The 57,671-nt window shown below is 67.8% G+C and carries 53 protein-coding genes and 1 pseudogene (2 of these 54 only partly in view); 42 read left to right on the top strand and 12 right to left on the bottom strand.

Features of this window, described 5'->3' with window-relative positions; genetic code table 11:
* Both ngg and K9U37_RS16525 read right to left on the bottom strand, forming a co-directional pair.
* Positions 1 to 1,321: the 5' portion of an N-acetylglutaminylglutamine synthetase gene (ngg, locus tag K9U37_RS16530; RefSeq protein ID WP_243072608.1), read on the bottom strand. 443 nt of this gene lie to the left of the window's left edge; 1,321 of the gene's 1,764 nt are visible here — the first part of the coding sequence; its start codon is at positions 1,319 to 1,321; its stop codon lies off the left edge, out of view.
* Positions 1,318 to 3,123: an N-acetylglutaminylglutamine amidotransferase gene (locus tag K9U37_RS16525; RefSeq protein WP_243072607.1), complete on the bottom strand. Its 1,806-nt coding sequence runs from the start codon at positions 3,121 to 3,123 to the stop codon at positions 1,318 to 1,320. Before K9U37_RS16525 ends, ngg begins: the two co-directional genes overlap by 4 nt.
* 370 nt (positions 3,124 to 3,493) lie before the next feature.
* Between K9U37_RS16525 and K9U37_RS16520 the strand changes: the two genes are divergently transcribed.
* The 3 genes from K9U37_RS16520 to K9U37_RS16510 are packed head-to-tail and all read left to right on the top strand — an operon-like array spanning position 3,494 to position 4,640.
* Entirely contained in the window at positions 3,494 to 3,982 is a 489-nt protein-coding gene (locus K9U37_RS16520) for a hypothetical protein (RefSeq protein ID WP_243072606.1), read from the top strand.
* Entirely contained in the window at positions 3,979 to 4,395 is a 417-nt protein-coding gene (locus K9U37_RS16515; RefSeq protein ID WP_243072605.1) for a hypothetical protein, read from the top strand. Before K9U37_RS16520 ends, K9U37_RS16515 begins: the two co-directional genes overlap by 4 nt.
* Positions 4,392 to 4,640, top strand: a complete 249-nt coding sequence (locus K9U37_RS16510; protein ID WP_243072604.1) for a hypothetical protein — start codon at positions 4,392 to 4,394, stop codon at positions 4,638 to 4,640. Before K9U37_RS16515 ends, K9U37_RS16510 begins: the two co-directional genes overlap by 4 nt.
* Positions 4,641 to 4,891: 251 nt before the next feature.
* On the opposite strand, the gene K9U37_RS16505 is transcribed toward K9U37_RS16510, so the two are convergent.
* Positions 4,892 to 6,421: an amino acid permease gene (locus K9U37_RS16505; RefSeq protein WP_243072603.1), complete on the bottom strand. Its 1,530-nt coding sequence runs from the start codon at positions 6,419 to 6,421 to the stop codon at positions 4,892 to 4,894.
* 207 nt (positions 6,422 to 6,628) lie between these two features.
* On the opposite strand from K9U37_RS16505, the gene K9U37_RS16500 reads away from it, so the two are divergent.
* Genes K9U37_RS16500 through K9U37_RS16480 form a run of 5 tightly spaced genes read left to right on the top strand, consistent with a single transcriptional unit; the run spans position 6,629 to position 11,601 of the window.
* A complete protein-coding gene (locus K9U37_RS16500; RefSeq protein WP_243072602.1) occupies positions 6,629 to 8,002 on the top strand; it encodes a glutamine synthetase family protein in 1,374 nt (457 codons plus the stop codon).
* Positions 7,989 to 8,750, top strand: a complete 762-nt coding sequence (locus tag K9U37_RS16495; RefSeq protein WP_243072601.1) for a gamma-glutamyl-gamma-aminobutyrate hydrolase family protein — start codon at positions 7,989 to 7,991, stop codon at positions 8,748 to 8,750. Before K9U37_RS16500 ends, K9U37_RS16495 begins: the two co-directional genes overlap by 14 nt.
* On the top strand, positions 8,732 to 10,096 hold the full coding sequence (locus K9U37_RS16490; protein ID WP_243072600.1) for an aldehyde dehydrogenase family protein: 1,365 nt from the start codon (positions 8,732 to 8,734) through the stop codon (positions 10,094 to 10,096). The genes K9U37_RS16495 and K9U37_RS16490 overlap by 19 nt, the downstream gene beginning before the upstream one ends.
* A complete protein-coding gene (locus tag K9U37_RS16485; RefSeq protein ID WP_243072599.1) occupies positions 10,097 to 10,870 on the top strand; it encodes a 3-oxoacyl-ACP reductase in 774 nt (257 codons plus the stop codon).
* 11 nt (positions 10,871 to 10,881) lie between these two features.
* Complete coding sequence (locus K9U37_RS16480; protein ID WP_243072598.1) at positions 10,882 to 11,601, top strand: FadR/GntR family transcriptional regulator; 720 nt, start codon at positions 10,882 to 10,884, stop codon at positions 11,599 to 11,601.
* A 122-nt stretch (positions 11,602 to 11,723) separates the two neighbouring features.
* On the opposite strand, the gene sigC is transcribed toward K9U37_RS16480, so the two are convergent.
* Positions 11,724 to 12,275, bottom strand: a complete 552-nt coding sequence (sigC, locus tag K9U37_RS16475; RefSeq protein ID WP_243072597.1) for an RNA polymerase sigma factor SigC — start codon at positions 12,273 to 12,275, stop codon at positions 11,724 to 11,726.
* A 194-nt stretch (positions 12,276 to 12,469) separates the two neighbouring features.
* On the opposite strand from sigC, the gene K9U37_RS16470 reads away from it, so the two are divergent.
* Positions 12,470 to 14,719 carry a heavy metal translocating P-type ATPase gene (locus K9U37_RS16470; protein WP_243072596.1) on the top strand — a complete coding sequence of 750 codons (2,250 nt, stop codon included), beginning with the start codon at positions 12,470 to 12,472 and terminating at the stop codon, positions 14,717 to 14,719.
* Positions 14,720 to 14,724: 5 nt separating this feature from the next.
* Positions 14,725 to 14,943 carry a heavy-metal-associated domain-containing protein gene (locus K9U37_RS16465; RefSeq protein ID WP_243072595.1) on the top strand — a complete coding sequence of 73 codons (219 nt, stop codon included), beginning with the start codon at positions 14,725 to 14,727 and terminating at the stop codon, positions 14,941 to 14,943.
* Positions 14,944 to 15,170: 227 nt separating this feature from the next.
* Here K9U37_RS16465 and K9U37_RS16460 read toward each other — a convergent pair whose 3' ends face one another.
* A complete protein-coding gene (locus K9U37_RS16460) occupies positions 15,171 to 17,117 on the bottom strand; it encodes a cytochrome c oxidase assembly protein (protein WP_372489530.1) in 1,947 nt (648 codons plus the stop codon).
* Between the two features lie 106 nt (positions 17,118 to 17,223).
* On the opposite strand from K9U37_RS16460, the gene K9U37_RS16455 reads away from it, so the two are divergent.
* The gene (locus K9U37_RS16455; protein ID WP_243072594.1) at positions 17,224 to 17,892 is read left to right on the top strand and encodes a DUF5134 domain-containing protein; all 669 of its coding nucleotides are present in this window, start codon (positions 17,224 to 17,226) and stop codon (positions 17,890 to 17,892) included.
* A gap of 6 nt (positions 17,893 to 17,898) precedes the next feature.
* Here K9U37_RS16455 and K9U37_RS16450 read toward each other — a convergent pair whose 3' ends face one another.
* The gene (locus K9U37_RS16450) at positions 17,899 to 18,615 is read right to left on the bottom strand and encodes a zf-HC2 domain-containing protein (protein WP_243072593.1); all 717 of its coding nucleotides are present in this window, start codon (positions 18,613 to 18,615) and stop codon (positions 17,899 to 17,901) included.
* Between the two features lie 77 nt (positions 18,616 to 18,692).
* Between K9U37_RS16450 and K9U37_RS16445 the strand changes: the two genes are divergently transcribed.
* The 5 genes from K9U37_RS16445 to K9U37_RS16425 all read left to right on the top strand — a co-directional run bounded on the left by K9U37_RS16445 (position 18,693) and on the right by K9U37_RS16425 (position 21,706).
* A complete protein-coding gene (locus K9U37_RS16445) occupies positions 18,693 to 19,022 on the top strand; it encodes an ArsR/SmtB family transcription factor (protein WP_243072592.1) in 330 nt (109 codons plus the stop codon).
* A gap of 129 nt (positions 19,023 to 19,151) precedes the next feature.
* On the top strand, positions 19,152 to 19,838 hold the full coding sequence (locus tag K9U37_RS16440) for an energy-coupling factor ABC transporter permease (protein ID WP_243073424.1): 687 nt from the start codon (positions 19,152 to 19,154) through the stop codon (positions 19,836 to 19,838).
* The gene (locus K9U37_RS16435) at positions 19,835 to 20,188 is read left to right on the top strand and encodes a PDGLE domain-containing protein (RefSeq protein ID WP_243072591.1); all 354 of its coding nucleotides are present in this window, start codon (positions 19,835 to 19,837) and stop codon (positions 20,186 to 20,188) included. The genes K9U37_RS16440 and K9U37_RS16435 overlap by 4 nt, the downstream gene beginning before the upstream one ends.
* Positions 20,189 to 20,192: 4 nt before the next feature.
* Positions 20,193 to 20,969 (top strand): cobalt ECF transporter T component CbiQ, encoded by a 777-nt coding sequence (cbiQ, locus tag K9U37_RS16430; protein WP_243072590.1) that lies wholly within the window; start codon positions 20,193 to 20,195, stop codon positions 20,967 to 20,969.
* Positions 20,966 to 21,706 carry an energy-coupling factor ABC transporter ATP-binding protein gene (locus K9U37_RS16425; protein ID WP_243072589.1) on the top strand — a complete coding sequence of 247 codons (741 nt, stop codon included), beginning with the start codon at positions 20,966 to 20,968 and terminating at the stop codon, positions 21,704 to 21,706. Before cbiQ ends, K9U37_RS16425 begins: the two co-directional genes overlap by 4 nt.
* Before the next feature lie 55 nt (positions 21,707 to 21,761).
* Here the strand turns inward: K9U37_RS16425 and mtr are convergent, their stop codons facing one another.
* Together mtr and K9U37_RS16415 are read right to left on the bottom strand one after the other, a co-directional pair.
* Positions 21,762 to 23,171, bottom strand: coding sequence for a mycothione reductase (gene mtr, locus K9U37_RS16420; RefSeq protein WP_243072588.1), 1,410 nt, complete (start codon positions 23,169 to 23,171; stop codon positions 21,762 to 21,764).
* A gap of 9 nt (positions 23,172 to 23,180) precedes the next feature.
* Positions 23,181 to 24,197: an alpha/beta hydrolase gene (locus tag K9U37_RS16415; protein ID WP_243072587.1), complete on the bottom strand. Its 1,017-nt coding sequence runs from the start codon at positions 24,195 to 24,197 to the stop codon at positions 23,181 to 23,183.
* A 132-nt stretch (positions 24,198 to 24,329) separates the two neighbouring features.
* Here K9U37_RS16415 and mqo point away from each other — a divergent pair, with 132 nt between their 5' ends.
* Genes mqo through K9U37_RS16380 form a run of 7 tightly spaced genes read left to right on the top strand, consistent with a single transcriptional unit; the run spans position 24,330 to position 32,991 of the window.
* Positions 24,330 to 25,892: a malate dehydrogenase (quinone) gene (gene mqo / locus K9U37_RS16410; protein ID WP_243072586.1), complete on the top strand. Its 1,563-nt coding sequence runs from the start codon at positions 24,330 to 24,332 to the stop codon at positions 25,890 to 25,892.
* On the top strand, positions 25,889 to 26,344 hold the full coding sequence (locus tag K9U37_RS16405; protein WP_243072585.1) for a GNAT family N-acetyltransferase: 456 nt from the start codon (positions 25,889 to 25,891) through the stop codon (positions 26,342 to 26,344). The genes mqo and K9U37_RS16405 overlap by 4 nt, the downstream gene beginning before the upstream one ends.
* On the top strand, positions 26,341 to 28,161 hold the full coding sequence (locus tag K9U37_RS16400; protein WP_243072584.1) for a VWA domain-containing protein: 1,821 nt from the start codon (positions 26,341 to 26,343) through the stop codon (positions 28,159 to 28,161). The genes K9U37_RS16405 and K9U37_RS16400 overlap by 4 nt, the downstream gene beginning before the upstream one ends.
* A 29-nt stretch (positions 28,162 to 28,190) precedes the next feature.
* Positions 28,191 to 28,805, top strand: coding sequence for a cob(I)yrinic acid a,c-diamide adenosyltransferase (cobO, locus tag K9U37_RS16395; RefSeq protein WP_243072583.1), 615 nt, complete (start codon positions 28,191 to 28,193; stop codon positions 28,803 to 28,805).
* Positions 28,799 to 30,175 (top strand): cobyrinic acid a,c-diamide synthase CobB, encoded by a 1,377-nt coding sequence (locus tag K9U37_RS16390; protein WP_243072582.1) that lies wholly within the window; start codon positions 28,799 to 28,801, stop codon positions 30,173 to 30,175. Before cobO ends, K9U37_RS16390 begins: the two co-directional genes overlap by 7 nt.
* Complete coding sequence (cobA, locus tag K9U37_RS16385; protein ID WP_243072581.1) at positions 30,172 to 31,380, top strand: uroporphyrinogen-III C-methyltransferase; 1,209 nt, start codon at positions 30,172 to 30,174, stop codon at positions 31,378 to 31,380. The genes K9U37_RS16390 and cobA overlap by 4 nt, the downstream gene beginning before the upstream one ends.
* Before the next feature lie 33 nt (positions 31,381 to 31,413).
* Positions 31,414 to 32,991 carry an MFS transporter gene (locus tag K9U37_RS16380; RefSeq protein ID WP_243072580.1) on the top strand — a complete coding sequence of 526 codons (1,578 nt, stop codon included), beginning with the start codon at positions 31,414 to 31,416 and terminating at the stop codon, positions 32,989 to 32,991.
* A 31-nt stretch (positions 32,992 to 33,022) separates the two neighbouring features.
* On the opposite strand, the gene K9U37_RS16375 is transcribed toward K9U37_RS16380, so the two are convergent.
* Positions 33,023 to 34,381 carry a purine-cytosine permease family protein gene (locus K9U37_RS16375; protein WP_243073423.1) on the bottom strand — a complete coding sequence of 453 codons (1,359 nt, stop codon included), beginning with the start codon at positions 34,379 to 34,381 and terminating at the stop codon, positions 33,023 to 33,025.
* A 180-nt stretch (positions 34,382 to 34,561) separates the two neighbouring features.
* Between K9U37_RS16375 and K9U37_RS16370 the strand changes: the two genes are divergently transcribed.
* Positions 34,562 to 36,316 carry a proline--tRNA ligase gene (locus K9U37_RS16370; protein ID WP_243072579.1) on the top strand — a complete coding sequence of 585 codons (1,755 nt, stop codon included), beginning with the start codon at positions 34,562 to 34,564 and terminating at the stop codon, positions 36,314 to 36,316.
* Positions 36,317 to 36,415: 99 nt separating this feature from the next.
* On the opposite strand, the gene K9U37_RS16365 is transcribed toward K9U37_RS16370, so the two are convergent.
* Positions 36,416 to 36,901, bottom strand: a complete 486-nt coding sequence (locus K9U37_RS16365) for a ferritin-like domain-containing protein (protein WP_243072578.1) — start codon at positions 36,899 to 36,901, stop codon at positions 36,416 to 36,418.
* On the bottom strand, positions 36,898 to 37,440 hold the full coding sequence (locus K9U37_RS16360) for a hypothetical protein (protein WP_372489529.1): 543 nt from the start codon (positions 37,438 to 37,440) through the stop codon (positions 36,898 to 36,900). The genes K9U37_RS16365 and K9U37_RS16360 overlap by 4 nt, the downstream gene beginning before the upstream one ends.
* A 73-nt stretch (positions 37,441 to 37,513) precedes the next feature.
* On the opposite strand from K9U37_RS16360, the gene rimP reads away from it, so the two are divergent.
* The 7 genes and pseudogenes from rimP (at position 37,514) to K9U37_RS16325 (ending at position 45,177) form a co-directional block, all read left to right on the top strand.
* On the top strand, positions 37,514 to 38,044 hold the full coding sequence (gene rimP / locus K9U37_RS16355; RefSeq protein WP_243072577.1) for a ribosome maturation factor RimP: 531 nt from the start codon (positions 37,514 to 37,516) through the stop codon (positions 38,042 to 38,044).
* Positions 38,041 to 39,081, top strand: a complete 1,041-nt coding sequence (nusA, locus tag K9U37_RS16350) for a transcription termination factor NusA (RefSeq protein ID WP_243072576.1) — start codon at positions 38,041 to 38,043, stop codon at positions 39,079 to 39,081. Before rimP ends, nusA begins: the two co-directional genes overlap by 4 nt.
* 13 nt (positions 39,082 to 39,094) lie before the next feature.
* Positions 39,095 to 39,487: a YlxR family protein gene (locus tag K9U37_RS16345; RefSeq protein ID WP_308197399.1), complete on the top strand. Its 393-nt coding sequence runs from the start codon at positions 39,095 to 39,097 to the stop codon at positions 39,485 to 39,487.
* A gap of 80 nt (positions 39,488 to 39,567) precedes the next feature.
* Positions 39,568 to 42,338: pseudogene (gene infB / locus K9U37_RS16340) on the top strand (translation initiation factor IF-2).
* Between the two features lie 35 nt (positions 42,339 to 42,373).
* Entirely contained in the window at positions 42,374 to 42,868 is a 495-nt protein-coding gene (rbfA, locus tag K9U37_RS16335) for a 30S ribosome-binding factor RbfA (protein WP_243072575.1), read from the top strand.
* Positions 42,843 to 43,841: a DHH family phosphoesterase gene (locus tag K9U37_RS16330; protein WP_243072574.1), complete on the top strand. Its 999-nt coding sequence runs from the start codon at positions 42,843 to 42,845 to the stop codon at positions 43,839 to 43,841. The genes rbfA and K9U37_RS16330 overlap by 26 nt, the downstream gene beginning before the upstream one ends.
* A 4-nt stretch (positions 43,842 to 43,845) precedes the next feature.
* A complete protein-coding gene (locus K9U37_RS16325; RefSeq protein WP_243072573.1) occupies positions 43,846 to 45,177 on the top strand; it encodes an MATE family efflux transporter in 1,332 nt (443 codons plus the stop codon).
* Positions 45,178 to 45,420: 243 nt separating this feature from the next.
* On the opposite strand, the gene K9U37_RS16320 is transcribed toward K9U37_RS16325, so the two are convergent.
* Complete coding sequence (locus tag K9U37_RS16320; RefSeq protein ID WP_243073420.1) at positions 45,421 to 46,698, bottom strand: lipase family protein; 1,278 nt, start codon at positions 46,696 to 46,698, stop codon at positions 45,421 to 45,423.
* Between the two features lie 704 nt (positions 46,699 to 47,402).
* On the opposite strand from K9U37_RS16320, the gene K9U37_RS16315 reads away from it, so the two are divergent.
* The 11 genes from K9U37_RS16315 to K9U37_RS16270 all read left to right on the top strand — a co-directional run.
* Positions 47,403 to 48,614: an AfsR/SARP family transcriptional regulator gene (locus K9U37_RS16315; protein ID WP_504871050.1), complete on the top strand. Its 1,212-nt coding sequence runs from the start codon at positions 47,403 to 47,405 to the stop codon at positions 48,612 to 48,614.
* A gap of 121 nt (positions 48,615 to 48,735) precedes the next feature.
* Positions 48,736 to 50,253 carry an acetaldehyde dehydrogenase ExaC gene (gene exaC, locus K9U37_RS16310; protein WP_243072571.1) on the top strand — a complete coding sequence of 506 codons (1,518 nt, stop codon included), beginning with the start codon at positions 48,736 to 48,738 and terminating at the stop codon, positions 50,251 to 50,253.
* Complete coding sequence (locus K9U37_RS16305; RefSeq protein WP_243072570.1) at positions 50,253 to 50,630, top strand: DUF779 domain-containing protein; 378 nt, start codon at positions 50,253 to 50,255, stop codon at positions 50,628 to 50,630. The genes exaC and K9U37_RS16305 overlap by 1 nt, the downstream gene beginning before the upstream one ends.
* Positions 50,631 to 50,701: 71 nt before the next feature.
* Positions 50,702 to 52,297: a ferritin family protein gene (locus K9U37_RS16300; RefSeq protein WP_243072569.1), complete on the top strand. Its 1,596-nt coding sequence runs from the start codon at positions 50,702 to 50,704 to the stop codon at positions 52,295 to 52,297.
* A 122-nt stretch (positions 52,298 to 52,419) separates the two neighbouring features.
* Positions 52,420 to 53,619 carry a ferritin family protein gene (locus tag K9U37_RS16295; RefSeq protein WP_243072568.1) on the top strand — a complete coding sequence of 400 codons (1,200 nt, stop codon included), beginning with the start codon at positions 52,420 to 52,422 and terminating at the stop codon, positions 53,617 to 53,619.
* Between the two features lie 67 nt (positions 53,620 to 53,686).
* Entirely contained in the window at positions 53,687 to 54,193 is a 507-nt protein-coding gene (locus K9U37_RS16290) for an MmoB/DmpM family protein (protein WP_243072567.1), read from the top strand.
* A gap of 53 nt (positions 54,194 to 54,246) precedes the next feature.
* Entirely contained in the window at positions 54,247 to 54,489 is a 243-nt protein-coding gene (locus tag K9U37_RS20725) for a hypothetical protein (RefSeq protein WP_504871049.1), read from the top strand.
* Complete coding sequence (locus K9U37_RS16285; protein ID WP_243072566.1) at positions 54,455 to 55,522, top strand: 2Fe-2S iron-sulfur cluster binding domain-containing protein; 1,068 nt, start codon at positions 54,455 to 54,457, stop codon at positions 55,520 to 55,522. The genes K9U37_RS20725 and K9U37_RS16285 overlap by 35 nt, the downstream gene beginning before the upstream one ends.
* Positions 55,515 to 56,078 carry a methane monooxygenase gene (locus tag K9U37_RS16280; protein ID WP_243072565.1) on the top strand — a complete coding sequence of 188 codons (564 nt, stop codon included), beginning with the start codon at positions 55,515 to 55,517 and terminating at the stop codon, positions 56,076 to 56,078. The genes K9U37_RS16285 and K9U37_RS16280 overlap by 8 nt, the downstream gene beginning before the upstream one ends.
* Before the next feature lie 403 nt (positions 56,079 to 56,481).
* On the top strand, positions 56,482 to 57,630 hold the full coding sequence (locus tag K9U37_RS16275) for an iron-containing alcohol dehydrogenase (RefSeq protein WP_243072564.1): 1,149 nt from the start codon (positions 56,482 to 56,484) through the stop codon (positions 57,628 to 57,630).
* Between the two features lie 13 nt (positions 57,631 to 57,643).
* Positions 57,644 to 57,671, top strand: partial view of a MadS family sensor histidine kinase gene (locus tag K9U37_RS16270; protein WP_243072563.1) — the beginning only. 1,352 nt of this gene lie beyond the right edge of the window; the window shows 28 of its 1,380 coding nt (coding positions 1-28); the start codon lies at positions 57,644 to 57,646; its stop codon lies beyond the right edge, outside the window.

Raw genomic sequence — 57,671 nt, 5'->3', positions numbered from 1 at the left:
TCAGTTCCCGGACGGTGTGGGTGCCGGTGCCGATGACCTCGGCCGGCCGGCGCAACGCGGCCGCCACCACCTTGCTGTCGATCACCACCAACCGCAGGTCGTCGCCGGGTGCGCGCTGCTCGATCAGCACCTCCGAATCATGCTCACGCGCGCGGGCCAGCGCGGCGTCGAGTTCGTCGGGTTCCTCGACACCGACGGTGATGCCCTTGCCCTGCTCGCCGCGGGTCGGCTTGACTACCACGTCACCGACTTCGGCCATAAACGCGTGGTCTCGCTCGTCGAAGGTGGCCACCCGCCCGCGCGCCACTACAACACCGGCCTCGACGGCGAGGCGCCGGGTGCGGCGTTTGTCGTCACAGCGGCTCATCGCCACCGCCGAGGTGAACTCCGAGAGCGATTCGCGGGTGACCACGCTGCGGCCGCCGTGGGTCAGCCGCATCTCGCCGGTCTCGGCGTCGAGCACCTCGACATAGATCCCGCGGCGCATCGCCTCGTCGGCGATGATCCGGGCGTAGGGATTCAGGTCGTCGACGGTTTGCGGTGGGCCGGGATTGAATAGCGGCTCGTTGATCGCGTTCTTGCGCTTGATCGCCAGCACCGGGACCCGGCGAAAGCCGAGCTTCTCGTAGAGCCCGATGGCCGCGGCGTTGTCGTGCACCACCGACAGGTCCATGTAGGCCCGGCCGCGGGCGCGGAAGTGCTCGGCCAGCGCCCGGGTCAGCGCCTCGCCGATCCCGGGCAGTCCGGCGGCGGGGTCGACGGCCAGCGACCACAGGCTCGAACCCTGCTCGGGGTCGTCGAACAGCCGGGCATGGTCCACGCCGGTGACGGTGCCCACCACGGCGCCGTCCTGGTCGCGTACGGCCACCAGGTAGGTCACCGCGTCGCAGCCGACGTGGTTGTTCCAGATGACGTCGACGGGAGCGGGCACCATCGCGCAGCGCACGTAGACCCGGTTCATCGCGTCGGCCTCGGCGCGATCGCGCAAGGGGCGCACCGTGATTCCACTGGCCTCGGCGGCCAGACTTTCGCCGTCGAAGCGCAGCCGGTACGTGTGGCTGGGGTCGATGAACAGCTCGTAGGGGGAGCGGGCCACCAGGACGTGCGGTTCGCGGGCGTAGAAGCAGATGTCGCGTCGCCCGGGCGCTTCCCGGCGCAGCACATCGGCCAGTTCGTCGGCGTCGGCGAAGGTCTGCCCGAACATCAGCCTGCCCCAGCCGAGATTGAGGACGACGTCGTCGGCCATCCCCTCGACCATGTCCGCCGGGGCGGTGTCGTGCAGGCCCAGGGTGATCGCCTCGCCGGGCCTCGGCGCGCTCATGCGGCCGGTCCGGTGATGCCGTGATGCTGCAGCCAGAGCTCGAGAAGGCCGATCTGCCACAGTTCGTTACCGCGCAGCGGAGTGAGCCGGCCGTTGGGGTCGGCCAGCAGGCGTTCGACCGCATCGGGACGGAACAGGCCGCGCTCCTTGGCCTGCGGCGCGTACAGCGCGTCGCGCACCAGATCGAGGTACGGGCCTTCCAGATGCGTCAACGCCGGGACCGGGAAGTACCCCTTCGGCCGGTCGATCACCTCGGCCGGAATGACCTGCCGGGCTGCCTCTTTGAGCACGCCCTTTCCGCCGTGGGCGGTCTTGAGCTCGGGTGGACAGCTGGCGGCCAGCTCGACGAGATCGTGGTCGAGGAACGGCACCCTGCCCTCCAGACCCCAGGCCATCGTCATGTTGTCGACCCGCTTGACCGGATCGTCGACCAGCATCACGGTGGTGTCCAGCCGCAGTGCGCGGTCCACACCGGTCTGTGCACCGGCACGGGCGAAGTGCTCGGTGACGAACGCCAGGCTGGGGTCGCTGCCGCACCGGTGGTCATCGTTGAGCAGCGCGTTGACGCCGGCATGGTCGCGGTCGAAGAACGCTTCCCGGTAGCGGGCGACGGCGCCGTCGACGCTCGCCGCGTCGGCCCCGCTCATCGGCGGATACCAGTGGTAGCCGGCGAACACCTCGTCGGCGCCCTGGCCGGACTGCACCACTTTCACGTGGTGGGAAACCTCTTGGCTGAGAAGGTAGAACGCCACACAGTCATGGCTGACCATGGGTTCGCTCATGGCGGCGATCGCACCGGCGAGAGCGGGCAGCATACGTGCGGTGTCGATGCGGACCTGGTGGTGGTCGGTGCCGAAGCGGTCGGCCACGATGTCGGAGTAGACGAACTCGTCGCCCTTGACCCCACCGACCGACTCGAAGCCGATGGAGAACGTCGACAATCTGTGTTGGCCCGCCTCGGCGAGCAGTCCGACGATCAGGCTGGAGTCCACGCCGCCGGACAGCAGGCATCCGACCGGCACATCGGCGACCAGTCGGCGCGTCACGGCCGTACGCAGGGCATCGAGAACCGCGTCCTGCCAATCCGTTTCGCTCCAGTCCGCCCGATCGGCGCGGCGGGTGAAGTCCGGACTCCAGTACGTTGTCGCCTTCCGGGTGCCGTCGGGCTCGATGGCCAGCAGCGATCCGGGCGCCAGCTTGCGCACCCCGCGCAGGATCGTGTACGGGCCGGGCACCACGGAGTGAAACGTCAGGTAGTGGTGCAGGGCCACCGGGTCGATCCGGGTGTCGATACCGCCGCCGGCCAGCAGGGCCGGCAGTGAGGACGCGAACCGGATCCGGTGCGTGTCCTCGCTGATGTAGAGCGGCTTGATGCCGAGCCGGTCGCGGCCGAGCAGCACCCGGCCACTGTCGCGCTCGGCGATGGCGAAGGCGAACATTCCGTGCAGCCGCTCGACGAATCGGTCACCCCAGTGGTGGTAGGCCTTCAGCAGCACCTCGGTGTCGCTGTGCGAGAAGAAGCGGTAACCGTGGCCGGCGAGTTCGTCGCGCAGGGCCTCGTAGTTGTAGATGCAGCCGTTCCAGCCGATGGTCAATCCCAGCTCGGCGTCCACCATGGGTTGGGCGCCCGCCTCGGACAGGTCGATGATCTTCAGTCGGCGGTGTGCCAGCGCGACGCGCCCCTGTGACCACACCCCGGAGCCATCGGGTCCGCGGCGAGCCATCGTCTCCGCCATGGCGTCCACTGCCGCCACGTCGGGTGCCTGGTCGTCGAGCCGGATTTCACCCGTCGCTCCACACATCGCTTCGAACCTACCCGTGTCCTGTGAGCATCGGTACCCGGGCGCTGTCGGCGACCGCGCCTGAACTCCGATCGCCTCGACCGCGCCGCTGGTCAAGATCACCGAGGCGTTCGTTGCCGCGGTGCATCGCTATGCGCGCGACAACGACGTGGCCTGGGTGGATTTCGCCAAGGGCCAACGCAAGGACGACGTGGCCCACGAGTACCTGGAGAACCGTTCCGGCGGTGAGGGGTGCTGTTCTTCGGCCGCGCCCGGGAGGAGACGTCACTGTTTCGGACCGAGAAGGGCCGTGACGCCAACGGTGATGCCTATCCGTGGATCGTGAAGACCACTGGCGTGGTCAACCACTTCTACTCTTACTGCGTCGATGATGACTTCGGCCCGTTCTTTTGGAAGTTCTGCTCCTACTTTCCCTACAACGCCAAGGCTGTGCATCAACGGCAACGAGTGGGCGAAACGTCAAGCAACCAAGGCCGGGATCGGGTTCACTGCCCTGGACAATGGCTTCGCCGCCGTCGAGGACCCCGCCGCGTTACAGGCCATCTGCGATCGGCTCGGACCTGAGCAGATCGACGGGCTGCTACGGAAGTGGCTGGCCCGGCTGCCACACCCGTTCAGCCCCGCCGACCGCGCCGCGAGCTACCGCTACGACCTGTCGATGCTGCAGGTCGAGTTCTCCTTGACCCAGATGCTCGACAAGCCGGTCTCTGGACGGGTGTTCTTCGAACACGTCATCCGCGACAACCTCGACATCGGCCGGCCTGACCAGGTCAGCCTCATCTTCGACCGGCGGTCGATGCGTCGGGGTCCGCGTGCCACCCCGGGCCGGTTCCGTACCCGGGTGATCACCGACGGGTGACCCCGAGCCTGCACGTGGACTACAAGCACACCCGAATCAAGCGATACCACAAGGAAGGCAGGGCACTACGGACCGAGACCACGATCAACGACACCCGCGACTTCTCGATCGGGAAACGACTGACCAATCTGCCCGCACCGCGGGAGATCGGCTTCACCACCAACCGGCGCCTGCTGCGCCTGCAATCACTCAGCCATGATCCGATCACCGGCGCCGATGCCCTGCACGCCCTCACCGCGCCGGTCATCACCGCCACCGGTACCCGCATCCCCGGCCTGCGTCTGGGTGAACAACACAGTCACGCCCTGCCGCTGTTTCGGCTGCAACCCAACGGCTTCGCCAACAAGGACATCCGCGCCGTCATCGCCGACCTGCGGGGCATCCGGCGCACCAACTCACCACCGGTCAGATGACCTACGACCTGCGAAGACTGCGCGGCCGCGGCTTCATCACCCGCATCCCGCACACCCACAGCTACGCAATCACCAACCACGGCCTGCGCACCGCGATGTTCCTATCCGCCGTTCACGACCCCTACCTGCCCACCGGACTGTCACATCTTGCCGACCACGCGACCTCGCCACCTCTGCGTGCAGCCTCCCGCGCATACCACACAGCCCTCGAAAATCTCAGCCGCACAACAGGACTCGCCGCGTAACACCGCAAACCGAACCAAACAACACAAACTTGACTCAAAAATCCGGCTTCGCCGGATCAAGCGAAGCTGGGAGGGCGCCGATTATTCAGCGCCCTCCCAGCGACCAAGGATGACCAAGGATGACCAAGGATCGCTAGCGACCAAGGATCGCTAGGAAAGCCGCCATTGTTCCAGCCGAGACCGAATGAGGTGAAGCAGCCCGGCCAGGATCGAAATGATCGAGAGCGAGATGGCGAAGTTGGAAATCGGCGTCAGCCGGTGTGGCCTTTGAGGATCTCGTCCTCGATGGTGCCGCCGAGCCCTTCGGAGGCAGGGTCGTAGCCGTGCAGGCCGCCGGTGACGGCGTACTCCTCCTCCGGCGACAGCACCAACCGGTGGCGCCCGTACAGTCCGAACACCAGCAGGCCGATCACGTACAGGATCACGATCGTGAACACCGCGGGCCGGTAGGTCGGGTTGATCAGCACGGCGATGAATGTGATCGCCGCGATGGCGAAGGCCGCGATCGCACCCCAGTTCCCGGTCGGGCTGATCCACGGCCGCCGCGCGTTCGGGAACTTGCGGCGCAGCAGAACGAAGGAGATCATCTGCAGCATGTAGGCCAGAACCGCGCCCCACACCGCGATGTTGAGCACGACGTCACCGGCTCCGGCGTTGAGGTTCACCACGACCAGCGCAATGAATCCGATTACCGCGCCGACGAACAGCGCAACATAGGGGGTCTGGCGACTACCGGTGAGGGACAACATCTTCGGGTAGTAGCCCGCCCGGCTCAGCGAGTAGAGGTTCCGGCCGTAGGCGTACATGATGCCCTGCAGGCTGGCCAGCAGACCGATCAGGGCGAAGGCCGACAACACCGCGGCCCAGCCGCTCGGCAGGAATGCGCGGAAGCCGTCCAGCAGTGGCTCGTCAGAGCTGCCCAGCGCTTGTGAACCAGTGACCGCGGGGTTGAGGAAGAACACGATCGCAGCGCAGGCGACAAGCGAAACCATGCCCCAGATGCCGGCCTTGGGAATGTCGCGGCTCGGGTTGTGAGCCTCCTCGGCCGCGAGGGGTAGTTCCTCGATTCCCAGGAAGAACCACATCGCGAACGGCAAGGCATACAGGATGCCGACGAGTCCGAACGGCAGGAACGTGTTGGAACCGGCCTTGCTGGGGTCCGGGTAGATGTCCAGCAGCTTGCCGAAATCCACTGCCCCGTGGGCGATCGCCAAGATGCCGAACAGGATCAGGATGCCGACCGAGATAATGGCGACGACTAGGGCGAAGCGGAACGAGATCTCCGCACCCCAGGAATTCAGTCCCACGAAGATCGCGTACAGGATGATCCACCACAGCCAACCGGGCAGCGACAGGTTGAAGAGGTCGCTGGTCACCGCGTCGGCGTAGCTCGCCGAGAAGTAGACGACGACCGCGGTGGTGAAGACGTACTCGATGGTTTCCGCGAAGCCGGTGATGAACCCGCCCCATGGCCCCATCGCAGCGCGTGCGAAGGAGTAGGCGCCGCCGGTATGCGGCATCGCGGCCGACATCTCACCGATCGAGAACAGCATGCCGAAGTACATGACGATGATAACGATCGACGCGATGCCCAGACCGCCCCAGCCGGCCGCGCCGATGCCGAAGTTCCAGCCCGAGAAGTCGCCCGAGATGACGGCGGCGATGCCGATGCCCCACAGGCCCCAGAACCCGGCGGTGCGCAGCAGAGTGCGTTTCTCGAAGTAACCCTCACCGGCTTGGGTGTACGTGACGCCCGAGGTCTTCATCGTCTCTTCGGCCATGGCGGTTCCTCCTCAACCGGGTAGGTGCGCGGGCATGCGCTGGACTGACGGCGGCGGTGTCAAGGGGAGAATAGAATGTCAATGGTCTGTCGTCCTACCTTTGGGGTGACGTTCGTGTTAATCCTGTGGGCAGAAGCCGAAGGGGAGCGGAATCCAATGGTTGACTTTTCGGCAAGTCCCGTCGCCTAACCCCAGGGAGAACGTGCAATGAGCGAGAGGCTGCGTCCCGGGCTGCTGACCCAGGCCGAGCTGGAGAGCGGGGTGGCCGCCGCTGAGATCGACACGGTGATCGTGGCCTTCGCCGACATGCAGGGCCGGTTGACCGGCAAGCGGGTGGCGGCCCGGTTGTTCGTCGAGGAGGTCGCCGCGCACGGCGCCGAATGTTGCAACTACCTATTGGCCGTCGACGTCGACATGAACACCGTCGACGGGTATGCGATGTCGAGCTGGGAGTCCGGCTACGGCGACATGGTGATGACGCCCGACTTCTCCACCCTGCGCGTGCTGCCGTGGCTGCCCGGAACGGCGCTGGTGATGGCCGATCTGTCGTGGGTCGGCGGTGGGCCGGTGACGCCAGCGCCGCGCAGCATCCTGCGCACCCAGCTGGACCGGCTCGCCCAGCGCGGGCTGGAAGCGTTCGTCGGCACCGAGCTGGAGTTCATGGTCTTCGACGACACCTACCGCGACGCCTGGGCGGCCGGCTATCGCGGACTGTCCAAGGCCACCGACTACAACGTCGACTACGCCATCCACGCCTCCACCCGGATGGAGCCGCTGCTGCGCGACATCCGGCTCGGCATGGACGGTGCCGGGATGTACTGCGAAGGAGTCAAGGGGGAGTGCAACTTCGGCCAGCAGGAGATCGCGTTCCGCTACGACGGCGCGCTGGTTACCTGCGACAACCACACCATCTACAAGAACGGCGCCAAGGAAATCGCCGACCAGCACGGCAAGAGCCTGACGTTCATGGCGAAATTCGATGAACGAGAAGGAAACAGCTGCCACATCCACATCTCGCTGCGCGGCACCGACGGCGCCGCGGTGTTCGCCGACGCCGACGCGCAGCTTGGTATGTCGGCGATGTTCCGCAGCTTCATCGCCGGACAACTGGCCACGCTGCGCGAGCTGACCCTGTTCTACGCACCGAACATCAACTCCTACAAGCGATTTGTCGAGGGTAGTTTCGCGCCGACGGCCATCGCCTGGGGGCTGGACAACCGGACCTGCGCGCTGCGGGTGGTCGGCCAGGGCCACTCGCTGCGGATGGAGTGTCGCGCGCCCGGCGGCGACGTCAACCAGTACCTGGCCGTCGCGGCCCTGATCGCCGGTGGCCTGCACGGTATCGACAACGGTCTGGAGTTGCCCGACGCCCACGAGGGCAACGCCTACACCAGTGGTGCGCAACGACTTCCGACCACACTGGCCGAGGCGGCCGCGCTGTTCGAGGGCTCGACGGTGGCCCGCGAGGCGTTCGGTGACGACGTCGTTGAGCACTACCTCAACAATGCCCGTGTCGAACTGGCGGCGTTCAACTCCGCGGTGACCGACTGGGAGAGGGTGCGCGGTTTTGAACGGCTCTGAATTTGCCCGCCCCATCGTGGGGCTGACCACATACCTGCAGCAGGCCCAGACCAGTGTGTGGGACGTGCACGCCAGCTTCCTGCCCGGCGTCTACATCAAGGGCGTCACGCTGGCCGGCGGTATCGCGACACTGCTGCCGCCGCAGCCGGTCGACGCCGAAATCGCCGCACGGGTGCTCGACCGTCTCGATGGGCTGATCATCACCGGCGGCAAGGACGTCGACCCCGCCACCTACGGCCACGACCCGCACCCCACCACCGACGAGCCGGCCCGCGACCGCGACGCCTGGGAATTCGCGCTGCTGGCCGGGGCGCTGCGCCGCCACCTGCCGGTGCTCGGAATCTGCCGCGGCGCGCAGCTGCTCAACGTCGCCCTCGGCGGCACGCTGCACCAGCATCTGCCCGACATCCTCGGGCACACCCGCCACCAGCAGGGCAACGCCGTGTTCTCCACCTCCACCGTGCACACCGTCGAAGGCAGCAAGCTGGCCGGTCTGATCGGTGAGACCTCGGACGCGCAGTGCTATCACCACCAGGCCATCGACCGGCTGGGGGACGGCCTGGTGGTCTGCGCCCGCGATACCGACGGAGTGATCGAGGCCGTCGAGATGCCGGGCCACGACTTCGTTCTCGCGGTGCAGTGGCATCCCGAGGAGACCCTGGACGATCTGCGGTTGTTCGCCGGGCTGGTGGAGGCCGCACGCAACCACACGACGGAAAGAGTGAACCTGTGGCCTCCACCGAACTGATCAACCCGGCGACCGAGCAGGTGTTGGGCACCGTCGAGCAGACCGATCTGGCCGGCGTCGACGACGCCGTCGCGCGGGCCAAGGTCGCCCAGAAATCCTGGGCCGCCGCGGCGCCGGCGGAACGGGCCGCCAAGTTGCGGGCCTTCGCCGCCACGGTGGACTCGCATGTTCCGGAGCTGGCCGCCCTCGAGGTCGCCAACTCCGGGCACCCGATCGGCGCGGCCGAGTGGGAGGCCGGGCACGTCCGCGACGTGCTGCAGTTCTACTCGGCGAGCCCGGAGCGGTTGTCCGGCAAGCAGATTCCGGTGGCCGGCGGGCTCGACGTCACCTTCAACGAGCCGATGGGCGTGATCGGCGTGATCACCCCGTGGAATTTCCCGATGCCGATCGCCGCCTGGGGGTTCGCGCCCGCATTGGCCGCGGGCAACGCGGTGGTGCTCAAGCCAGCCGAGTGGACGCCGCTGACCTCGATGCGGCTCGGCGAGCTGGCCGTGGAAGCCGGTCTGCCCGAAGACCTTTTCCAGGTGCTGCCCGGCAAGGGCTCGGTGGTCGGGGAGCGGTTCATCAGCCATCCCGACATCCGCAAGATCGTGTTCACCGGCTCCACCGAGGTCGGCACCAAGGTGATGGCCGGGGCTGCCGATCAGGTCAAGCGCGTGACGCTGGAACTGGGCGGCAAGAGCGCCAACGTGATCTTCGCCGACTGCGACCTGGAGAAGGCGGCCGCCACCGCGCCCTACGGGGTGTTCGACAACGCCGGCCAGGACTGCTGCGCGCGCAGCCGAATCCTGGTGCAGCGCAGCGTGTTCGACACGTTCCTCGAGCTGCTCGAGCCGGCCGTCAAGGCGCTGGTGGTCGGTGACCCTGCCGCGCGCGACACTGAGATGGGACCGCTGGTGTCGCGCAAGCACTTCGAATCGGTGGCCGCCTACGTGCCCGACGACGCCCCGGTGGCCTTCCGCGGCTCGGCGCCCGACGGGCCCGGCTACTGGTTCCCGCCGACCGTGCTGACCCCGCAGCGCACCGACCGCACGGTGATCGAGGAGATCTTCGGCCCGGTCGTCACGGTCCTGCCCTTCGAGGACGAAGCCGATGCCATCGCCCTGGCCAACGACACCGAATACGGCCTGTCCGGCTCGATCTGGACTGACAACCTGTCGCGTGCGCTGCGGGTCTCGCGCGCGATCGAGGCGGGTAACGTCAGCGTGAACTCGCACTCGTCGGTGCGCTACAACACCCCGTTCGGCGGGTTCAAGCAGTCCGGGCTGGGGCGCGAACTCGGCCCCGACGCGCCGTTCTCATTCACCGAGACCAAGAACGTGTTTTTCGCAGTAGAGGAGAGCTAGATGGATCTGTCCCAGCGACTCAAGGACAAGGTTGCCGTCGTCACCGGCGGCGCGAGCGGCATTGGGCTGGCGGCCGTCAAGCGGATGCGGGCCGAAGGTGCGATCGTCGTCATCGGGGACGTCGACCCGACGACCGGCCAGTCCGTCGCGGATGATCTGCACGTGACGTTCGTGCAGGTGGACGTCTCGGATCAGGTCGCGGTGGATCGATTGTTCGACACCGCCTTCGAGGTGCACGGCGGGGTCGACATCGCGTTCAACAACGCGGGCATCAGTCCGCCCGACGACGATCTCATCGAGAACACCGGCATCGATGCCTGGGACCGGGTGCAGGACGTCAACCTCAAGTCGGTCTTCTTCTGTTGCAAGGCGGCACTGCGGCACATGGTGCCCGCGCAGCGGGGCTCGATCATCAACACCGCCTCGTTCGTCGCGGTGATGGGCTCGGCCACCTCCCAGATCTCCTACACCGCCTCCAAGGGCGGGGTGCTGGCGATGTCACGCGAGCTCGGAGTCCAATTCGCGCGCCAGGGAATTCGGGTCAACGCGCTGTGCCCTGGACCGGTGAACACCCCGCTGCTGCAGGAACTGTTCGCCAAGGATCCCGAGCGGGCGGCGCGCCGGTTGGTGCACGTGCCGATGGGCCGGTTCGCCGAGCCGGAGGAACTGGCCGCCGCGGTGGCGTTCCTGGCCAGCGACGACTCGTCATTCATCACCGGGTCGACCTTCCTGGTCGACGGCGGCATCAGCGGCCACTACGTCACCCCGCTGTAGAGGCTCGGGACATGGCGGCCGAGCCGGATTCAGCAGTGGCCTCCGAGGCCCTGCTGCGTCCGGTGCGGCCCGGAAACGCCTTCGAGGACACCGTCGGCCGGCTGCTGCAGACCATCCGGCTCGGTGTGCTGGCGCCGGGGGATTCCCTGCCGCCCGAGCGGGAGCTGGCCGCGAAACTCGGGGTCAGCCGCGACACCGTGCGGGAGGCGATCAAGTCGCTGGCCGACGCCGGCTACCTGGTGTCGCGGCGCGGCCGCTACGGCGGAACCTTCCTGACCGAGGAACTGCCCGCGCCGACCGACGCGGTGCGGGTCAACCGGGCCGAGATCGACGACGCGCTGCGGCTGCGGGAGATCCTCGAGGTCGGAGCGGCCCGGATGGCCGCCAGCAGAACGCTGACCGCCGCCGAACGCGAGGGACTGTGGTCACGGCTGGCCGACGTCCGCGACGCCGCCCCAGATTACTACCGGCGGCTGGACTCCCGGCTGCACCTGGCGATCGCCGAGGCCGCCGGGTCGCCGTCGCTGGTGCCGCTGGTGGCCGAGAACAGGATGCGGCTCAACTCCCTGCTCGACCGGATTCCGTTGCTGCGCCGCAACATTGCCCACTCCGACGAGCAGCACGAGGGAATCGTCATCGCGATACTGGCCGGCGATGTCGAGGCAGCTGAGTCGGCGATGCGCGCCCATGTCGAGGGATCGGCGGCGCTGCTGCACGGCTTCCTGGGCTGAGCGCGGATCACAGTCCGGCTGCGCCGGCCACACCACACCGAGGCCGACGACCGTCCTCGACGTCGTGGTCGCTACTGCTGGACACCCTCAGTGGTCGCATCGGACGGCCCTGCGGTTCCCGCTCAGCCCACCTGGTCGTCGCGGTTGACCGCGCTCAGCAAGTCGTCGCGGGCGCGTGCCACCCGGGAGCGGATGGTGCCCACCGGGCAACCGCAGACCTCGGCGGCCTCGGCGTAGGACAGGCCGAGCACCTGGGTCAGCATCAGGGCGTCGCGGCGGTCGGTGTCGAGGCCGTCGAGCAGCATCCGGATCTCGACGACGTCCTCGACACTCGCCGCGCTGCGGCGGGTGTCGAGGACGTCGTCCAAGTCGACGCCGTAGGCGGTGCGCGGCCGGGCCTGGTTGCGGCGGATCTGGTCGACCACCACCCGGCGCGCGATCGACAGCAGCCAGGTACGGGCCGAGGAGCGGCCCGAGAACCTCGGTAGCGATCCCAGCGCGCGCAGGAAGGTCTCCTGGGTCAGATCGTCGGCACTGCCGGGATCACCCAGGAAGGCGACGGTGCGCCACACATCACGCTCAGTCGCCCTGATGAAGGCCTCGAGGGCGGCGGTGTCACCCCGGCCGGCGGCCAGCGCCAGGGAGGTCACCCGGTCGTCGTCGCGTTCGGCCACGGAAAGTCAGAGTAGGGGATGGCGCAAGCGGGCACGTCCCCAGGCTGCCGTCCGGCGTGGCGAACCCTGGGGAGTATTTTGGATGGGGTCGTGGTGCGCCCCGAACCCAGGGTTTCCCACTGCCGGGAACTCGGCGGCGTGGGCAACCGACCATTGGACGTGGGGTGGTGTGCGCCCCGGGAAATGAGGAGGACATGACGGCATCCGTCGTCGGCGCCGCGACCGCCACCGACCTGCGCCGCGTCCAACTAGACGTTTCGGGGATGTCCTGCGCGGCCTGCGCCGCGCGCGTCGAGACCAAGCTCAACAGGCTCGACGGTGTGCATGCGACGGTGAACTACGCCACCCGGGTGGCCACCATCGACGTCGCCGACTCCGTCCCTACCGACGAGCTGTGCGAGGTGGTCCGCAAGGCCGGGTACAATGCCGCCCCCCGCGGCGACGTGCGGGTCGAGGTGGCCGACCCCGACGAGAAGATCGCCCGCAGCCTGCTGCGCCGGCTGGCGATCGCCGCGGTGTTGTTCGTCCCGCTGGCCGACCTGTCGGTGATGTTCGCCGTGGTGCCCAGCACGCGGTTCACCGGCTGGGGGTGGGTGCTGACCGCTCTGGCACTGCCGATCGTCACGTGGGCCGCCTGGCCGTTCCATCGCGTCGCCCTGCGCAACGCCCGCCACCGCACGGCGTCGATGGAGACGCTGATCTCGGTCGGCGTCACCGCGGCCACGCTGTGGTCGCTCTACACCATCTTCTTCGGCCACCACGTCCGGGAGACCCACGGGATCTGGCAGGCGCTGCTGGGCAGCGACGCGATCTACCTCGAAGTGGCCGCCGGCGTGACCGTGTTCATCCTGGCCGGCCGGTACTTCGAGGCGCGGGCGAAGTCGCGGGCCGGAAGCGCGCTGCGGGCGCTGGCCGCACTCAGCGCCAAGAACGTCTCGGTCCTGCTGGCCGACGGCACCGAGATGGTGATCCCGGCCGACGAACTCAAGGAGCAACAGCGGTTCGCGGTGCGTCCCGGGGAGACCATCGCCGCCGACGGTCTGGTGGTCGAGGGTAGTTCCGCGATCGACATGAGCGCCATGACCGGCGAGGCCAAGCCGGCCCGCGCGCATCCGGGTGGCCGGGTGATCGGCGGGACCGTCGTCCTCGACGGCCGGCTGATCGTCGAGGCCGCCGCGGTGGGCGCCGACACGCAGTTCGCCGGAATGGTGCGCCTGGTCGAGGAAGCGCAGGCGCAGAAGGCCGACGCGCAGCGCCTGGCCGACCGGATCGCCGGGGTGTTCGTGCCGGCCGTGTTCGTCATCGCCGCGCTGACCGCGGCGGCGTGGCTGCTGTCCGGGGCAGGTGCCGACCGCACGTTCTCGGCGGCGCTGGCGGTGCTGGTGATCGCCTGCCCGTGTGCGCTGGGTTTGGCCACGCCGACGGCGATGATGGTGGCCTCGGGCCGGGGTGCCCAGCTCGGCATCTTCCTCAAGGGATATCGGGCGCTGGAAGCCATCCGCGCCGTCGACACCGTCGTGTTCGACAAGACCGGCACGCTGACCACCGGGCACCTCGCGGTGACCGACGTGACCGCCGCCGACGGCTGGCAGTCCGACGAGGTCCTGGCGTTGGCCGCGGCCGTCGAGGTGGCCTCCGAACACGCCGTGGCCGTGGCGATCGCGACCGTCACCGACGACCGCGGCCCGGTCGAGGACTTCCGCGCCCACGCCGGCCGCGGTGTCACCGGCACGGTCGCGGGCCGGCGCGTGGTGGTGGGTCGGCCGTCTTGGGTGCGCGGCGACGCACCGCTGAGCCCCGAATTGGAGTTGGCCCGTAGATCCGGTGAATCGCGTGGGGAGACAGTCGTTTTCGTTGCTGTCGACGACGTGGTCTGCGGTGCGATCTCGGTTGCCGACGCCGTCAAGGACTCGGCGGCCGGGGCGGTGGCGGCCCTGCACGACAGGGGACTGCGGACGGTCCTGCTGACCGGGGACAACGCGACGGCAGCGGCCGCGGTGGCCGCCCAAGTCGGCATCGACGAGGTCATCGCCGAGGTGCTTCCCGAGGGCAAGGTCGACGTCATCGAGCAGCTGCGGGAGCGGGGCCGGGTGGTCGCGATGGTCGGTGACGGTATCAACGACGGGCCCGCACTGGCGTCGTCCGACCTCGGGCTGGCGATCGGGCGCGGCACCGACGTCGCGATCGGCGCCGCCGACATCATTCTGGTGCGTGACGACCTCGACATCGTGCCGCAAGCACTCGATCTGGCCCGCGCCACCATGCGGACCATCAAGGTCAATCTCTTCTGGGCGTTCGGCTACAACGTCGCCGCGATCCCGATCGCAGCGGCCGGACTGCTCAACCCGCTCATCGCGGGCGCCGCGATGGCGTTCTCGTCGTTCTTCGTCGTCTCGAACAGCTTGCGGCTGCGCAATTTCGGGGCTGAGACTCGAAAGGGCTGATCACCATGTCGCAGCAGACGTTCAAGGTCTCCGGACTGCACTGCCAGAGCTGCGTGCGGGTGGTGAGCACCGCGCTCGGTGCCCTGCCGACCGTCAGCGCCGTCGAGGTCGACCTCGGCACGGACGGCCCGTCCACGGTACGGGTGCAATCCGGCGGCGACCTCACCGTCGAGCAGGTTCAGGCCGCGCTCTCCGAAGAGGGTGACTACTCCGTCGTCGGCTGATGCGCGAAGCGCCACCGACATCGCCCGGGCTGGGGCACAATGATTCCGTGGGTGCCGTCGGGCGTAGGAGGAGGGTGTCATGGCCAGAAGTGTCGGCGAGCGGTATGAATGCCGAAGTTGCGGTGCGGTGCTGGTGTACGAGAAGGCATGCCCGTGCTGTGAGTCGGAGGGCGATCACAGCGAGGTCTGCTGCGGTCAGCCTATGTCGACGGTGAGCTGACCGGCGCTCAGCGACGGTTCTTGGCTAGTTCCCGCAACATCGCGTTGTAGGCCTCGAGGTCGTCGTCGTACTTGGCGTCGGCGTGCCGGTCGGTGCGGGTGGCGGTCCGCCGGTCCTGCCGGGACCATTGCACCACCAGGGCGATCACCACCACGAGCACTGGCAATTCGCTCGAGCCCCAAGCGATTGCGCCACCCAGGTGCTGATCGCTGACGAGGTCGGACAGCCACGGCAGGTTCAGTTTGCGGTAGAAGCTGCCGCCGATGACCGACGTCATCGTCATCGTGGCGATGCCGAAGAAGGCATGGAACGGCATCACGGCGAACAGTAGGGCCAGGCGGCCGATGAACGGCAGCCGGCGCGGGCCGGGGTCGATGCCGATGATGCCCCAGTAGAACAGGTATCCAGTGATGAGGAAGTGCAGAGTCATGAACTCGTGACCCCAGTGGTAACGCACGAACGTGTCGAACAGCGGGGTGAAGTACACCGCGTACAGCGAGCCGACGAACAGGACGAAGGCGGTCGCGGGATGCGACAGGAACCGGGACACCGGTGAATGCACCAGCCACACGAGCCATTCCCGCGGCCCCGGTGGCTGGTCGGCGGCCGCGGTCGGCAGCGCGCGCAAGGCCAGGGTGATCGGGGCGCCGAGCACCAGTAGGACCGGGATGAACATGTTGAGGGCCATGTGCTCGGACATGTGCACGCTGAACATCGCCGAGCCGTAGGCCCGAATCCCCGAACTGGTGGTGAACAGCAGGGCCAGGCAACCGAGCAGCCAAGACGTCAGCCGGCCCGGCGGCCAGGTGTCGCCGCGGCGCCGCAGCCGGATCACGCCGGTCACGTACAGCGTGGCGAGCACCACCGCGCCGATGCCGAGCAGGACGTCGAAGCGCCACACCGTCAACAGCCGAACCACGCTGGGCGGCTGCGCGAGTTCGTAGCCCAGGAAGACGTCCCACGCGCTGAACCGGTGGGCCAGCAGCCGCGGCGCGGTCTGGATGGCCATCGCCGAGATCGCCGCGAGCGCGACGATCATCGCCACCGCGCCCGCCGGGGTGCGGGCGCCGGGGGTGCGGCCGCCGCGCAACCGGACGGCGTCGGACAGCCAAGTCGCCAGCAGAGCCGCTGCGGCCATCAGGCCCAGCCGCCCGTAGTGCGAACCGGTCAGCGAACCGGGGGCGGAGAACAGGTACATCAGCAGCGCGCCGTAGACGAGCGCCACGGCGCCGGCGGTCACCTCGACCACCAGCACCCGGCGGCGCAGCACCGCCGCAGGTGGGGCCACCACAGCGGCGACCTTCACCCCGGTCAACACGGCCACCGCCAGCGCGAACACGATGACCGCACTCGTCGCGTAGTCGTGATCGGGGCCCTGGCCGGCGTTTCCGGTTACGGGCAGCGCGACGACGGCGATCAGGGTCGGAATCAGAAGCACGACGTGCCACACCCAGCGCACCGCCAGTCGAAGCACGACGCTGACGACGGTGGCGAAGATCACCACGGCGACCCAGCCGCGGGCCATCTCCGAGGCGCTCAACGCAGAGCCGATGGCGCCGCTGCGGATCAGCTTGGCGACCGGTACTCCGGCGCCGTTGGCGACCTGGACGACGACCATCACCGCGGCGGAGATCGCCCAGATCGGGGCCACCCGCTCGACGAGCAGATGCCCCCGGAACGAGGTCGGGTCCAGCACGCCACGGTCGTCGGGGCAGGCGGTGATGACGACGAAGACCAGTCCGCCCAGGCAGATGGCGCCGGCCAGCGCGGCGGTGAAGTAGCCGACGACCTCGGCGACACTCGTCGGCATGCCCGGGAAGGAGTCACCAGCCGCCACGAAGCGGGCGTCGCCCGCTGCCACCGCGTAGACGATCAGCGCGGTGGCCATGACGAGGTACCCGCCGACCAGCGCCAATCGGCTGGTCAGCCGGGTGCCTGTCGGGCTCGACTCCATCGTCGCTAGTCTACGACCCTTCGTCGTAGCGACCCGGCGCGGTGGGAACTTTCGGCCGGCTGCGTTCGACCAATGCACACGTGCGCCTAAAGAAAGAAGCTGACCGGTGATCCAGGATCTGACCCTGCGCTGGGTCGTCACCCTGCTGTTTGTCCTGAGCGCCGCCGAATGCGTGTACGCCATCGCCGCCGGCCGCCGCCGCTGGCCCAGCGTGGTCGGCTACTCGCTGCACACGATCATGGCGGTGGCGATGGCGGTGATGGCCTGGCCGTGGGGAGCCGACCTTCCCACCGTCGGCCCGATGGTGTTCTTTCTGCTCGCGTCCGTGTGGTTCGTCGTCATCGCCGCGAGCGGTGCGGCGGCCGGCCACCGCATCGTCACCGTCTATCACGCGCTGATGATGCTCGCGATGGCGTGGATGTATGCGGTGATGAACGGCCGTCTGCTGCCCGGCCAGTCGTCGGGTTCCGGCGAGGCGTCGTCGGCCGGGCATCACGCGGGGCACACGGACATGCCGGGGATGCCGGGAATGGACATGCCGACGATGGGCGCCACCGACACCGCCGCCCCCTCGGGCACCGGGTACCCGGCCTGGATCGCGACCCTGAACTGGGTCTGCACCGTCGGGTTCGCCATTGCCGCGGTGTTCTGGCTCTGCCGGTATCTCGTTGCGCGCCAGTCTCGTTCGTCCGGGGACACGGTCCACCACCTCGGCCTGCTCAGCCAGGCGATGATGGCGGCCGGCATGGCGATCATGTTCGGCCTGATGCTGTAGAGCCGGTCAGGCCGCCGAGCCGTCGGTGGGGTAGAGGTGTCCGCGGCGGCGCCCGCGTGAGGCGTTGTCGGGCAGCACCACGTCGTCGGTGACCGGCAAAGCATCGGATCGCGGTTGCGGGCCCGGCGAGCGGACGTCCCGCCAGACCAACAGGGCAAGCACCGTACCGAGCAGCACGGGCAGGTGACTGAGGATCCGGTCGAGGCTCACCGCCCCCGACAGTGCGTCGTTGACGACGTACACGGCAAGCACCGTGGTGAACACCGCCAGGACCCCCGCCAGCCCGGCCGCCGCGGCCGGGCGCATAGCGGCGATCACCATCACCACGCCGAGCGCCGCCGACCATGCCGTCGACTCGTTGAGCAGATGGCCGGACATCATCGCGTGGTGGCCCGCGGACGTCCCGACGTTGGCACCGAACCCCTGTGCGACGGCCAGGACCAGTTGCGCGGCTCCGATGAGCCCCAGGGCCCGACGCCGCCACAACGCGGCCGAACCCGGCGTCGACCGGTGCCTGGGGGGTTGGTCGGGCGTGGCTACGGCCGCTACCTGGGACCGGCCGGCCAGCCGTCGGAGCAGCTGGGTCTGGTCGACGGCGGCCGCATACCAATCCCGGCACGGCTCGCAGGTGGCGAGATGTTCGTCGACCCGGGGCGCGGGCACGGGTTCACGTTCTCCGTCGATCCGAGCCGACAGCGCCTCGCGGGCGATATCGCAGTCCACGGATCAATAGTCGCGCACGGGGGCCGGAATGTTCCAGCCGGCCGGAATTGGTTCACTGCTGAGCTAGATTTCTACGCATGGACGGGCCGGGCGACGAGGTGAAAGTTGAACGTGCCTCGTCCGCTCTGGCGGATGTGGACATCAACGGCTGGACTCAGCGCTTTGACCTGTTGTCCGACCCCAACCGTCTGGAGATCCTGCTGTGTCTGCACCGGGCGCCCGGCATCTGCGTCGGTGACCTCGCCTCAGTGCTCGGCAGATCGGAAAACGCCGTCTCGCAAGCACTCCGGGTGCTGCGCCAGCAGGGATGGGTGACGCCGACCCGGGTCGGCCGGCTGGTCAGCTACCGACTCGAGGATCGCACCGTCCACGATCTGCTGCACTGGATCGGCGCCGCACACGGCTGAGCGGATTGTGCTCAATTGATAACCTGAACATGTAGACAGATGGGAGCAGGCAATACTAGGCTCCATCCAGGGGTTGGAACGAGATCCCGCACTGCGAGGAGGCCCCGCTTGAGCGTCCAGATCACGGCCATGCACGTGAGTGACGGACTGGTCAACGCCCCCACCTCGGTGGTGTTCGGCGCCCTTGCGATCGCTGCGGTGGCAATCTGCGCCTGGAAGGCGCGGACGGAACTCGACGAACGCACGGTTCCGTTGGCGGGGCTTGTCGCTGCCTTCATCTTCGCGGTGCAGATGATCAACTTCCCGATCCTTCCCGGTGTGAGTGGACATCTACTCGGCGGCGCGTTGGCCGCGATCCTGGTCGGCCCCTACACCGGCGTGCTGTGCATCGCGATCGTCCTGGTTGTGCAGGCGCTGTTGTTCGCCGACGGCGGGGTGACCGCGCTCGGGATGAACATCACCAACATGGCGCTGATCGGGGTGACGGCGGGCTACGCAACGGCCGTGGCCTTGTACGCGTTGGTTCGACGACGACACCTCGACCGGTCCGTTCCCGCGCTGGGGGTGGTCGGGTTTGTCTCCGCATTGGTTGGAACTGTTTGCGCGTCAATGGGATTCGTCATCGAGTATGCGATCGGTGGGGCTGCGCCGACATCGCTGAGTACCGTGGCGGCCTACCTGCTCGGCACCCACGTGCTCATCGGTATCGGAGAGGGTCTGATCACCGCGGTGACGGTGATGGCAGTGGTCCGGTCGCGGCCAGACCTCGTCTACCTGCTGCGCCGGAGCCGCACCGAGACGGCGGTCGCGGCGTGACCAGCGCGCTGAGGCGGCACTGGCGGTTCTGGGCCGGCTTCGCCGCCGCCACTCTCCTCGTCTCCGGAGTGGTGTCCTACTTCGCCGAATCCAGTCCAGACGGACTGGATTCGGCGACCTTGCAGGGATGCCACGTCGTCCAGACCGCCCACGGTGAACAACTGACCGGGAACTGCATAGCCCAGCACGCGACGGAGCACGCCATGTCGATGTCGCCACTCGCGGAATACTCCGTGTCCGGACATCCCGGAAGTGTCGGACTGGCCGGAATCATCGGTGCTGTCGTCGTGCTTGCTCTGGCGGGCGGCGTGTTCTGGCTGCTCGCCCGCAGCCGCCGTCCGGGAAGCTGAGCACGTGGGTGCGGGCCACGCGCATGCTTTATACCGCGTCGGGGATTCGGTGGTGCACCGCGCGCCCGCGGAAGTGAAGATTGTCGCGCTTGTCGTGTTCGTTCTCGCGGTGGTGGCCACGCCGCGGGAGATGGTTTGGCCGTTCGCCGCCTACGCCGGGATCGTCCTAGTGGTCTGGCGGGTGGCCCGAATCCCGTTGCGGTGGATACTGCCGCGGATGCTGATCGAGGCGCCATTCATCGTGCTCGCTGTCCTGCTGCCGTTCGCTGAGGGCGGCCAGCGGGTCGAGTTCGCGGGCCTGCACCTGTCGCTGACCGGGCTGTGGGCGGCCTGGGGCATCGTCGTCAAGGGCACGCTGGGTGTTGCCGGCTCGCTGACCGTAGCCGCGACAACCTCGGCGCGGGAGTTGCCACTGGCGTTGAGCAGGCTGGGAATTCCCGGTCTGGTCACCTCTATGCTCGTGCTGATGATCCGTTACATCGACCTGCTGTCGGCCGAGGTCAGCCGAATGCGGATGGCGAGGATCTCCCGCGGCGACTCGCCGCGCGCACTGCATCAGGCCGGCGCGATCGCGAAAGGCGTTGGCGCGCTGTTTCTCCGCTCGTACGAACGGGGTGAACGGGTGTACTTGGCGATGACGTCTCGCGGCTTCGACGGCACGGTTCCGGAGTTGGCGATCGTCGGTGCCGGACCACGGGCGACGGCGGCGCAGTGGGTCACCGCGCTGACGCCCGGGGCGGCGGCGGTCCTGGTGGCTGGTTCGGCGTGGGTACTTCGGTGAGCACGCCGGCGATCTGTGTCGAGAACCTGCACCACCGCTATCCCGACGGCCGGGTCGCCCTCGATGGGGTCGACCTGAGCATCGCCCCCGGTGAGCGGGTCGCCATCCTCGGACCCAACGGGGCGGGCAAGACCACCCTGATGCTGCACCTCAACGGTGTGCTCGCGGCCACGTCGGGCACTGTCGAGATCAGTGGAATACCGTTGGCTCGAAAGACACTTCGCGACATCCGCCGCCGGGTCGGGCTGGTGTTCCAGGACCCCGACGACCAGTTGTTCATGCCGACCGTCGCCCAGGACGTGGCCTTTGGTCCGGCGAACTTCGGTATCACCGGCGACCAACTGGCCGCCCGCGTCAGCGCTGCGCTGAAAATCGTGTCGATGACCGAGCACGCCGACCGTAGCCCGGCGCATCTTTCCGGTGGTCAGCGCAGACGTGCCGCGCTGGCCACCGTCCTGGCGTGTGAACCCGAGATTCTGGTGCTCGACGAGCCGTCGGCCAACCTCGACCCGGTCGCGCGCCGCGAACTGGCCGAGACGCTGGCCGCGCTGCCCGCCACGATGGTCATCGTCACCCACGACCTGCCCTATGCCGCGCAGTTGTGCGACCGGGCCATCGTCCTGGACCACGGTGTCGTCGTGGCCGACGACACCGTGACCGCGGTGCTTTCCGATAGCGAGCTGCTGGCCGCCCACCGGCTGGAACTGCCCTGGGGTTTCGCCGTCCCGGCGCGCTGACCTTACATCCGCGCCGAGAGCCGCCTGGGCCCCTCTAGCTAGCGACCAAGGATCGCTAGTGCCGCCTGGCGGGCGGCCACGGCGGCTCGTCGCACAACGCCAGCAGCGCGTTCTCGATCACCTCGGGCAGCGCCGGGTGAATCCAGTACTGGCCGCGGGCCACGTCCTGGCCGGCCAGCCCGAAACTCATCGCCTGGATCAGCGGCTGGATCAACGACGACGCCTGGTGTCCCATGATGTGCGCCCCCAGGATCGTCCCGGTGTCAGCCTCCACGATCACCTTGGCGAACCCGGTGGTGTCCTCCATCGCCCAGCCGTACGCCACGTCACCGAAGTCCTGGAGCTTCACCCGAATGTCGTAACCGGCTGCGCGGGCCTCGTTTTCGCTCAGCCCCACACAGGCGATCTGTGGGTCGGTGAACACCGCCGACGGCACGAAACGGTGATCCGACCGCATCAGCGCATCGGTGTCGTCCCAGTCCTGCAGCAGGTTGTGCTTGACCACCCGGGCCTCGTGGTTGGCGACGTGCTTGAGCTGGTACGGCGAGCACACGTCGCCGAGCGCGAAAACGCCTCGCGCCGTGGTCCTCTGGTAGTCGTCGACCACCACGCGGCCGTCCCGCGGTTCGACGCCCACCGACTCGAGGTTGAGCAGGTCGCCGTTGGGGATCCGCCCGGTGGCCACCAGCACCGCGTCGGCCTGCACCGTCGAGCCGTCGTCGAGTTCGACGACGGTCTGCGCGCCCTCGTGACGCGCGCCGATCACGTTGCGGTGGCTGCGGATCTCCCACTTCTTGCCGGCGATGTCGGTGAACCGTTCGCAAATCGTGTCGTCGCAGTGCGACAGCAGTGCGCTGCCGCGGACCACCAGCGTGACGCGCGACCCCAGTGCGGAGAAGACGTGCGCGAACTCGGCGGCGACGAACCCGCCGCCGATGATCACCAGGTGTTCGGGCAGCTCCGCGATGCGCATGACGGTGTCGCTGGTGTGGTACTCGACGCCGCATCCGGCGATCGCATCGGGAACCAGCGCGCGCGCGCCGGCGGCGATGACCACCTGCTCGGCGGTGAACTCCTCACCCTTCTCGGTACGCAGCCGGTAACCGTTCTCGGCGCGCCCGGCGAAGGTCGTGTGGCTGTCGTACACCGTGACATTGGGGGAGGAGCGCCGGTAGTGCTCACCGCCCATCGCCAGCGGGTCGATGCGGCCGAACACCCGCGACACGATGTCGCTCCAGCGCACCCCGTCGATGTGGGCGTCCACGCCGTAGCGCGCGGCCTCGCGCACGGTCCGGGCGACCTCGGCGGCGTAGACGAACATCTTGGTCGGGATGCAGCCGACGTTCAGGCAGGTTCCGCCGAACACACCCTGCTCGCAGATCGCGACCTTCTTGTCGGCATAACGTTCGTCGAGAATGCTGTTGCCCGAACCGGTTCCGATGATCGCCAGATCAAAGCGCTCCACCAGGTCCCCTTATTCTCGGCCCGCGGTGGCCGTGTCGAGGTGCGCGAGATAGAAGTCGAGCCAGCGGCCCAGCTCGCGGTAGGCCGCCGCCCGAGGTTCGGCCAGCGACAGGAACACGTCGTGCTTGGCGTCGGGGATCGGCACCACGGTCGAGTGGTTGCCGATGCAGCCGGCCCAACGGGCGATCTGCGTGACGTCGAGGACGGCGTCCCCGCGTTGCATGGTGGCGGGGTCGGCGGTCTCGCGCACGCTGTGATCCGAGCGCAGGATCAGGTTGGGCATTCCTACGTCCAACCCGCGGTGCAGGGTGGCCTGACCTCGCCGGATGGCGTGAATCCAGCCGAACGTCACCGGGAATCCGCCCAACGGCTTCCACTGCAGGTTGTACTCGAACTCGCCGTGGTACTCGCGGTGCAGGGTCAACCCGTAGCCGCCCTTGCCGGTGCCGCGCACCACCGTGGTCTTGCCCACCCGCGACAGCGCCCCGATGGCGGTCGACGTCAGCCGGGTCCGCAGGATCGCCGGCCCGTGCAGGTCCAGCCACGGGCTGTTGAGCACCAGCCCCGCCAGCGACAGCGCCGCCGTTGCTTTGCGCCGGCGTACCCGGTCCAGCCACAGCGACACGATCAGCCCGCCCGCCGAATGCCCGTACACCAGCACTCGGGTGCCGGGGTTCTCGGCGGTGATGATCGCCGTCGCACGTTCCAGCTCCCGGTCGTAGCGGGCCAGGTCGGTGGTGAAATGCGGGGTCTGGCCGTCGCGCCAGGACCGGCCGCACTTGTGTTGATCCAGGGCGTAGAAGCGGAACCCATGGCCGGCGAACTGGTCGGCGAGCTCGGTGTTGAAGAAATAGTCGGTGAAGCCGTGCACCGCGAGCACGGTGTGCGCGGTGGGTGCCGAGTCGCCGCGGCGCACCAGGGTGGCGAACAGGTCACCCTCGCCGTCGGGGTCTGGCCCAAGCGCCAGGCTGGTCTGCTGGTAACCGGGAAGGACGTCATCAGCCCACTCGGCCCGCGCTGCCGTCACAAGGCTCACATTAGTCGCGCGCGCAGTGGGCACGACCGGGGTGTGGTGCTGGTGACTCGACCGTATAGATCCGGGTGGCTAGGGATAACCTGACATCTAGTACAGCTGTCACAAGAAAAGGACGACGGACCGGTGTCAGATATCACCAAGACCGATGTCGTGCTGGTTGGGGCGGGAATCATGAGCGCCACACTGGGCGCCCTGCTGCGGCTGCTTGAACCCGATTGGTCTATCACTCTCGTGGAACGCCTCGACGCCGCCGCCGCCGAGAGTAGCGACCCCTGGAACAACGCCGGCACCGGGCACTCCGCGCTCTGTGAGCTCAACTACACCCCGCAGAACCCCGACGGCAGCGTCGAGATCGCCAAGGCCGTCCACGTCAACGAGCAGTTCCAGGTCACTCGCCAGTTCTGGGCCTACGCCCACCGGAACGCCATCCTGCCCGACGTCCGCAGTTTCCTGAACCCGGTTCCGCACGTCAGCTTCGTCCACGGTGCCCAGCACATCGACTATCTGCGCCGCCGACGCGACACCCTGGTGCGCAATCCGCTGTTCGCGACGATGGAGTTCATCGACGGCGCCGACGAGTTCTCCCGCCGGCTGCCGCTGATGGCCACGGGCCGGGACTTCTCCGAGCCGGTCGCCCTGAACTGGACGCAGGACGGTACTGACGTCGACTTCGGGTCGCTGACCCGCCAGCTGCTCGGCTACGGCACCGAGCGCGGGATGACCACGCTGTTCGGCCACGACGTGCGCGACCTGCACAAGGAGTCCGACGGCAGCTGGACGGTCAAGGTGGTCAACCGCCGCACGAGTCTCAAGCGCAAGCTGTCGGCCAAGTTCGTGTTCGTCGGCGCCGGCGGTGGCGCGCTGCCGCTGCTGCAGAAGGCCGGCATCGACGAGGCCAAGGGCTTCGGCGGGTTCCCGGTCAGCGGTCAGTGGCTGCGGACCGGCGACGCGGCGCTGGCGGCCGCGCACCAGGCCAAGGTCTACGGCCTGCCGCCGCTGGGCGCGCCGCCGATGTCGGTGCCACACCTGGACGCCCGCGTGATCAACGGCCGCTCGTGGCTGCTGTTCGGCCCGTTCGCGGGCTGGTCGCCGAAGTTCCTCAAGGAGGGCAAGGTCACCGACCTGCCGCTGTCGGTCAGGCCCAACAACCTCGCGTCGATGATCGGTGTGGGTCTCACCGAGCTCGGCCTGGTGAAGTACCTCGTCGGCCAGCTGGCGCTCAGCGAAGCCGACCGGGTGGACACCCTGCGCGAATTCGCCCCCAGTGCAAAGGATTCCGATTGGGAGCTGGATATCGCCGGCCAGCGGGTGCAGGTGATCCGCCGCGATCCGAAGAAGCTCGGCGTGCTCGAGTTCGGCACCACTGTGCTGGCCGCCGCCGACGGCTCCATCGCCGGCCTGCTCGGCGCGTCCCCGGGCGCCTCGACCGCGGTCCCGGCGATGATCGAGGTGCTGGAGCGGTGCTTCTCCGACCGCTACCGCGGCTGGGAGCCCAGGCTCAAGGAGATGGTGCCGTCGCTGGGCGTCAAGCTCTCCGAGAACCCCGATCTCTTCCACGAGGTCTGGGCGTACGGCACCAAGGTGCTGGGCCTGGAAAGCGGTACCGACGCGGGTCGGGACGGCGAGGCTGTCGGCTCGGACTCCGCCCCGGCCATCGGTGATCCGGAGCCGGCAGGGGTGGTGTGACGGTCGCGCTGCGCCGCTCCTGGGCCAAGGACCTCGACGCCGCCGCGCTCTACGAGCTGCTCAAGTTGCGGGTCGAGGTGTTCGTGGTCGAACAGGCCTGCCCCTACCCGGAACTCGACGGCCGTGACCTGCTGGCCGAAACCCGGCACTTCTGGCTCGAGCAGCCCGACGGCGCGGTGATCTCCACGCTGCGGCTCATGGAGGAGCACGCCGGCGGGCAGAAGGCCTTCCGCATCGGGCGGGTCTGCACCCGTCGTGCCGCCCGCAGCCAGGGCCACGCCACGCGGTTGATGCAGGCCGCGCTGGCCGACGTCGGCGACCATCCCTGCCGGATCAACGCCCAGACCTACCTCGCCGACATGTACGCTCGGCGCGGCTTCGTCGTCGACGGCGACGAGTTCGTCGAGGACGGGATTCCGCACGTGCCGATGCTCAAGAACAGCGCGCCGTGAGCGCTCCCGCCTATCCGTTCAGCGCGATCGTCGGTCACGACCGGCTGCGGCTGGCGCTGGTGCTGTGCGCGGTTCGCCCCGAGATCGGCGGCGTGCTGATCCGCGGCGAGAAGGGCACCGCGAAGTCGACGGCGGTGCGCGCGCTGGCCGCAGTACTGGCCGACGTCGACACCGGCTCGCGGCTGGTGGAGCTGCCGATCGGTGCCACCGAGGACCGGGTGGTCGGCTCACTGGACCTGCAGAAGGTGCTGCGCGACGGCGAGCACGCGTTCTCCCCGGGCCTGTTGGCCCGCGCCCACGGCGGCGTGCTCTACGTCGACGAGGTCAACCTGTTGCACGATCACCTCGTCGACATCATGCTCGACGCGGCCGCGATGGGCCGGGTGCACATCGAGCGCGACGGCGTCTCGCACTCCCACGAGGCCCGGTTCGTGTTGATCGGCACCATGAATCCCGAAGAGGGCGAACTGCGTCCGCAGCTGCTCGACCGGTTCGGGCTGACTGTCGACGTACACGCCTCCCGAGAGGTGAGCGTGCGCACCGAGGTGATCCGAGCGCGGTTGGCCTACGAGGCCGACCCGGTCAAGTTCGCCGCCCGCTACGCCGAACAGGACCGCGACCTCGCGGCGCGCATCGCCGCCGCCCGGGCACGGGTGGCCGAGGTGACACTGCCCGACGCCGAACTGCACCGGATCGCCGCGCTGTGTGCGGCGTTCGACGTCGACGGGATGCGGGCGGACTTGGTGGTGGCCCGCACCGCGGTCGCCCATGCCGCGTGGCGCGGGGCCGAGACCGTTGCCGAAGAGGACATCCGAGTCGCCGCCGAGCTTGCGCTGCCGCACCGGCGGCGGCGCGATCCGTTCGACGACCCCGGCATCGACCCGGCTCAGCTCGACGAGGCACTGGCCGCCACCGCCGACAGCGGCCCCGAGCCCGAACCCGACCCCGACCCGCCGGACGGCGGCCAGTCGGCCGATGGCGACTCCGGACATGCTGCGCCACAACAGAATTCGTCGTCGACCACGCGCCCGTCCGCGCCGCCCGCGGAGACCTTCCGGACCCAGGCGTTGATCGTGCCCGGTGTCGGGGAGGGCACCCCGGGGCGCCGGTCGCGGGCCCGCAACCGCAGCGGCGCCGTCATCACCGCCACCGACGACGTCGAGACCGGACACGGCCTGCATTTGTTCGCCACCCTGCTCGCCGCGGCCGGCAACGGCAGGCTGCGCCCGCACCCCGACGACATCCGCACAGCCGTGCGCGTCGGCCGCGAGGGCAACCTGGTGATCTTCGTCGTCGACGCCTCCGGCTCGATGGCCGCCCGCGACCGCATGTCGGCCGTCACGGGTGCGGCGCTGTCACTGCTGCGCGACGCCTACCAGCGCCGCGACAAGGTGGCGGTGGTCACCTTCCGCGGGGACGACGCCCGGGTCCTGCTGCCCCCGACGACCTCGGCCCACATCGCCTCACGGCGGCTGACCCGCTTCGACACCGGCGGCACCACACCGCTGGCGAGGGGCCTGCTGGCCGCCCGCGACATCGTCGTCCGCGAGCGGGTACGCGACCGCACCCGCCGCCCGCTGGTGGTGGTGCTCACCGACGGGCGTGCCACCGGCGGTCCGGATCCGTTGGGGCGCAGCCGTTGCGCGGCGCAGCTCCTGGTGGCCGAAGGCGCGGCCGCGGTGGTGGTGGACTGCGAGACGTCCTACGTCCGGCTGGGCCTGGCCGGTGAGCTGGCCGTGCAGCTGCAGGCCCCGGTGATGCGGCTGGAGCAGCTGCGCGCAGACTATTTGGCGCAGGCTGTGCGCCGTGTCGCCTGACGCCGACTGAGCCGGAGAGGGGATCGCCGATGCCGCAGGGCCGCCCGCTCGTCGTGCCCGACGACGGTCTGACCACACGCGCCCGGCGCAACACCCCGGTGCTCGCCGTGCACACCGGCCCGGGCAAGGGCAAGTCCACCGCCGCGTTCGGAATGGCGTTGCGGGCGTGGAACGCCGGGATGAGCGTGGCCGTCTTTCAGTTCGTCAAGAGCGCGAAGTGGAAGGTCGGCGAGGAGACGGCGTTCGCCGCATTAGGCGCACTGCACGACGAGACAGGTGTCGGCGGTCCGATCGAGTGGCACAAGATGGGATCCGGCTGGTCGTGGTCGCGCAAGACGGGATCCGACGACGACCACGCCGCCGCGGCCGCCGAGGGGTGGGCCGAAATCGCCTGCCGCCTGAGTGAACAACGCCACGACTTCTACGTCCTCGACGAGTTCACCTTCCCGCTGAAATGGGGGTGGGTTGCCGTCGACGAGGTCGTCGAGGTGCTGTGTTCCCGGCCGGGCGGCCAGCACGTCGTCATCACCGGGCGTGACGCACCGCAACAGCTTGTCGACGCCGCCGACCTGGTGACCGAGATGACCAAGGTCAAGCACCCGATGGATGTCGGTCGCAAGGGTCAGCGCGGGATCGAATGGTGAGCGCGCCGGCCCTGGTGATCGGTGCCCCGGCTTCGGGCAGCGGAAAGACCACCATCGCAACAGGTTTGATCGGCGCGCTGCGAGAGGCCGCCCACCGGGTGGCGCCGTTCAAGGTGGGACCGGACTTCATCGACCCCGGCTATCACGGCCTGGCGGCCGGCAGGCCGGGCCGCAACCTGGATCCGGTGCTGGTCGGCGAGGACTTGATCGGACCGCTGTACCGGCACGGCTCCGATGACGCCGACATCGCTGTGATCGAAGGTGTGATGGGCCTTTTCGACGGCCGAATCGACGAGCGGGCGATCACGCCGGCCCGTGGGTCCACCGCCCAGGTGGCCGAGCTGCTGGGCGCCCCGGTCATCCTGGTGGTCGACGCCCGCGGCCAGAGCCAGAGCATCGGCGCTGTGCTACAAGGATTTTCGACATTCCACCGCGGGGTGCGCATCGCGGGCGTGATCCTCAATCGGGTCGGTTCGCCGCGCCACGAGCTGGTGCTGCGCCAGGCCTGCGACGGTGCCGGGGTGCCGGTGCTCGGGGCGATACCGCGCCACGACGAACTGTCGGTGCCCGCTCGCCACCTCGGTCTGGTGACCGCCGTCGAGCATGGCGAGCGGGCCCACTCGGCGGTCGCGGCGATGACCGCCATGATCGCCCGCCATGTCGATCTGGCCGCCGTGGTGGCGCTGGCCGGGTCGCGGGTCGACGTCGCGCCGTGGGCGCCGGAGCAGGCCGTCGGCGACCGGGTCCCGGGAGACCCGGTGGTGGCGATGGCCGCCGGCCGCGCGTTCAGCTTCGGCTACACCGAGCACGCCGAAGTGCTGCGCGCCGCCGGCGCGCAGGTCGTGGAGTTCGACCCGCTGCGCGAGGGCCTGCCCGCGCAGAGCGCCGCCCTGGTGCTGCCCGGCGGATTTCCCGAGCACTACCTGACCGAGCTGTCGGCCAACACCGAACTGCGCGCACAGATCCAGGCGCTGGCCGACCGCGGGCCGGTGCAGGCCGAGTGCGGCGGACTGGCCTACCTGATGGACGAGCTCGACGGCCACCCGATGTGCGGGGTGCTGCCCGGTACGGCCAGCTTCACGCCGCGGCTGACCCTGGGCTATCGCGACGCGGTGGCCGTCGCCGACTCGTCGCTGCATCGTGCGGGGGAGCGGGTCGTGGGCCATGAATTTCACCGCACCACAGTCGAATTCAGTGGTGACCGCGAGCGGGCCTGGGTGTTCCGCGGGCCCGGCTCCGAACCGGTGTACGACGGCGCGATTCGTGGCGGCGTGCACGCGTCGTATCTGCACACCCACGCCGCCGCCCAACCGCGCTCGGTCGCTCGGTTTGTCAGTCATGCGGCCGCGCTTACTAAACTCGCCGGGTGACCGAGAACGCCTACCTCGTCGGCCTTCGGCTGGCCGGCAAGAAGGTCGTCGTGGTCGGCGGCGGGACGGTGGCCCAGCGGCGGGTGCCGACGCTCATCGGCACCGGAGCCGACGTTCATGTGATCACCCGCGCGGCGACCCCCGCCGTGGAAGCCCTGTCCGAACAGGACCCGGGCATCACCCTGCAACTGCGCGACTACCGCGACGGCGACCTCGACGGCGCCTGGTACGCGATCGCGGCCACCGACGATCCCGCCGTCAACGCCGCGATCGTCGAGGAGGCGGAGCGTCGGCGCATCTTCTGCGTGCGCACCGACTCAGCCCGCGAGGGCACCGCCGTCACGCCGGCCTCCTTCGGCCACGACGGGCTGCTGGTCGGCGTGCTGGCCGGCGGTGAGCACCGCCGCTCGGCGGCGATCCGCTCCGCGATCAGGGAGGCCTTCCAGCAGGGGGCGATCAGCCCCGACACTTCCGACGTCATGCGCGGCGGGGTCGCGCTGGTCGGCGGCGGCCCCGGCGACCCGGAGCTGATCACCGTGCGCGGCCGTCGTTTGCTGGCCCGGGCCGACGTCGTCGTCGCCGACCGGCTGGCGCCTCCCGAACTGCTGGCCGAGCTGGGTCCGCACGTCGAGGTGATCGACGCCGCCAAGATCCCCTACGGACGGGCGATGGCCCAGGACGCGATCAACGACGTCCTGGTGCAGCGAGCCCGTTCCGGGCAGTTCGTGGTTCGTCTCAAAGGCGGCGATCCGTTCGTGTTCGCCCGCGGTTATGAGGAAGTCCTCGCCTGCGCGGAGGCTGGGATTCCCGTCACAGTCGTGCCGGGTGTGACCAGCGCCATAAGCGTGCCCGCTATGGCCGGAGTTCCGGTTACCCACCGCGGGGTGAGTCACGAGTTCGTGGTGGTCAGCGGCCATTTGGCGCCCGATCATCCCGAATCGTTAGTGAATTGGAATGCGCTGGCCCAATTATCGGGAACGTTAGTTCTGTTGATGGCCGTCGAACGCATCGAATTGTTCGTCGACGCGTTGATGAAAGGCGGCAGACCTGCGGAAACACCGGTGCTCGTGGTGCAGCACGGTACGACGGCCGCCGAACGGATCGTGCACACGACTCTTGTTGACGCGCCGGGAAGAATTCGCACCGATGCTATTCGACCTCCGGCGATCATCGTGATTGGTCCGGTGGCGGCATTCGCGGCTTAAGGTTCTCTTAAAATGACTGTAGGGTGGCCGACTATGACGGCTCTCAACGATGCGGAGCGGGCGATGCGTCGCGACGCCGACAGCAGTTCAGAGCGCGCCCTTCCGATGCGCCTCGAGCCGGCAGCCCACCGGAAGAGCAAGTTCTATCCGTCGTGGCTGCCGTCGCGGCGCTTCATCGCTGCGGTCATCGCCATCGGCGGTATGCAGCTGCTGGCGACGATGGACAGCACCGTGGCGATCGTGGCGCTGCCCAAGATCCAGGATGAGCTGAGCCTGTCGGATGCCGGCCGGAGCTGGGTCATCACCGCCTACGTGCTGACCTTCGGTGGTCTGATGCTGCTGGGCGGCCGGATGGGCGACACCATCGGGCGCAAACGTACGTTCATCGTCGGCGTGGCCCTGTTCACCATCGCCTCGGTGCTGTGCGGTATCGCCTGGGACGAGACCACATTGGTGATCGCCCGGCTGTTGCAGGGTGTCGGCGCGGCGATCGCCTCGCCGACCGGCCTGGCCCTGATCGCCACCACGTTCCCCAAGGGCCCGGCCCGAAATGCCGCGACCGCGATCTTCGCGGCGATGACCGGTGTCGGCTCGGTGATGGGCCTGGTGGTCGGTGGCGCGCTGGTCGAGGTGTCCTGGCGGCTTGCGTTCCTGGTGAACGTGCCGATCGGCCTGCTGATGATCTACCTGGCCCGCACCACGCTGCGCGAGACCCAGCGTGAGCGGATGAAACTCGACGCGGCGGGCGCACTGCTGGCCACCGTGGGCTGTACCGCCGCGGTGTTCGGCTTCGCCCAGGCCCCCGAGAACGGCTGGCGTTCGATGGTGACTCTCACCTCGGGTGCGATCGCCGCGCTGGCCTTCGTGGCGTTCGTGTTCGTCGAGCGCCGGGCGGTCAATCCGGTGGTGCCCTTCGCGTTGTTCAAGGACCGCAACCGGCTGGCGACCTTCGCCGCGGTGTTCCTGGCCGGCGGCGTGATGTTCACGCTGACGGTGCTCATCGGCCTGTACGTGCAGGACATCATGGGCTACAGCGCACTGCGCGCCGGCATCGGCTTCATCCCGTTCGTGATCGCGCTGGGCATGGGCCTGGGCTTGTCATCACAGCTGGTGTCGATGTTGCCGCCGCGCCTGCTGGTGATCGCAGGTGGTGTGCTGGTGCTGGGCGCCATGCTCTACGGCTCCACGCTCAACGGCGGCATCCCGTACTTCCCCAACCTCGTCATCCCGATCACGGTCGGCGGCTTCGGCATCGGCATGATCGTTGTGCCGCTGACCGTCTCGGCGATCGCCGGCGTCGGTTTCGACCAGATCGGCCCGGTGTCGGCGATCGCGCTGATGCTGCAGAACCTGGGCGGTCCGGTGGTGCTGGCCATCATCCAGGCCGTGATCACCTCGCGCACGCTCTACCTCGGCGGCACCACGGGGCCGGTGAAGAAGATGAATCCCGCGCAGCTGCACGCGCTGGACCAGGGCTACACCTACGGCCTGCTGTGGGTGGCCGCGGTCGCGGTGCTCGTGGGTGCCGTGGCGCTGTTCATCGGCTACACCTCCGAGCAGGTGGCGCACGCGCAGGAAGTCAAGGACGCGATCGACGCCGGAGAGCTCTAGCTCCCTGCGAGTTCGGCGCGTTTACCGCCGCTCAGCGAACCTGAGCGCGCCAAAGTTGGGCTGTGCGGCGGCCCACCAGCCGATAACCGCCGTAAAGAGCCGCCGCCACCAGGAAATTGACGAAGTAGGCCAGGTCGGCGCCGTGCAGCGCGGTGGCCACCGGCCCGACGATCAGATTGGTGTGCATGAACGGAACCGCCGCGGCGAACGCCACCAGGAACGTCACCAACGCCACCACCGCGTCGCCGCGCGGGGTGACCTCTTCGGCGGGGTTCACCACGTCGCGGCCCGCGCTGCGATAGCGCCAGTCGATGGCCACGATCGCGACGAACGCCGGAATCCAGTAGCTGACGAACAGCAGCACCCCCTGGAAGCGCGCGGCCAGGTCACCGGAATGCAGCCACATGATGAGGGCGAACGCGATCACCACCACCACAGCCGCCGACACCGGCCTGCGCACCCGAACCCCCACTGTCTGCAGGGCCAGCGAGCCGCTGTAGTCGTTCATTGCATTGGAGGCCACCGACCCCAGCGCGATCACGATCAGTGCCAGCGCCCCCAGCACCCCGCCGCCCATGATCGCGCGCACGCCGGCCGCGGTCTGGTCGGTCAGCACCCCCGCCGCAGCCACGCCGATGGCCTGGACGGCGACATAGGCGACCGCCAACCCGGCGAACGTGTAGCCGAACACCGCTGTCCGCGAGGTGTGGACCGGCAGGTAGCGGCTGTAGTCCGAGGCGTAGCTGGCCCACGAGATGGCGAGGCTCAGCGCGATCGTCACCTCGAGGACGAAGGCGCCCACGAGGTCGGCGCCGGACAGGGTGGGCAGCGAGATGACCTCGTGCCCTTCGATGAACTTCCAGGCGAACACCGCGAACGTGATGAGCAGCACCACCGTCATCACCGCCTGCATCCGGTGGATCACCTCGTACCCGAACACCCCGACCACACCCTGCGCCGCCAGCACGATGACGACGGCCAGCCAGAACGGTATGCCGAGCAGCCCGGCCAGCGCCTCGCCACCGAACAGCCCGACCAGACCGTCCCACGCGATCGACGACAGCCACTGGATCACCGCCACCACGGCCACGGTGCCGCCAAAAGCCATGCGCGCGTTGGGGAGTTGAGCCGTTCCGGTACGCGGGCCCCAGGTGGACAGGTAGCCGACCGCCAGGCAGCCGACTACTGTCCCGATCACCATCGCCAGCATGCCCAGCCAGAAACCCAGACCCAGCACCACCGCCAGCGTGCCGGTGAACACGACGGTCATATTCACCTGCGGCGCGAACCACACCGTGAACAGCCGCCGTGGGCTCCCGTACCGGTTGGCCGCTGGGACCGGGGCGATGCCGTGGGTCTCGACCGCCATGTCGCCCGCGCGGGCCGGCATGCGTCCGGAGAAGGTTTGGCCCGCCAAGGCAGAACCGGTGGACGTTGATTCAGCAGCCACCTACCTACCCTAGATCGCCGCTGTGCTCGGCCGCCCTGCACCGGGGCAGCCGGACCGCCGCCGCAACTGGCTGAGGCCGATTGCTCTTCGCGCAAGCGCTCATCGCTAGGCTGGCCCACTGTGATCACCCGCATGTCCGCGCTGTTCTTGCGCACGTTGCGCGACGACCCGGCCGACGCCGAAGTGCCCAGCCACAAACTGCTGATCCGGGCGGGCTACGTCCGCCCGATCGCTCCGGGCCTGTACAGCTGGCTGCCACTGGGTCTGCGGGTACTGCACAAGATCGAGAAGATCGTCCGCGAAGAGATGCTCGCCATCGGCGGTCAGGAGATCCTGTTCCCGGCGCTGCTGCCCAAGGCGCCGTACGAGACCACCAACCGTTGGACCGAGTACGGCGACGGGGTGTTCCGGCTCAAGGACCGCCGCGACAACGACTACATGCTCGGCCCGACGCACGAGGAGTTCTTCACCCTGACGGTGAAGGGGGAGTACTCCTCCTACAAGGACTTTCCGCTGCTGCTGTTCCAAATCCAGACCAAGTACCGCGATGAGGCCCGGCCCCGGGCCGGCATCCTGCGCGGGCGGGAGTTCGTGATGAAGGACTCCTATTCCTTCGACATCGACGAGGCCGGGCTGAAGAACGCCTACCACGCACACCGTGAGGCCTATCAGCGGATGTTCGACCGGATGGCGATCCGCTACGTGATCGTCTCGGCGGTATCCGGCGCCATGGGCGGCAGCGCGTCGGAGGAGTTCCTGGCCGAAAGTGAGGTCGGGGAGGACACTTTCGTGCGCTGCCTGCAGTCGGGCTACGCGGCCAACGTCGAGGCGGTGACCACCGAGGTGCCTGATGCGCGGCCGTTCGACGGGCTGCCGGAGCCGACCGTGCACGACACCGGCGACACCCCGACGATCGCCACCCTGGTCGACTGGGCGAACTCCGCCGGACTGGGTCGCGAGATCACCGCGGCCGACACGTTGAAGAACGTGCTGCTGAAGGTCCGCCAGCCGGGCGGTGAGTGGGAGCTGCTGGCGATCGGCCTGCCCGGTGACCGCGAAGTCGACGACAAGCGGTTGGGGGCGGCGCTCGAGCCGGCCGATTACGCGATGCTCGACGACGCCGACTTCGCGAAGTACCCGTTCCTGAAGAAGGGCTACATCGGACCAAAAGGATTGCTGGCCAACGGGGTTCGCTTTCTCATCGACCCGCGGGTGGTGGACGGCACGTCGTGGATCACCGGCGCCGACGAGACCGGCAAGCATGTGGTCGGGCTGGTGGCCGGACGTGACTTCGTCGCCGACGGGACCATCGAGGCCGCCGAGGTGCGCGACGGCGACCCGTCACCCGACGGCGCGGGCCCGCTGGTGTCGGCGCGCGGCATCGAGATCGGCCACATCTTCCAGCTGGGCCGCAAGTACACCGACGCGTTCTCCGCCGACGTCCTCGGTGAGGACGGCAAGCCGGTGCGGCTGACCATGGGCTCCTACGGCGTGGGCGTGTCCCGGCTGGTCGCAGTGATCGCCGAACAGCACCACGACGGGCTCGGGCTGCGCTGGCCGTCGTCGGTGTCGCCGTTCGATGTGCACGTGGTGATCGCCAACAAGGACCCCGAGGCCCGCACCGGCGCCGAGGAGCTGGCCGCCGATCTCGATCGCCTCGGGCTGGAGGTGCTGCTCGACGACCGCACCGCCTCGCCGGGAGTGAAGTTCAAGGACGCCGAACTACTCGGCGTGCCGTGGATCGTGGTGGTCGGGCGCGGATGGGCCGAGGGCATCGTCGAACTGCGCAACCGGTTCAGCCACGACAGCCGCGAGGTGGCCGCCGCCACGGCGGTGGCCGAGATCGCCTCGGCGGTCACCGAGCCGCAGCCCTGATTTTCCAGCGCGAGCAGACGCAAACGGGCCGAAAACGTCGGCGTGTCGGGGACCTTTCCGTCTGCTCGCGGGGAAAGGTGACCTCGCGCGCGAGGTGAGCTATTCGCTGCCGCCGGGGAAAGCCACCGTCACGGGCCACCGGCCGAGCACCTGATTCCAGCGCGCGGCCAGCACCGCTGACTCGGTCAGCGCGCTGACACCGAATTCGCGGTCCGGCTGCGAGCTCGCCTGTTCGAGCGCCGCGCGCCACGCCACCGCGCAGTCGTTTTCCATGCGGACCGCCAGCTTCGCGGCGTCGACGGCATTCGCGACCGGGAACGGCAACCGGTAGCCGACGGCCGGCAGCGGCGCTTTGGCCGAGTGGCCGGTCAGCATCTTGATGGCCGCCTCACGGCGCTCGCGGTGCTGTGCCAGCGCCTGGGACACCAGCTCGTTCTCGTCGGGTGAGCTGTGCGCCGAGACGATGCCGTATCCGTAGATCGCTGCGTGCTCGGTGGTCACGGCGTCGAACAGGGCCGCCTTGTCGGCCTGCGACGGGCGATCCGGATCCGGCGTGGTGGACGGGGTCGGCGTCGGCGAGGTCACTGCGGGCGTCCCGTCGCCGGCAGCGCCACCGAGTGCAGCGCGGTGCAGGACGCGGCGATGGAGCCGAGCAGGCCGGCGCGATACCCCGACAGGGTCGGGGCCAGTGTGGCGGCGCTCTGCGCCGAGCTGCGCAGGGTGGCGACGACGTCGTCGATGTTCGGTGGTGGCGCGGCGGCAGCCGACGTGGTGGTCGGCGATGTGGTGTCGCTCGCCGTCGGGGTCGGCTTGCGCGCCGCGCGGGCGATCTCCTCGATCAGCGCGGTGGCGTGACGGCCGCGTTCGGCGGCCACCTCGGTCAGCGCGCGAGCCAGCGCCGGCGGGGCGGCCCTGGCCGCCGCGGCGGCCAGTTCGCTGTCGTGGCGAGCCAGCTCCAGCTGCCGCTCGAGCGGATCGGGTCCGGCGGGCTCACCGGACCCGCACGAGGTGACAGCGCCCTCGAGCAGCGCCAGCAAAAGCAGCCCGCGAGCGCCGTCGAGAAGAACCCGTCTGCGGCCGAGGGTCGCAGCGGGGCCGTGATCCTGGCTCAGCACGCCAAACATCCTGCCATTGCGGCGCGGCGCGCTGGCGTATCGTTGATGCCTGATCAGGACAACTCAAGATGAGGAGCTCGCCGTGACTGGCCGGTCAATCGGACTACCGACCCCCGAGCAGGTGATCGAGCTACTCGATGGCGAGTTCGCGCGCGCCGGATACGAAATCGACCACGTGACGATCGACTCCAGGATCCGGCCGCCGCGCATCACCGTGATCGCCGACGGCGACACCCCGCTGGATCTCGACACCGTGGCCGAACTGTCCCGGGCGGCCTCGGCCGTTCTGGACGCCCTGGACACCACCGAGCCCTACGTCCTGGAGGTCAGCTCGCCGGGTGTGGACCGGCCGTTGACCGAAGAGAAGCATTTCCGCCGGGCCCACGGCCGTCTGGTCGACGTCGAGCTCGTCGATGGCAGCGCGGTGAAGGGCCGGCTCGGTGCGGTGACCGACGGCGTCGCCGATCTGGTGGTGCGGAGCCGCGGCGACTGGTCGGTGCGTCGACTTCCGCTGACAGACATTCGCAAAGCCGTTGTCCAGGTGGAGTTTTCGCCGCCGAACCCGCGGGAGCTGGAGCTGGCCGGGGCCGGCCGAACGGAGGCCGGAGCATGAACATCGACATGGGCGCACTGCACGCCATCGAGATCGACCGCGGAATCTCGGTCGACGAACTGCTGGACACCATCAAGTCCGCGCTGCTGACCGCCTACCGGCACACCGACGGGCATCAGCCCGACGCGCGCATCGAGATCGACCGCAAGAGCGGCGCCGTGCAGGTGATCGCCCGGGAGACCGACGATGACGGGAACGTCCTCAGTGAGTGGGACGACACCCCCGAGGGGTTCGGCCGGGTCGCGGCCACCACCGCGCGTCAGGTGATGCTGCAGCGCTTCCGCGACGCCGAGAACGAGCGCAGCTACGGGGAGTTCTCCGCCCGCGAGGGCGACATCGTCGCCGGCGTGATCCAGCGCGACGTCCGCGCCAACGCCCGCGGTCTGGTCATCGTGCGGATGGGCAGCGAGACCAAGGGCGCCGAAGGCGTCATCCCGGCCGCCGAGCAGGTGCCCGGCGAACGCTACGAGCACGGTGACCGGCTGCGCTGCTATGTCGTCGGGGTCAGCCGCGGCGCTCGCGAGCCGGTGATCACCTTGTCGCGCACCCACCCCAACCTGGTCCGCAAGCTGTTCTCCCTGGAGGTCCCCGAGATCGCCGACGGTTCGGTGGAGATCGTCGCGGTGGCCCGCGAGGCCGGGCACCGATCCAAGATCGCCGTGCGTTCGCGGGTCTCCGGACTCAACGCCAAAGGCGCCTGCATCGGGCCCATGGGGCAGCGGGTGCGCAACGTGATGAGCGAGCTGTCCGGCGAGAAGATCGACATCATCGACTTCGACGAGGACCCGGCCCGGTTCGTCGCCAACGCGCTCTCGCCCGCCAAGGTGATCTCGGTGAGCGTCATCGACGCCGCGGCCCGCGCGGCCCGCGTCGTGGTGCCCGACTTCCAACTGTCGCTGGCCATCGGCAAGGAGGGCCAGAACGCCCGGCTGGCTGCGCGGCTGACCGGCTGGCGCATCGACATCCGCAGCGACGCCGCCGCACCCGAGGACGGGGCACATCCCGGCGCGGCACGCGGCGCGGGGCAGGGGCAGTAGCCCGCACCGAGAGGTGGTTCTGAGCAGTGCTGCGGTGACGGTAGACTATGCCGTGATCCAGCGTGAGACTCCGGCTCCCGATAACCGGCATCGACGCACCGAAGGACCGGTGCGGACGTGCATAGGGTGCCGGAAGCGAGAGTTGGCCGTCGATCTGCTCCGAGTGGTGGCTGTGTCGAACGGGAACGGTGAATGGGCCGTGACCGTTGACCCAGCAGGTAACCTCCCTCGTCGGGGTGCGTGGTTGCACCCCGACGATCGGTGCCTCCAGGCAGCGATTCGGCGGCGAGCTTTCACTCGAGCGTTGCGCGTCACCGGTTCACCGGACCCAACCGCGGTGGTCGAGTACCTCTCGTCTGCCCCGGCCCATGAAGGACAGGTAGCGAAGAACATGAGCACACCGTGAAGTTCCGACGATGACCATGCGTCGTAGCTAAACCCGAGGCGCGGCCTACCACCGCTGTCGCCTCTTGAGTAGGAGATGTAGTGGCAGGTAAGGCCCGCGTACACGAGTTGGCCAAGGAACTCGGTGTCACCAGTAAGGAAGTTCTCGCCCGCCTGAACGAACAGGGCGAATTCGTCAAATCAGCATCATCGACGGTGGAAGCACCCGTCGCGCGTCGTCTGCGTGAGTCGTTCGGCGGCGGCAAGGCGCGCGCCGCCGAGAAGCCCGCCCCGGCCAAGCCCCGCCCCGGCCAAGGCCGCGGGCAACGGCGCACCCGCCAAGGCGTCTGTCGGCGCCGGCTCCGTCGCAACCGTGCCGCCCCAGGCGCCCGCACCCAAGCCCGCGGCGCCTGCTCCGGCGGCACCCCCCGACGGCCGCGCCCGCCCCGGCAGCACCCGCCCCGGCTGCTCCCGCGGCCACGGCCGCTCCGGCTCCGGCGCCCGCTCAGCCCGGACCGACTCCCGGTCCCCGGCCCGGCCCGGCCGCACCCAAGCCCGGTGTGCCGCGCCCGCCGCGCGTCGGCAACAACCCGTTCTCCAGCGCACAGCCTGTCGAGCGTTCGATCCCGCGTCCGCAAGGTCCGCGTCCCGGGCCCGGCGGTGCGCCGCGTCCCGGCGCACCCCGTCCCGGTGGCGCAACACCCGGCAACATGCCGCCGCGTCCCGGCGGCGGCGTCGCGCGTCCGGCCCGTCCGGGCGCTCCGCGTCCCGGCGGCGGCCCGCGTCCCGGGCCCGGCCAGGGTGGCCGTCCCGGCGGTGGTGGGGGCGGTAACTACCGCACCGGCGGTCCCGGTGGCGGTGCCGGTGCCGGTGCCGGCGCACCCGCAGGTGGCGGCTTCCGCGGCCGTCCCGGCGGCGGTGGCGGTGGCGGTGGCCGTCCCGGTCAGCGCGGTGGCGCGGCCGGTGCCTTCGGCCGCCCCGGGGGCGCTCCGCGCCGCGGTCGCAAGTCGAAGCGGGCCAAACGCGCCGAATACGAGAACATGCAGGCCCCGGTGGTCGGTGGCGTGCGGTTGCCACACGGCAACGGCGAGACCATCCGGCTGGCCCGCGGCGCGTCGCTGAGCGACTTCGCCGAGAAGATCGACGCCAACCCGGCCGCGCTGGTGCAGGCGCTGTTCAACCTCGGCGAGATGGTCACCGCCACCCAGTCGGTGGGTGACGAGACCCTCGAGCTGCTCGGCAGCGAGATGAACTACAACGTTCAGGTCGTCTCGCCCGAGGACGAGGACCGCGAGCTGCTGGAGTCCTTCGACCTGACCTACGGCGAAGACGAGGGCGACGAGGAGGACCTCGAGATCCGTCCGCCGGTGGTCACCGTCATGGGTCACGTCGACCACGGCAAGACCCGACTGCTCGACACCATCCGTCAGACCAGCGTCCGCGAGGGCGAGGCCGGTGGCATCACCCAGCACATCGGTGCCTACCAGGTGGCGGTGGAGCACGACGGCGTCGAGCGTCTGATCACCTTCATCGACACCCCCGGTCACGAGGCGTTCACCGCCATGCGTGCCCGCGGTGCGAAGGCCACCGACATCGCCGTCCTGGTGGTGGCCGCCGACGACGGCGTCATGCCGCAGACGGTGGAGGCCATCAACCACGCGCAGGCCGCCGATGTGCCGATCGTGGTTGCGGTCAACAAGATCGACAAGGAAGGCGCCGATCCGCAGAAGATCCGGTCGCAGCTGACCGAATACGGCCTGGTTGCCGAGGACTTCGGCGGCGACACCATGTTCGTCGACATCTCGGCGAAGAACGGCACCAACATCGAGGCGCTGGAAGAAGCGGTGCTGCTGACCGCCGACGCGGCGCTGGACCTGCGGGCCAACCCCGACATGGAAGCCCAGGGTGTGGCCATCGAGGCGCACCTGGACCGCGGCCGCGGCCCGGTGGCCACCGTGCTGATTCAGCGCGGCACGCTGCGGGTCGGCGACTCGGTGGTGGCCGGCGACGCCTACGGCCGGGTGCGCCGCATGGTCGACGAGCACGGCGAGGACATCGAGGAGGCGTTGCCGTCGCGTCCGGTGCAGGTGATCGGCTTCACCTCGGTGCCCGGTGCCGGCGACAACTTCCTCGTCGTCGACGAGGATCGCATCGCCCGCCAGATCGCCGACCGGCGCAGCGCGCGCAAGCGCAACGCCATGGCCGCCCGGGCCCGCAAGCGGATCAGCCTCGAGGACCTGGAGTCTGCGCTGAAGGAGACCAGCCAGCTCAATCTCATCCTCAAGGGCGACAACGCCGGCACGGTGGAAGCCCTGGAGGAGGCGCTGCTCGGGATCCAGGTCGACGACGAGGTGGAACTGCGGGTCATCGACCGCGGTGTCGGCGGAATCACCGAGACCAACGTCAACCTGGCCTCGGCTTCGGACGCGGTCATCATCGGCTTCAACGTCCGCGCCGAGGGCAAGGCCACCGAGCTGGCCAACCGCGAAGGCGTGGAGATCAGGTACTACTCGGTGATCTACCAGGCGATCGACGATATCGAGAAGGCCCTCAAGGGCATGCTCAAGCCGATCTACGAGGAGAAGGAACTGGGCCGGGCCGAGATCCGGGCGATTTTCCGCTCCTCCAAGGTGGGCAATATCGCGGGTTGCCTCGTGCAGTCGGGCATCATGCGCCGTAACGCCAAGGCGCGGCTGCTGCGTGACAACGTCGTGGTTGCCGAGAATCTCACTATCTCGTCGCTGAAGCGTGAGAAGGACGATGCCACCGAGGTGCGTGAGGGTTACGAGTGCGGTCTGACGCTGACGTACTCCGACATCAAGGAGGGCGACATCATCGAGACCTACGAGCTGGTCGAGAAAGCGCGCGTCTGATGAACGAAGTGAAGAAGACCGGAGGGCCGAGCTAAGTGGCCGACCCCGGACGGGCGAAGCGACTCTCCAAACGCATCGCCACCATCGTCGCCTCGGCGATCGAGTTCGAAATCAAGGATCCGCCGCTGGCGTTCGTGACGGTCACCGACACCAAGGTCACCGGTGACCTTCACGACGCCACCGTCTACTACACGGTGCGCGGCGCCACCCTCGATGCAGAGCCGGACTATGCGGGTGCGGCCGCGGCGCTCGAACGCGCCAAAGGCACGCTGCGCAGCAAGGTCGGCGCGGGCACCGGTGTGCGGTTCACCCCGACCCTGTCGTTCGTTCTGGACAAGGTGCCCGACACCGCGCAGAAGATGGAGGAGCTGTTGGCTCGCGCCCGCGCGGCCGACGCGGACCTGGCCCGGATCCGAGCCGGGGCGGTTCCCGCGGGAGACGCGCAGCCCTACCGTGTGGTAGGAGAAGAGGGAACCATAACCGGGCACGACGACCAGGACGCCGGTGACCGCGATCGACTCGACGACTGAGATCACCCGCCTCGGCAGGCGGGTGGACGCGCACGGCGCGGCCGCGGCGCTTGCCGAGGCGCGGTCGGTCAGTGTGATCTGCCATGTCCACCCCGACGCCGACAGCGTGGGTGCCGGTCTGGCGCTGGCGCTGGTGCTGTCCCGGGCCGGCACCGACGTCGAGGTGAGCTTCGCGACCCCGTCGACCCTGCCGGAGTCGCTGCGCATGCTGCCGGGCTGCCACTTGCTGGTCGGGCCGGGGGAGATGCGCCGTGACGCCGATCTGGTGGTGACGGTCGATGCCCCGAGCGTCAACCGGCTGGGGGCGCTGGCCGCGCTCGTCGAGCCGGGCCGCGAGGTGCTGGTGATCGACCACCACAAGTCCAACACCTTGTTCGGCAGTGTCAATTTCGTTGATCCCAAAGCAGATTCGACCACCATGCTGGTTGCCGAGCTGCTCGATGCCCGGGGTAAGACCATCGACCGCGACGTGGCGTCGTGCCTGTACGCCGGGCTGACCATCGACACCGGGTCCTTCCGGTGGGCCACCCCGCGGGCGCTGCGCCTGGCGGCCCGGCTGGTGGAACTCGGTGTCGACAACGCCGCGATCAGTCGTGAGCTGTTCGACACCCATCCGTTCGTCTGGCTGCCGCTGCTGTCGCGGGTGCTGGCCACCGCGCAGCTGGAGCCGGAGGCGGCCGGCGGGGGCGGCCTGGTCTACGTGGCGGTCAACCACCAGGACTGGATGACCAACCGCTCCGAAGAGATCGAGAGCATCGTCGACATCGTGCGGACCACGCGCGAGGCCGAGGTCGCCGCGGTGTTCAAGGAGATCGAGCCGCAGCACTGGTCGGTGTCGATGCGCGCCAAGAGCTACGATCTGGCCAAGGTCGCCACTGGTTTCGGCGGCGGAGGCCACACCCTGGCCGCGGGCTATTCGACCGCCGGGTCCATTGAGGACGTGGTGGCGGAGTTGGCCGCCGCCCTCGGCTGAGGGGTTGACCCAGCCGGGTGCTGAGGCCGCTTCGCCTCGGCGCATCGCGGCACTGGCACTGCCGGCCCTGGGGGTGCTGGCCGCCGAGCCGATCTATCTGCTCTTTGACATCGCGATCGTCGGCCGACTTGGTGCACTGAGCCTGGCCGGTCTGGCGATCGGCGGGCTCATCCTGTCGGTGGTCAGCTCGCAGCTGACCTTCCTGTCCTACGGCACCACCGCCCGCTCGGCACGCTTCTACGGCGCCGGAGATCGCGCGGCGGCCGTCGGCGAGGGTGTGCAGGCCACCTGGCTGGCGCTGGGCCTCGGGGTGGCGATCGTCGCGGTGGTGCAATTGGCCGCGGTGCCGCTGGTGTCGGTGATCGCCGGCTCGAAGTCCGGCGGTGGCATTGCGGCGGCCGCGATGCCATGGGTGCGCATCGCCGTTCTCGGTGTGCCGGCGATCCTGATGTCGGCGGCCGGCAACGGCTGGATGCGCGGGGTGCAGGACACCATGCGGCCGCTGCGCTATGTACTGGTCGGGTTCGGTGCATCGGCGGTGCTGTGCCCGCCGCTGGTGTACGGCTGGCTGGGGTTGCCGCGCATGGAGCTGGCCGGCTCAGCGGTGGCCAACCTGGTGGGGCAGTGGCTGGCGGCCGTGCTGTTTTGTCGCGCGCTCCTGGTGGAGCAGGTGCCGCTGCGGTTGGACACCTCGGTGCTGCGGGCGCAGGTGGTGATGGGCCGCGATCTGGTGTTGCGCACCCTGGCTTTTCAGGCTTGCTTCGTCTCGGCGGGCGCGGTGGCCGCCCGGTCCGGCGTCGCCGCGCTGGCCGCGCACCAGGTCGTGCTGCAGCTGTGGAATTTTCTTGCGCTGGTTCTGGATTCGCTGGCGATCGCCGCGCAGTCACTGGTCGGTGCTGCGCTGGGCGCGGGTCAGACCACGCACGCCAAGTCGGTGGCATGGCGGGTGACGGTGTTCTCGACGATCGCCGCGGCAGTTCTTGCGGTGGCGTTTGCCGTGGGTGCGTCGGTGTTGCCGTCGCTGTTCACCGACGACCGATCGGTGCTCGATGCCATCGGGGTGCCGTGGTGGTTCATGGTGGCGCAGCTGCCGATCGCCGGGATCGTCTTCGCCCTCGATGGCGTGCTGCTCGGGGCGGGGGATGCCGCGTTCATGCGCAGCGCGACGTTGATCAGCGCGTTGGTGGGCTTCCTGCCGCTGATCTGGTTGTCGCTGGCGTTCGGCTGGGGTCTGCTCGGCATCTGGGCCGGGCTGAGCACGTTCATGGTGCTGCGGCTGGTGTTCGTCGGCTGGCGCGCGTTCTCGGGCCGCTGGCTGGTGACCGGGACAGATTAGGTCGAACACCGCACCGCGGCGAAGAGCCTTAACCTGCCTCGTCCTGCGCTCCGGCTGCTCGATCCGCGGCGAAGCCGGGGGCGGTCTGTTGACCGTGAAACCCTGCTGGCCGGCTCGCTCTGGTGCTCAGGGTCAGATGCCGTATCTGGTGACGTCGGGCGGTTCATGACTGACTAGGTGACCTGCGGCGGGGTGCGGGCGGGGGTCGGCCGACTCTTCGAGCCGACGCCAGCCCGCCCCCTATTAAGCAGTCGGAAGACCACCGCAATTCGGAGTGGTCGGTACTCCGTTGAACCGGTCGGTGACCCACTGCATGGAGCGCTCACCGTCGACGAAATAAGGCAGCAACGTGTTGATGCCCACCTTGTTCGCGAACGGCGGCTCCTCGTTGGTCCACAGCTCCACGTCGGCGCCCTTGGCACACCAGTCTCTGGCTAGGTCCGACGATGCTTGATAGGGGTTGAAAGCGTCGAATCTGTTGGCCGAGATATACACCGGTCCGGTGGGTTTGAGCGACCCGAGGTTCTGGGCAGCCAGGAGACTCTTGACTGGGTCGTTGCCGAACAGCGTTGCTGGCTCGACATTGAAATACCCGGTGTTGTCTGGAAAATAGAGATGTCGGAATCCGAAGTCGGCCACCGACTGCACCAGACAGATGTAGGACGACCACTGCACGAAGTGCAGACCACGAGGGGTCAGGGTGCTCAGCAGGAGGTCCTTCGTCTCCGGGTAAGCGTCAACGATGCCGTTGAGGACATATCCCACTGCCCCGACCAGCAGGCTGCCGTCACTGTAGGGCAGCAACAGCGATATATTGGCCAGCGGAGTGTTCAACGCGGCACCCACGATGTTGAGCTCGGGTGCGTAGGTGGCCGCCTGCTCCGCCGCCGACCCGGCCGCCTGGCCACCTGACAGCCAGCCCCAGAACGCCACCGGCCCGTGCGGATCCAGCGACGTCCCCGGCAGCTGCATGGCGGCACGCGCTGCGTCCAGGAGTCCGGTGCCAGCCGAGAGGCGGTTCGCGAACTCCGGGCCGCCCGGGATGTGCGTTCCCATCCCGACGCCATCGGCGACGACGATGGCGAAGCCGCGCGCGACCATCGTGGCCAGGAAGGTCTCCTCGTAGTTGAAGGTCAAGTCGAAGCCCTGGGAGAAGTGGATGCCCTGATCCATCAGTCGCGACGGCGCGCACTGCTCACCGATCCCGTACGGCCCCGGTGCGTAGGCGATCAAGGGCCGTGGGCCCTTGCCCGGCCACGGGTTGTCCGGCTCCAGGTACACCCCGGTGGCTGCCACCGGTTCTCCCTTGGCGTTGGTGGTGCGGTACATGATCCGCGTACCCGTCGCCACCCAGCTGCCGAGCTGACCCGAGGGCTCGTACACCAGCCTCATGGGCTCGGAGCGGATCAGATCGCCCGGCTTACCCGCAGGTAGCGGATCCGGTGGCGAGTAGAACTCCAAGTACTTGGTCTCGTCGGCCGACGCCGTCGGCACGTGAATGCCGTTCGGGACGACCAGCATGGTGGCCACCAGCGCGACCAGCAACAGGGTCAGCTGCACCCATCGCAGAACCGAAGTCCCGGCTCGCATGGTTCGGGGTAAACGTGGCAACGTGGTGCGCATGACAGGTCCTCGCTTCGTCGGAGACTGTTCAACTGGTGCCTGGGACCGGCTCGACCCACCCCTGGGGGAGCCGACGCGACCTCGTGACATGGCTGCGGACAGTAACAGAGCGGTCACCGTTCGGTGACAGGTTTCCGCCATCTCTCCGCCGTCGTTGACTGCGGTCGGCCGGCGCTTGCCGCGGTTGTTTGTGCTATTTTCACAAGGCGACTGAGCTCCTGTTGTGAACTCACGACAGGTCGCCGACGCTTCTACGCCAACAGACCTGATCACCGGACTAGGGGCGGCCTACCCGTCCGGCTAGTTCTCGGGTGACTGGGCCGCGCGATGCCGCCGCAATACCGACTACGTGGCAGGGGCCTTCGGCAACTCGGTGAGCGGCGGCTGCGAATCCAGGGTGGCGACGAGGTGGTTGCTTGCATGCGCCGCTGCTGCTTCATCGCACCCTCTTCTGCGGCGAAACCGCCGGTCACGAATCTGCGATGTTCGCCATCTGGACGCATCTGCCCAGGTAATTTCTCGACGACGCTGGTGACGAGTAGACTGTGGCGCAATTCACACTCTGTGATTGCAGCGGTGCGACCAGCGTCGGAGGAAGGGTGATGACGATGCAGCAAATGCGCACACAGCGGGGGGAACTGGAACACGCGTGGGAACGGTTTGTGAAGGGCGAGTCGCCGCCGCCCGGCGCGGATCTCCGACCTGAGGTGGTTGAGTCGTGGTCGCGGACACCGGTCGATCCCCGGAGTGAGAGCGCGCCGCTTCTCGCCGACATCGATATCTCGACGCGGTGGCGCGAGTCCCCGCTGCGCCAACCCGTCACGGAATTATCCGACGAGTTGGGGCGCATCGCCGATGACGCCGGATTCGTCGTCGCGGTGACCGACGAATCCGGGACCATCTTGTGGACCAGTGGTTGCCGAGCGATGCGGCATCGCGCTGAGGACATGAATTTCGTGCCCGGCGGGTGCTGGGCAGAAGACGCAATCGGCACCAACGCACTCGGTATGGCGTTGCGCACCGATCGGCCGTCGACGGTGTTCTCGGCCGAGCATCTGGTGGAGCGACTGCACGATTGGGTGTGCTACAGCGCGCCCATCCACGACCCGCGTGGACGCCAACTGGGAGTGATCGATCTGTCCAGCACCTGGCAGCGCGCTAACGCGTTGGGACTCACAACGGTTCGCATGCTGACGTCGGTCATCGAGACACGGCTGCACGATACCTGGAAGGGCGGCGACGACTGGGAGCCCCGGGTCGAACTGCGGTGCCTGGGCCGGCCGCAGGTGTTGGTCGGCGGGGTGCCGGCGCACGCGACGCCGCGGCAGCTCGATATCCTTGCGCTGCTCGCGTTACGCCCTGGCGGCTTCTTACCAGGCGAGCTCGCCGCCGAAATTTACGGCGACCGATGTGTGGCTCCTGCGACGCTGAAGAGCGAAGTGAGTCACGTGCGCCGCCTCCTGGACGGCGGATTGGCGGCCCGCACGTATGCCTTGCTTGAGCCGATCAGATGCGATGCGGTCGATGTGCTCGACGCGTTGTCACGCGGTGATGTCGTCGCGGCGGTGGAGCACTATCAAGGCCCGCTGCTGCCGCAGTCTGAGGCTCCTGGCATCGTCGCGTGGCGCGACCGACTAGAGGTCGCGATCCGCGATGCGGTTTTGGGCAGCCAGTCGCCAGAATCTGCCTTGGCTCTGGGGGCGGTCAACCAGTACGACTTCGAACTGCATGAGCACGCCTTACGGCTGCTCGCGCCGACGGATCATCGCCGGCACCTGGCGATAGGACGGCTTCGTGTCGCCGAAGCCGACTAGCGGCGCCTCGCCCCGCCGAGTTGACCAACCTTTAGCCAACCCTGGCGTGTAATACTGGTCACTACCGCGGCGTACTGTGAGGCCGCGCCCACTGTCACCGCCGTCGAGTGAGGAACTTTAGATGAGCTACGCAAGACCCGGTTCCGAGGGAAGTGTCGTCGACTTCGCCCCGCGTTATGAGAATTTCATCGGCGGTAAGTGGGTCCCGCCGGTGGAAGGCCGCTATTTCGACAATCCGTCGCCAGTTGACGGCCAGACGTTCTGCGAGGTGCCGCGCTCGTCGGCGGCCGACATTGACCTGGCACTTGACGCCGCGCACGCCGCGGCCGACAAGTGGGCCCGGACCTCGGCGACCGAGCGGGCCAACATCTTGAACAAGATTGCAGACCGTATCGAGGAGCATCTCGAGGAGCTCGCCGTCGCCGAGACCTGGGACAACGGCAAGGCGGTGCGTGAAACGCTGGCCGCCGATCTGCCCTTGACCGTCGACCACTTCCGCTATTTCGCCGGCGCCGCTCGCGCCCAGGAAGGCAGCATCGCCGAAATCGACGAGGACACGGTCGCTTACCACTTCCATGAACCGTTGGGTGTGGTGGGTCAGATCATCCCGTGGAACTTCCCGATTCTGATGGCCACGTGGAAGCTCGCGCCGGCCCTGGCGGCGGGTAACTGTGTGGTGCTTAAGCCGGCCGAACAGACCCCGGTCTCGATCCTGAAGGTGATCGAGGTCATCGCTGATCTGCTCCCGCCCGGTGTGCTCAACGTGGTCAACGGGTTCGGGGTAGAGGCCGGCAAGCCGCTGGCGTCCAGCCCGCGGGTGGCCAAGATGGCGTTCACCGGTGAGACCACCACCGGCCGGCTGATCATGCAGTACGCCAGCGAGAACATCATTCCGGTCACGTTGGAGCTTGGCGGGAAAAGTCCCAATATCTTCCTTCCCGATGTGATGGCCGCCGACGACGAGTTCCTCGACAAGGCCGTCGAAGGGTTCGTGATGTTCGCTCTCAACCAGGGCGAGGTGTGCACCTGCCCGTCGCGGGCCCTAATTCACTCGTCGATCTACGACGACTTCATCGCCCGCTGCATCGAGCGCACGAAGGCGATTGTCAGCGGCAGCCCGCTGGACAAGAACACCATGATCGGCGCGCAGGCCAGCAACGACCAATACGAGAAGATCCTGTCCTACGTCGACATCGGCAGGAAAGAAGGCGCCGAGGTGCTTGCGGGCGGCGGCCCGCGCAAGGTGGCTGAGCATCCGGACGGCTTCTACATCGAGCCGACGATCTTCAAGGGCACCAACGACATGCGGATCTTCCAAGAAGAGATCTTCGGCCCGGTCGTGTCGGTGACCACGTTCGACTCCACCGACGAGGCGCTCAAACTGGCCAACGACACTCTCTACGGCCTGGGTGCCGGTGTGTGGTCGCGCGACGGCAGCACCGCCTACCGGCTGGGCCGCGGAATCAAGGCCGGACGTGTGTGGACCAACTGCTATCACGCCTACCCCGCACACGCTGCATTCGGCGGATACAAGAAATCCGGCATCGGCCGGGAAAACCACAAGATGATGCTCGACCATTACCAGCAAACCAAGAACCTGCTGGTCAGCTACTCACCCAACAAGCTCGGCTTCTTCTGATGACAGCGTCGACTTCGCAGGTTGACATCACGCCGGCCGCCGATGCGGTGCTGCGTCGGCTCATCGACCAGCACGGGCCGCTGATGTTCCACCAGTCGGGCGGCTGCTGCGACGGCAGCGCCCCGATGTGCTACCCGCGTGGCGAATTCCGCACCGGCGCGTCGGACGTTCTGCTCGGCACCGTGGGCGAAGACACGCCGTTTTGGATGAGCGCCGACCAGTACGAGTACTGGAAGCACACCCACCTCACGGTGGATGTGGTCCCCGGGCGCGGTGGCGGATTTTCGCTGGAAGCCCCAGAGGGTGTGCGCTTCCTCATCCGATCAAGGCTCTTGACCGACGAGGAATCCGCACACATCCAGGTCAGTGCTGGCTGACACGGACAGATCCGATTCAAACAAACGACTACCTTATTCACCCTTATTCACCGGAGAAAGGAATCAACACCATGACATCGACACTCCCAGGAAGGGTGACCGGACGCGCGGACGCGCCCGTTGCCCACGTGAACGGCCAGGAGGTCCACTCGTGGCTGATGGACCTCGGATGGGAATCCGACGCGGCTGGCGGCAAATATCCGACGAAGTACACCTACGACCCGAAGGCTCGCGAGCAGTTCAAGCTGATCGTGCGCGATTACGGCCGGATGGAAGCCGAGAAGGACGACCGCCAGTACGGTAGCTTGCTGGACTCGCTGGCGCGGTTGAAGGCGCCGACCCGGGTGGAGCCGCGGTGGGCCGAGATGATGAAGCTGCTGGCCGGCGCTCTGGAAATCGGCGAGTTCAATGCGGTCAGCGGCTCGGCCATCCTGGCAGACGTCACGCGCTCGCCGGAACTGCGCAACGGCTACCTCAACCAGGTCGAGGACGAGGTGCGCCACACCACCCAAACCCATTACCTGCAGAAGTATTACGCCGGCCAGTACTACGACCCGGCCGGGTTCGTGGACATGCGCAAGTGGCGCTACATCAACCCGCTGTTCCCGCCCACGATGCAGGCGTTCGGTGAGACGTTCTGCACGGGTGATCCGGTGTTCACCTCGCTGAGCCTGCAGTTGGTGGCCGAAGCGTGCTTCACCAACCCGCTGATCGTGGCGATGACCGAGTGGAGCGCGGCCAACGGCGACGAGATCACCCCGACGATCTTCCTGTCGATTCAGTCCGACGAGATGCGGCACATGGCCAACGGGTACCAGACCATCGTGTCGGTGGCCCATGACGCGGACAACTTCAGGTACCTGCAGACCGACTTGGAGAACGCCTTCTGGATTCAGCACCGTTTCGCCACGCCGATCGTGGGGGCCGGATTCGAGTACGGTTCGACGGTCAAGGTGGAGCCGTGGGCTAAGGTGTGGGACCGCTGGGTCTACGAGGACTGGGGCGGCATCTGGTTGGGCCGGCTGGAGAAGTTCGGGGTGAAATCGCCGGCGAACCTCGCCGACGCGAAGCGCCAAGCGTACTGGGGTCATCATTACACCTTCGCAGTCGCCTACGCGGTGTGGCCGCTGATGGGATTCCGGATGGACCCGCCCAGCCAACGCGACATGGAGTGGTTCGAGAACAACTACCCTGGCTGGCATTCCGAGGTCGGCCACATGTGGGATTCGTGGCGCGAGCTGGGTCTGGACGACCCGGCCAACCACAAGCTGCCCGGGCAGCTGGTCAACGACGGGGGAGTGCCGATCTATTTCTGCCGGGTGTGCAACTTCCCGGTCATCATTCCCACGCTCCCTTCGGCGCTGGGGGATATTCGGATCCTCGAGTACAAGGGCCGCAAGCACGCACTGTGCGGGCAATGGTGCGAGCGGATGTTCCTCAAGGAGCCGGAGCGCTTCCAGGGCGACAACCTGTGGGAGAAGTTCGACGGCTGGAACATCGCCGACGTGGTGGCGGCCGCCGGGGCGGTGCGCAGCGACGGCAAGACGCTCAACGCCCAGCCGCACCTGAACAGCGAACGGATGTGGACGCTGGACGACCTGCGGGCGTGCAATGCGGTGATCCGCGACCCGCTCAAAAACGGCGGCGTGTGGCTAGAAACGGTGTAACCAGCGGTTGTGGGGGGCCGGCCCGATGTCACGGGCTGGCCCCTCAACCCGAACGCTCATGAAACAACCGCCCCAGTTTTGGGGTTGCGGATCGATCAATGACAGAACCTAGCGAGGACAAAATGACAATTTCCGAGGCAGATGTGCCGACCGCTGGCGCAACGACCATGCGGCGAACATTTCTGAACCCGGCGTACGACATCGAACGCGAGCCGTTGGAGACCCGGCGGACATCGCAGTGGTTCGCCAAGCCGTATCGCCGGCGGATTTCCGAATACGAGGCGCTGCTGTTGTACGCACAGGCGGCACCCGACTGGATTCCGGGCGCGCTGGGTATGGGCGCTTGGCAGGGCAAGTTCGCCGGTGGTCGCGGGGCGTGGGAGAACTACATCACCGAAGCCAAGTCGTCGGATTGGTTCGTGTTCCGCGACCCCAGCGGCCGGGGCCAGCCGACGTACGCGGCGCAGAAAGCCGAGGAGAACGCGGAACTTGGCCGGGTATTTGAGGCTTACGCGGAGAACGGCATGTACCGCGAATTAGACACCGAATGGGCTTTCGACGTATTGCCGGTCGTGTACGGGGCCTACGCGCACATCCTCTACGGAACCTTCGGGGCGCTTATCGGATCGCCGTCGCGCGACGTATTCACGGACGTGTTGCGGCAGGCGGTGATCACTGGCGCGATGGACGAGCTCGACGGCGCCGAGACGATCCAGGCCGAGAAAGTGCTGCTGTCCAAGAACGTCGAAGGGTTCTCGGCGGAGGTCACGCCTGCGCGTGAATTTTTCCTGTCCGATCCGACGTACCGGACCGCTCGCGCCACGGTGGAACGGTTGTGGGGACACGTGTACGACCCCATCGAAATCCTTTTCGCGACCTATATGGTGTTCAAGCCCTTGTTCGGCAGGTTCGCCGGCCAGCAGTTCTTCCACCGGGTCGCGCCGTGGCACGGCGATCACCTCACGCCGGCCGTGGTGTGGTCGACAATGACCGGCAGTGAAATCGACTCCAAGTGGGCGTTGGAATTGTTCGGCCACGCTCTGGGTCAGGATCCGAAATTCGGGGAGCACAACCACCGACTGATGCAGCTGTGGTGCCGCGACTGGACCGCCATGGCGGTCGAGGCGATGGCCGAGTTTGCGCCGCTTTTCGCCCGCACCGGCGTTCTGCGCGAGCGGGTCGACGCGGACGACGTCGAGAATTCCGCACGGATGGTGTTCGCCGACTGGACCCGGCGCTACACGCCGGCCTTCGGTTTGGAGGTCGACATCGACGACCTTGCGAAGACCGTTCGCGCTGGTTACACGAAGGGGATCGCGTAGTGATGCGGCGATCGATGCCGATTTGCCTGCCCGACATAACCAATCCGCAAGAACCCTGGAGGAAAGCATGACTTCGGACACCCAACACGGGTTGAAAAGGATCACCACCGCCCAGCGCGTGGCGGCGGAATTCGACCCGCAAGCCCTGCAAGAGAAGATGTTCGGTGCTGGCGCTGACAATGCGGTGGTGGAGAGCCGCCGAGTCGTTCTGTGCCTGATGAAAAGCGCAGAAATCGAGGCTGTGGTCGAAGAGCTCATGGAGGAATACGCCGACGACGACACGTTCGTCGTCGAAGACGCGGGTACCTTCTATCGGCTGGAAAACGAAGAGGGCTTCGAGATCGATCTGGACGTCATCGAGCCGCTGATCGGGCACCGCTACGACGTGTTCGATTTCATGGTCAACGTGACCACCACTGTCGGCCGGGCCTACAACGACGGCAACAAGTTCGTCATGACCACGAAATTGATGGGCCTGGAAGAAGCTCTTCCCACCTTCGCAGAATCAGAAAAGGCGCGCGGGCCCAGGGACGACGACTTGATGGATATGCGCGGCCCGGGATCGGAACGGTAGCAGGGACAGTGGCTCTGCTACAGTCCTCGCCACCACAACGGGCTGGAGCATTCATGGATGGCGTTAGTCGCGTAATTTTCGAAGATGACGAATATAGCGTCGTCGTCGAGGACACTGATCCCTATTGGCAGTGGTTTATCTTCCGGGGTGACGACGAGATTCAGAACGGGGTCTCCTTGACCGAGAGGTCGGCTTGCGACGCGGGCAAGAAAGTACTGCTGTATCTGCAGGGACGCGTACAGCGCGAGGTGTCGGATCGGGATGATTCGGCTGGAGAGAGACGAAATGACCTATAGCGTAAAACTATTCTTCGAAGACGGTCATGAGGCCGCGATCACGTGTGAGCCCGACGAGGACGTGATCACCGCTGCACTGCGGCAAGGTCTCATCTTGATGAGCGAGTGCCGCGAGGGGGCTTGCTCGACCTGCAAGTGCTTCTTGGCCGACGGCGAATACACCGAACTCCTGCCCTTTTCGGTGTACGCGCTGTCGCCCAGCGAACAGGAGGAAGGTTACGTGCTGGCGTGCCGGCTGCGTCCGTCCTCTGATGCGGAGATCGAATTCGACTACCCGTTCTCGATGGTTCAGCAATATGAGGAAACCGAACGGCGAGGTAGCCTCGACCAGATCGAGATGGTGTCGGACACCGTGGCCCGTGTTGTCGTGCGGACGATGGCGGCACAAGACCCGATGCAGTACCTGCCCGGTCAATTCGTGCGGATCGCGCTGAGCAACGGTGTCAGCCGGGACTTTTCGATGGCCAACGTGTCCGACGATTCCAGGCGGCTGGAATTTTTCATCAGAGTGTATCCGGATGGCGAGTTCTCCAGCTACATCGCGCGCTCCGCGAGTTCCGGCGAGGGGGTCACGCTGTATGGCCCGCGGGGAAAATTCATACTTCGCGACCACGACCGCACTCCGGTGTTTATCGCCGGCGGCACGGGGTTGGCGCCGGTGCTGGCCATGCTGCGTCGACTCGCCGCGGACCGGCCCGCCCAGCCATCGGTGTTGATTTTCGGTAACACCAACGTCGGAGATGTGTTCGGCGCGGACGAACTCAAAGTGTTGACCGAGCAGATGCCCAACCTCCAGGTGGTGTCCGGTGTCATCAACCCGGACGATTCGTGGACCGGCGAAGTCGGCACGGTGACCGAGATCGCTCAAAAGTATATTTCGGGAGTCGACAGCTCGCAGTTCGAGTACTACTACTGCGGCCCGCCGAAAATGATCGAAGCAACGACCCAAATGCTCGAATCCGCGGGAGTAGCTCGCGATTTGCGCCACCACGAAGATTTCGTACCGAGCAGAATGGAGAATGACAATGGCTGACGAACAACGCACGGCGCGGCGGCGCTCCCGGGAACGGGAAACGACCACGGCCGGGGCCGAATGGCGGTTGGAGCCCTCACCCTGGGGCGATACGGCTCTACGGGCGGAGTGGGCGGCGCGAGCCGATGCGCTGACGACTCTCGACGAGGCGGTGGCGGCGCTGATGAAATATCGGACCGACCACTGGGGGCTCGAAGACCAGAACACGCTCTGGATCGAGGCGCGGCTGGAAGAGCGAGTGGCGGTGCTGCGACTGGAGTCGGCGTCCGACGAAGATTTCCGCAACCGGACCCTGACCGGGGAGGACGCGCGGGAAATCTGTGCGAGCGTCGCCGAGCGCTCCACCGCCGCAGGTGACGATTACAAGGAAATCGAGCGGATCAACGACGAGTTCCGGTCACGCTACAAGCCGCCGATCATGGCGACCAACCTATTTGTACCGGCGGAAATCGACCTCTGCGAGAAGTTGATGAAAACGCGGATGCTCGACTGGTATGGCAAGTCGATGGAAGAACTGCGCGCCGATAGGGGGGTCGTCGTCCACGCGGCACCCTGAGGAAACTGACCGGGGGTACCCGATTCGGAGGTGCGTCGGATCATCGACCGCATAGCGTGTGGAGAGTGACGGGCGGACCAAAGTGCGAGACGATGACCGGTGATGGCGCGCTGCGGATTTCGCAGCCGCCGCATCGGTTTTCGGAGGCCGTAATCAATCATCATGCTGGCTGCGTTGTGGCTGCATGCAGGCAATGCTGCGTGATCGAGTCTCCGTCGTCGGCTGGGCGCAGTGTGCCGGTCGGTTGTTTGGCGACCAGCGGTAGTACTGCCGTGATGGCGTGCCGTCGCGGTGAAGGCTAGGGTGCGCGATGGCTGTCGGGTCTGTGACTGCGGCGCTTGCTGTTAGCGGAGAGCTTGCCGAAGAGGGGACGAACCGCCGTTGGCGCGGTCGCGGATCTGGCGTGTCGCTGACGAAATTTCAGGTGCCTGATGTCGTCTTCGGTGTCGGCGCGCTAGCAGAACTCGGGGGCTGCGTCCACCGACTCGGCGGGCGCCGACCGTTCGTTGTCACCGATCCCGGCCTGGTGGAGGCTGGCTGGGCAGCGGCTGCGTTAAAGGTCCTGCGCGACAACGGGTTATCGCCGCTGCAGTGGACGGGTGTGACGCCCAATCCGAAAGACCACGAGATCGAAGCCGCTTTCGAACACTACGCGTCGGCGGGCGGCGATGTCATCGTCGCGCTTGGCGGCGGTTCGTGCATCGACGCCGCGAAGGGCGTCGCAATCTTGTCGGGCAACGGCGGAACCATCCTGGACTACGTCGGCGTGGACCGGGTGATGCAGCCCATCCCGCCGTTGGTGATGGTGCCGTCCACGTCGGGGACGGGCGCGGACGTTTCGCAGTTTGCTGTGGTTACCGACACGCGGCACCGCACCAAGCTGACGATCATCAGCCGTACTCTCGTTCCCGAGATCTCGGTGATCGATCCTGAGTTGCTGACCACAATGCCCGAGTGGCTCAATGCGGCGACTGGTCTTGACGCATTGACGCATGCGATCGAGGCGTTCGTCTCGCGTGCGCACAACCGCTTGACCGATCAGCTCGCGTTGCACGCTGCTCACCTGGTGAGTACCCACCTGCCCGCCGCCGCCTTTTATCCGACCGATCTCGACGCCCGGGTTGGGATGGCGCAGGGTGCGCTGGAAGCTGGGATGGCGTTCTCGAACGCAATTTTGGGCGCGACGCACGCAATGAGCCATCAAGTCGGTGGGCTGCTCGACGTGCCGCACGGGGTCGTCAATGCGGTGCTGTTGCCTCATGTCATTCGGTTTAACGCGGAAACCTGTCCCGACCGCTACGCCGCGCTGGCCTCGGCCACGGGAGTCGGTGCAGAGGGCCAGCCGGCGATCGAGCGGGCACAGGGGTTAGCAGAGCGGGTTCGCCAGCTCGCGGACACAGTCGGCGTGCCCGCCGGTCTGAAGGCGCTTGGTGTCAGCGATGAGGTGATTCCGCGGCTGGCCAAGACCACACTCGACGATGCGTGTCTAGGTACCAACCCGCGCGCCATCACCCAGGTCGATATCGAGTCACTGTTTCGGCAGGCGATGTAGTGGGGGGACGAACATGACGATTGCGGCCGCGGCGCACGCGG

This window comes from Candidatus Mycolicibacterium alkanivorans (assembly GCF_022760805.1).
In the GTDB taxonomy this organism is placed as follows: domain Bacteria; phylum Actinomycetota; class Actinomycetes; order Mycobacteriales; family Mycobacteriaceae; genus Mycobacterium; species Mycobacterium alkanivorans.
Note: the sequence above shows the minus strand (reverse complement) of the source record. Positions and strands in the feature narration are given on the sequence as shown.

Excerpts from the sequence above, each read along its gene's own strand:
- K9U37_RS16295 (WP_243072568.1), top strand. The coding sequence starts at position 52,420 with ATGACAATTTCCGAGGCAGATGTGCCGACCGCTGGCGCAACGACCATG.
- K9U37_RS16375 (WP_243073423.1), bottom strand. The coding sequence starts at position 34,381 with ATGCCGGCCCGCGCGGGCGACATGGCGGTCGAGACCCACGGCATCGCC.
- K9U37_RS16285 (WP_243072566.1), top strand. The coding sequence starts at position 54,455 with ATGATTCGGCTGGAGAGAGACGAAATGACCTATAGCGTAAAACTATTC.
- cobO (WP_243072583.1), top strand. The coding sequence starts at position 28,191 with ATGCCGCAGGGCCGCCCGCTCGTCGTGCCCGACGACGGTCTGACCACA.
- K9U37_RS16390 (WP_243072582.1), top strand. The coding sequence starts at position 28,799 with ATGGTGAGCGCGCCGGCCCTGGTGATCGGTGCCCCGGCTTCGGGCAGC.
- K9U37_RS20725 (WP_504871049.1), top strand. The coding sequence starts at position 54,247 with ATGGATGGCGTTAGTCGCGTAATTTTCGAAGATGACGAATATAGCGTC.
- K9U37_RS16445 (WP_243072592.1), top strand. The coding sequence starts at position 18,693 with ATGGACGGGCCGGGCGACGAGGTGAAAGTTGAACGTGCCTCGTCCGCT.
- K9U37_RS16280 (WP_243072565.1), top strand. The coding sequence starts at position 55,515 with ATGGCTGACGAACAACGCACGGCGCGGCGGCGCTCCCGGGAACGGGAA.
- K9U37_RS16505 (WP_243072603.1), bottom strand. The coding sequence starts at position 6,421 with ATGGCCGAAGAGACGATGAAGACCTCGGGCGTCACGTACACCCAAGCC.
- exaC (WP_243072571.1), top strand. The coding sequence starts at position 48,736 with ATGAGCTACGCAAGACCCGGTTCCGAGGGAAGTGTCGTCGACTTCGCC.
- K9U37_RS16460 (WP_372489530.1), bottom strand. The coding sequence starts at position 17,117 with ATGGAGTCGAGCCCGACAGGCACCCGGCTGACCAGCCGATTGGCGCTG.
- K9U37_RS16510 (WP_243072604.1), top strand. The coding sequence starts at position 4,392 with ATGACCTACGACCTGCGAAGACTGCGCGGCCGCGGCTTCATCACCCGC.
- K9U37_RS16305 (WP_243072570.1), top strand. The coding sequence starts at position 50,253 with ATGACAGCGTCGACTTCGCAGGTTGACATCACGCCGGCCGCCGATGCG.
- K9U37_RS16470 (WP_243072596.1), top strand. The coding sequence starts at position 12,470 with ATGACGGCATCCGTCGTCGGCGCCGCGACCGCCACCGACCTGCGCCGC.
- K9U37_RS16465 (WP_243072595.1), top strand. The coding sequence starts at position 14,725 with ATGTCGCAGCAGACGTTCAAGGTCTCCGGACTGCACTGCCAGAGCTGC.
- K9U37_RS16300 (WP_243072569.1), top strand. The coding sequence starts at position 50,702 with ATGACATCGACACTCCCAGGAAGGGTGACCGGACGCGCGGACGCGCCC.
- K9U37_RS16320 (WP_243073420.1), bottom strand. The coding sequence starts at position 46,698 with ATGCTGGTCGTCCCGAACGGCATTCACGTGCCGACGGCGTCGGCCGAC.
- K9U37_RS16525 (WP_243072607.1), bottom strand. The coding sequence starts at position 3,123 with ATGTGTGGAGCGACGGGTGAAATCCGGCTCGACGACCAGGCACCCGAC.
- K9U37_RS16380 (WP_243072580.1), top strand. The coding sequence starts at position 31,414 with ATGACGGCTCTCAACGATGCGGAGCGGGCGATGCGTCGCGACGCCGAC.
- K9U37_RS16480 (WP_243072598.1), top strand. The coding sequence starts at position 10,882 with ATGGCGGCCGAGCCGGATTCAGCAGTGGCCTCCGAGGCCCTGCTGCGT.
- K9U37_RS16500 (WP_243072602.1), top strand. The coding sequence starts at position 6,629 with ATGAGCGAGAGGCTGCGTCCCGGGCTGCTGACCCAGGCCGAGCTGGAG.
- K9U37_RS16520 (WP_243072606.1), top strand. The coding sequence starts at position 3,494 with ATGACTTCGGCCCGTTCTTTTGGAAGTTCTGCTCCTACTTTCCCTACA.
- nusA (WP_243072576.1), top strand. The coding sequence starts at position 38,041 with ATGAACATCGACATGGGCGCACTGCACGCCATCGAGATCGACCGCGGA.
- K9U37_RS16485 (WP_243072599.1), top strand. The coding sequence starts at position 10,097 with ATGGATCTGTCCCAGCGACTCAAGGACAAGGTTGCCGTCGTCACCGGC.
- K9U37_RS16440 (WP_243073424.1), top strand. The coding sequence starts at position 19,152 with ATGCACGTGAGTGACGGACTGGTCAACGCCCCCACCTCGGTGGTGTTC.
- K9U37_RS16360 (WP_372489529.1), bottom strand. The coding sequence starts at position 37,440 with ATGTTTGGCGTGCTGAGCCAGGATCACGGCCCCGCTGCGACCCTCGGC.
- K9U37_RS16290 (WP_243072567.1), top strand. The coding sequence starts at position 53,687 with ATGACTTCGGACACCCAACACGGGTTGAAAAGGATCACCACCGCCCAG.
- K9U37_RS16315 (WP_504871050.1), top strand. The coding sequence starts at position 47,403 with ATGACGATGCAGCAAATGCGCACACAGCGGGGGGAACTGGAACACGCG.